This is a genomic window from Niveispirillum irakense DSM 11586 (assembly GCF_000429645.1).
GTDB lineage: Bacteria > Pseudomonadota > Alphaproteobacteria > Azospirillales > Azospirillaceae > Niveispirillum > Niveispirillum irakense.
Window position 1 is genome coordinate 229,470 of record NZ_KE386934.1, and the last position, 57,671, is coordinate 287,140.

The 57,671-nt window shown below is 62.3% G+C and carries 55 protein-coding genes (2 of these 55 cut by a window edge); 20 read left to right on the top strand and 35 right to left on the bottom strand.

All coding sequences use genetic code 11. The features are described 5' to 3' along the window. Both G473_RS0119995 and phbB read left to right on the top strand, forming a co-directional pair. Positions 1-259 carry the final stretch of an acetyl-CoA C-acetyltransferase gene (locus G473_RS0119995; RefSeq protein ID WP_029014558.1) on the top strand. The gene continues 917 nt to the left of window position 1, outside the view, so the window shows 259 of its 1,176 coding nt (coding positions 918-1,176); its start codon lies off the left edge, out of view; it ends in the stop codon at positions 257-259. Between the two features lie 88 nt (positions 260-347). Next, positions 348-1,070, top strand: a complete 723-nt coding sequence (gene phbB, locus G473_RS0120000; protein WP_029014559.1) for an acetoacetyl-CoA reductase — start codon at positions 348-350, stop codon at positions 1,068-1,070. 152 nt (positions 1,071-1,222) lie between these two features. Here phbB and G473_RS30470 read toward each other — a convergent pair whose 3' ends face one another. The 9 genes from G473_RS30470 to pdxY form a co-directional block, all read right to left on the bottom strand. Further along, on the bottom strand, positions 1,223-2,155 hold the full coding sequence (locus tag G473_RS30470) for a nucleotidyltransferase domain-containing protein (protein WP_154667491.1): 933 nt from the start codon (positions 2,153-2,155) through the stop codon (positions 1,223-1,225). Beyond that, entirely contained in the window at positions 2,152-3,015 is an 864-nt protein-coding gene (locus tag G473_RS30025) for a pentapeptide repeat-containing protein (RefSeq protein ID WP_154667492.1), read from the bottom strand. The genes G473_RS30470 and G473_RS30025 overlap by 4 nt, the downstream gene beginning before the upstream one ends. Before the next feature lie 198 nt (positions 3,016-3,213). After that, positions 3,214-6,840: a transcription-repair coupling factor gene (gene mfd, locus G473_RS28050; RefSeq protein ID WP_051330512.1), complete on the bottom strand. Its 3,627-nt coding sequence runs from the start codon at positions 6,838-6,840 to the stop codon at positions 3,214-3,216. 139 nt (positions 6,841-6,979) lie between these two features. Continuing rightward, the gene (cysS, locus tag G473_RS0120010) at positions 6,980-8,353 is read right to left on the bottom strand and encodes a cysteine--tRNA ligase (RefSeq protein ID WP_029014560.1); all 1,374 of its coding nucleotides are present in this window, start codon (positions 8,351-8,353) and stop codon (positions 6,980-6,982) included. A 99-nt stretch (positions 8,354-8,452) separates the two neighbouring features. After that, positions 8,453-9,811 (bottom strand): glutamate--tRNA ligase, encoded by a 1,359-nt coding sequence (gene gltX, locus G473_RS0120015; protein ID WP_029014561.1) that lies wholly within the window; start codon positions 9,809-9,811, stop codon positions 8,453-8,455. Positions 9,812-9,874: 63 nt separating this feature from the next. Next, the gene (locus tag G473_RS0120020) at positions 9,875-11,056 is read right to left on the bottom strand and encodes an adenylate/guanylate cyclase domain-containing protein (RefSeq protein WP_051330513.1); all 1,182 of its coding nucleotides are present in this window, start codon (positions 11,054-11,056) and stop codon (positions 9,875-9,877) included. 108 nt (positions 11,057-11,164) lie between these two features. Continuing rightward, a complete protein-coding gene (locus G473_RS28055; RefSeq protein ID WP_051330514.1) occupies positions 11,165-11,689 on the bottom strand; it encodes a thioredoxin family protein in 525 nt (174 codons plus the stop codon). A gap of 31 nt (positions 11,690-11,720) precedes the next feature. Continuing rightward, positions 11,721-12,137, bottom strand: coding sequence for a hypothetical protein (locus tag G473_RS0120030; protein WP_029014563.1), 417 nt, complete (start codon positions 12,135-12,137; stop codon positions 11,721-11,723). Between the two features lie 131 nt (positions 12,138-12,268). Further along, complete coding sequence (gene pdxY / locus G473_RS0120035) at positions 12,269-13,132, bottom strand: pyridoxal kinase PdxY (protein ID WP_029014564.1); 864 nt, start codon at positions 13,130-13,132, stop codon at positions 12,269-12,271. A gap of 158 nt (positions 13,133-13,290) precedes the next feature. On the opposite strand from pdxY, the gene G473_RS28060 reads away from it, so the two are divergent. After that, positions 13,291-14,193, top strand: coding sequence for an HpcH/HpaI aldolase/citrate lyase family protein (locus tag G473_RS28060; RefSeq protein ID WP_035708444.1), 903 nt, complete (start codon positions 13,291-13,293; stop codon positions 14,191-14,193). Here G473_RS28060 and G473_RS0120045 read toward each other — a convergent pair. Next, positions 14,175-14,918: a GNAT family N-acetyltransferase gene (locus G473_RS0120045; RefSeq protein ID WP_035708448.1), complete on the bottom strand. Its 744-nt coding sequence runs from the start codon at positions 14,916-14,918 to the stop codon at positions 14,175-14,177. The genes G473_RS28060 and G473_RS0120045 overlap by 19 nt on opposite strands. A 263-nt stretch (positions 14,919-15,181) precedes the next feature. On the opposite strand from G473_RS0120045, the gene sdhC reads away from it, so the two are divergent. Genes sdhC through G473_RS0120065 form a run of 4 tightly spaced genes read left to right on the top strand, consistent with a single transcriptional unit; the run spans position 15,182 to position 18,600 of the window. Beyond that, a complete protein-coding gene (gene sdhC, locus G473_RS0120050) occupies positions 15,182-15,580 on the top strand; it encodes a succinate dehydrogenase, cytochrome b556 subunit (protein ID WP_029014566.1) in 399 nt (132 codons plus the stop codon). A gap of 16 nt (positions 15,581-15,596) precedes the next feature. Next, positions 15,597-15,992: a succinate dehydrogenase, hydrophobic membrane anchor protein gene (gene sdhD, locus G473_RS0120055; RefSeq protein WP_029014567.1), complete on the top strand. Its 396-nt coding sequence runs from the start codon at positions 15,597-15,599 to the stop codon at positions 15,990-15,992. Positions 15,993-15,996: 4 nt separating this feature from the next. Further along, complete coding sequence (gene sdhA, locus G473_RS0120060; RefSeq protein WP_029014568.1) at positions 15,997-17,787, top strand: succinate dehydrogenase flavoprotein subunit; 1,791 nt, start codon at positions 15,997-15,999, stop codon at positions 17,785-17,787. A gap of 30 nt (positions 17,788-17,817) precedes the next feature. Beyond that, the gene (locus G473_RS0120065) at positions 17,818-18,600 is read left to right on the top strand and encodes a succinate dehydrogenase iron-sulfur subunit (RefSeq protein WP_029014569.1); all 783 of its coding nucleotides are present in this window, start codon (positions 17,818-17,820) and stop codon (positions 18,598-18,600) included. 85 nt (positions 18,601-18,685) lie between these two features. On the opposite strand, the gene G473_RS0120070 is transcribed toward G473_RS0120065, so the two are convergent. Next, on the bottom strand, positions 18,686-19,027 hold the full coding sequence (locus tag G473_RS0120070) for a hypothetical protein (RefSeq protein WP_154667493.1): 342 nt from the start codon (positions 19,025-19,027) through the stop codon (positions 18,686-18,688). 141 nt (positions 19,028-19,168) lie between these two features. Then, the gene (locus G473_RS0120075) at positions 19,169-19,738 is read right to left on the bottom strand and encodes a septation protein A (RefSeq protein WP_035708453.1); all 570 of its coding nucleotides are present in this window, start codon (positions 19,736-19,738) and stop codon (positions 19,169-19,171) included. A 152-nt stretch (positions 19,739-19,890) separates the two neighbouring features. On the opposite strand from G473_RS0120075, the gene G473_RS0120080 reads away from it, so the two are divergent. The 6 genes from G473_RS0120080 (at position 19,891) to G473_RS28075 (ending at position 25,611) form a co-directional block, all read left to right on the top strand. Further along, positions 19,891-20,865 carry a magnesium transporter CorA family protein gene (locus G473_RS0120080; RefSeq protein ID WP_029014572.1) on the top strand — a complete coding sequence of 325 codons (975 nt, stop codon included), beginning with the start codon at positions 19,891-19,893 and terminating at the stop codon, positions 20,863-20,865. Further along, positions 20,862-21,653, top strand: a complete 792-nt coding sequence (locus G473_RS28065; RefSeq protein WP_245580200.1) for a DUF1194 domain-containing protein — start codon at positions 20,862-20,864, stop codon at positions 21,651-21,653. The genes G473_RS0120080 and G473_RS28065 overlap by 4 nt, the downstream gene beginning before the upstream one ends. Before the next feature lie 113 nt (positions 21,654-21,766). Further along, on the top strand, positions 21,767-22,579 hold the full coding sequence (locus tag G473_RS28070) for a PhyR family response regulator anti-anti-sigma factor (RefSeq protein WP_035708456.1): 813 nt from the start codon (positions 21,767-21,769) through the stop codon (positions 22,577-22,579). A 144-nt stretch (positions 22,580-22,723) separates the two neighbouring features. Beyond that, positions 22,724-23,545 carry an N-acetylmuramoyl-L-alanine amidase family protein gene (locus G473_RS0120095; RefSeq protein WP_029014573.1) on the top strand — a complete coding sequence of 274 codons (822 nt, stop codon included), beginning with the start codon at positions 22,724-22,726 and terminating at the stop codon, positions 23,543-23,545. A 94-nt stretch (positions 23,546-23,639) separates the two neighbouring features. Beyond that, a complete protein-coding gene (locus G473_RS0120100) occupies positions 23,640-24,254 on the top strand; it encodes a BON domain-containing protein (RefSeq protein ID WP_051330516.1) in 615 nt (204 codons plus the stop codon). After that, positions 24,235-25,611, top strand: a complete 1,377-nt coding sequence (locus G473_RS28075; protein ID WP_245580202.1) for a hypothetical protein — start codon at positions 24,235-24,237, stop codon at positions 25,609-25,611. Before G473_RS0120100 ends, G473_RS28075 begins: the two co-directional genes overlap by 20 nt. Before the next feature lie 6 nt (positions 25,612-25,617). Here G473_RS28075 and G473_RS0120110 read toward each other — a convergent pair whose 3' ends face one another. Both G473_RS0120110 and G473_RS0120115 read right to left on the bottom strand, forming a co-directional pair. Then, complete coding sequence (locus tag G473_RS0120110) at positions 25,618-26,169, bottom strand: MmcB family DNA repair protein (RefSeq protein WP_245580204.1); 552 nt, start codon at positions 26,167-26,169, stop codon at positions 25,618-25,620. A 137-nt stretch (positions 26,170-26,306) separates the two neighbouring features. Continuing rightward, the gene (locus tag G473_RS0120115; RefSeq protein WP_029014576.1) at positions 26,307-26,636 is read right to left on the bottom strand and encodes a hypothetical protein; all 330 of its coding nucleotides are present in this window, start codon (positions 26,634-26,636) and stop codon (positions 26,307-26,309) included. Positions 26,637-26,958: 322 nt separating this feature from the next. Here G473_RS0120115 and G473_RS28080 point away from each other — a divergent pair, with 322 nt between their 5' ends. Then, positions 26,959-28,668 (top strand): tetratricopeptide repeat protein, encoded by a 1,710-nt coding sequence (locus G473_RS28080; RefSeq protein WP_161631018.1) that lies wholly within the window; start codon positions 26,959-26,961, stop codon positions 28,666-28,668. A gap of 71 nt (positions 28,669-28,739) precedes the next feature. Here G473_RS28080 and G473_RS0120125 read toward each other — a convergent pair whose 3' ends face one another. Further along, the gene (locus tag G473_RS0120125; protein WP_029014577.1) at positions 28,740-29,636 is read right to left on the bottom strand and encodes an AraC family transcriptional regulator; all 897 of its coding nucleotides are present in this window, start codon (positions 29,634-29,636) and stop codon (positions 28,740-28,742) included. Positions 29,637-29,821: 185 nt separating this feature from the next. On the opposite strand from G473_RS0120125, the gene G473_RS0120130 reads away from it, so the two are divergent. After that, positions 29,822-30,865 (top strand): NAD(P)-dependent alcohol dehydrogenase, encoded by a 1,044-nt coding sequence (locus G473_RS0120130; RefSeq protein WP_029014578.1) that lies wholly within the window; start codon positions 29,822-29,824, stop codon positions 30,863-30,865. Between the two features lie 167 nt (positions 30,866-31,032). Here G473_RS0120130 and dxs read toward each other — a convergent pair whose 3' ends face one another. From dxs to wrbA, 8 genes are all read right to left on the bottom strand, one after another. Then, the gene (dxs, locus tag G473_RS0120135; RefSeq protein ID WP_029014579.1) at positions 31,033-32,949 is read right to left on the bottom strand and encodes a 1-deoxy-D-xylulose-5-phosphate synthase; all 1,917 of its coding nucleotides are present in this window, start codon (positions 32,947-32,949) and stop codon (positions 31,033-31,035) included. Positions 32,950-32,967: 18 nt separating this feature from the next. Continuing rightward, entirely contained in the window at positions 32,968-33,867 is a 900-nt protein-coding gene (locus G473_RS0120140; protein ID WP_029014580.1) for a polyprenyl synthetase family protein, read from the bottom strand. A gap of 5 nt (positions 33,868-33,872) precedes the next feature. After that, positions 33,873-34,124 carry an exodeoxyribonuclease VII small subunit gene (locus G473_RS0120145; RefSeq protein ID WP_029014581.1) on the bottom strand — a complete coding sequence of 84 codons (252 nt, stop codon included), beginning with the start codon at positions 34,122-34,124 and terminating at the stop codon, positions 33,873-33,875. Between the two features lie 118 nt (positions 34,125-34,242). Beyond that, on the bottom strand, positions 34,243-35,175 hold the full coding sequence (locus tag G473_RS0120150) for a histone deacetylase family protein (protein WP_029014582.1): 933 nt from the start codon (positions 35,173-35,175) through the stop codon (positions 34,243-34,245). 157 nt (positions 35,176-35,332) lie between these two features. Continuing rightward, positions 35,333-35,587, bottom strand: coding sequence for a sulfurtransferase TusA family protein (locus G473_RS0120155; RefSeq protein WP_029014583.1), 255 nt, complete (start codon positions 35,585-35,587; stop codon positions 35,333-35,335). Positions 35,588-35,665: 78 nt separating this feature from the next. Beyond that, positions 35,666-36,076, bottom strand: a complete 411-nt coding sequence (locus tag G473_RS0120160; RefSeq protein ID WP_161631019.1) for a DUF423 domain-containing protein — start codon at positions 36,074-36,076, stop codon at positions 35,666-35,668. Positions 36,077-36,271: 195 nt separating this feature from the next. After that, positions 36,272-36,982, bottom strand: a complete 711-nt coding sequence (locus G473_RS0120165; RefSeq protein WP_029014585.1) for a pirin family protein — start codon at positions 36,980-36,982, stop codon at positions 36,272-36,274. 129 nt (positions 36,983-37,111) lie between these two features. Beyond that, the gene (wrbA, locus tag G473_RS0120170; RefSeq protein ID WP_029014586.1) at positions 37,112-37,714 is read right to left on the bottom strand and encodes an NAD(P)H:quinone oxidoreductase; all 603 of its coding nucleotides are present in this window, start codon (positions 37,712-37,714) and stop codon (positions 37,112-37,114) included. A 146-nt stretch (positions 37,715-37,860) separates the two neighbouring features. Here wrbA and G473_RS0120175 point away from each other — a divergent pair, with 146 nt between their 5' ends. Next, entirely contained in the window at positions 37,861-38,796 is a 936-nt protein-coding gene (locus G473_RS0120175) for a LysR family transcriptional regulator (RefSeq protein ID WP_029014587.1), read from the top strand. Positions 38,797-38,905: 109 nt separating this feature from the next. Here G473_RS0120175 and G473_RS30475 read toward each other — a convergent pair whose 3' ends face one another. The 7 genes from G473_RS30475 to zwf form a co-directional block, all read right to left on the bottom strand. Then, entirely contained in the window at positions 38,906-39,238 is a 333-nt protein-coding gene (locus G473_RS30475; protein ID WP_154667495.1) for a hypothetical protein, read from the bottom strand. A gap of 170 nt (positions 39,239-39,408) precedes the next feature. Next, a complete protein-coding gene (locus G473_RS0120185; protein ID WP_245580206.1) occupies positions 39,409-40,593 on the bottom strand; it encodes an acyl-CoA desaturase in 1,185 nt (394 codons plus the stop codon). 156 nt (positions 40,594-40,749) lie between these two features. Continuing rightward, positions 40,750-41,226, bottom strand: coding sequence for a YbaN family protein (locus tag G473_RS28090; protein ID WP_084438407.1), 477 nt, complete (start codon positions 41,224-41,226; stop codon positions 40,750-40,752). Between the two features lie 207 nt (positions 41,227-41,433). Then, positions 41,434-42,066 carry a bifunctional 4-hydroxy-2-oxoglutarate aldolase/2-dehydro-3-deoxy-phosphogluconate aldolase gene (gene eda / locus G473_RS0120195; RefSeq protein ID WP_029014589.1) on the bottom strand — a complete coding sequence of 211 codons (633 nt, stop codon included), beginning with the start codon at positions 42,064-42,066 and terminating at the stop codon, positions 41,434-41,436. 27 nt (positions 42,067-42,093) lie between these two features. Beyond that, on the bottom strand, positions 42,094-43,953 hold the full coding sequence (gene edd, locus G473_RS0120200; RefSeq protein WP_029014590.1) for a phosphogluconate dehydratase: 1,860 nt from the start codon (positions 43,951-43,953) through the stop codon (positions 42,094-42,096). Positions 43,954-44,008: 55 nt separating this feature from the next. Then, entirely contained in the window at positions 44,009-44,713 is a 705-nt protein-coding gene (pgl, locus tag G473_RS0120205; RefSeq protein WP_084438409.1) for a 6-phosphogluconolactonase, read from the bottom strand. Next, positions 44,700-46,178 carry a glucose-6-phosphate dehydrogenase gene (gene zwf, locus G473_RS0120210; RefSeq protein WP_084438411.1) on the bottom strand — a complete coding sequence of 493 codons (1,479 nt, stop codon included), beginning with the start codon at positions 46,176-46,178 and terminating at the stop codon, positions 44,700-44,702. Before zwf ends, pgl begins: the two co-directional genes overlap by 14 nt. A gap of 389 nt (positions 46,179-46,567) precedes the next feature. Here zwf and hexR point away from each other — a divergent pair, with 389 nt between their 5' ends. Both hexR and glgB read left to right on the top strand, forming a co-directional pair. Beyond that, on the top strand, positions 46,568-47,410 hold the full coding sequence (hexR, locus tag G473_RS0120215; protein WP_029014593.1) for a transcriptional regulator HexR: 843 nt from the start codon (positions 46,568-46,570) through the stop codon (positions 47,408-47,410). A gap of 74 nt (positions 47,411-47,484) precedes the next feature. Further along, positions 47,485-49,704: a 1,4-alpha-glucan branching protein GlgB gene (glgB, locus tag G473_RS0120220; RefSeq protein WP_029014594.1), complete on the top strand. Its 2,220-nt coding sequence runs from the start codon at positions 47,485-47,487 to the stop codon at positions 49,702-49,704. 22 nt (positions 49,705-49,726) lie between these two features. On the opposite strand, the gene G473_RS28095 is transcribed toward glgB, so the two are convergent. The 3 genes from G473_RS28095 to G473_RS28100 form a co-directional block, all read right to left on the bottom strand. Further along, on the bottom strand, positions 49,727-51,601 hold the full coding sequence (locus G473_RS28095) for an ABC transporter ATP-binding protein (RefSeq protein ID WP_161631020.1): 1,875 nt from the start codon (positions 51,599-51,601) through the stop codon (positions 49,727-49,729). 193 nt (positions 51,602-51,794) lie between these two features. Beyond that, a complete protein-coding gene (prfH, locus tag G473_RS0120230; RefSeq protein ID WP_029014595.1) occupies positions 51,795-52,412 on the bottom strand; it encodes a peptide chain release factor H in 618 nt (205 codons plus the stop codon). Next, positions 52,409-53,626, bottom strand: coding sequence for an RNA ligase RtcB family protein (locus tag G473_RS28100; RefSeq protein WP_084438415.1), 1,218 nt, complete (start codon positions 53,624-53,626; stop codon positions 52,409-52,411). Before G473_RS28100 ends, prfH begins: the two co-directional genes overlap by 4 nt. A 429-nt stretch (positions 53,627-54,055) precedes the next feature. Here G473_RS28100 and G473_RS0120245 point away from each other — a divergent pair, with 429 nt between their 5' ends. Further along, entirely contained in the window at positions 54,056-54,919 is an 864-nt protein-coding gene (locus G473_RS0120245) for an MBL fold metallo-hydrolase (protein WP_029014596.1), read from the top strand. A 29-nt stretch (positions 54,920-54,948) separates the two neighbouring features. On the opposite strand, the gene G473_RS0120250 is transcribed toward G473_RS0120245, so the two are convergent. Next, positions 54,949-56,157 (bottom strand): DUF2336 domain-containing protein, encoded by a 1,209-nt coding sequence (locus G473_RS0120250; protein WP_029014597.1) that lies wholly within the window; start codon positions 56,155-56,157, stop codon positions 54,949-54,951. A gap of 82 nt (positions 56,158-56,239) precedes the next feature. Continuing rightward, positions 56,240-56,989 carry a substrate-binding periplasmic protein gene (locus G473_RS0120255; protein ID WP_161631021.1) on the bottom strand — a complete coding sequence of 250 codons (750 nt, stop codon included), beginning with the start codon at positions 56,987-56,989 and terminating at the stop codon, positions 56,240-56,242. 195 nt (positions 56,990-57,184) lie between these two features. On the opposite strand from G473_RS0120255, the gene zapE reads away from it, so the two are divergent. Next, positions 57,185-57,671: the 5' portion of a cell division protein ZapE gene (gene zapE, locus G473_RS0120260; protein ID WP_029014599.1), read on the top strand. It continues 638 nt past the right edge of the window; 487 of the gene's 1,125 nt are visible here — the first part of the coding sequence; its start codon is at positions 57,185-57,187; its stop codon lies off the right edge, out of view.

Consider the following 57,671-nt stretch of genomic DNA (forward strand, 5'->3'; position numbering starts at 1 on the left):
CGACCAGTTGGACCTGATCGAGGCGAACGAGGCGTTCGCCGCCCAGGCCCTGGCCGTGAACAAGGATCTGGGCTGGGATACGGCCAAGGTCAATGTCAATGGCGGCGCCATCGCGCTGGGCCACCCGATCGGCGCGTCGGGTGCGCGCGTGCTGGTCACGCTGCTGCATGAAATGGTCCGCCGCGATGCCAAGAAGGGTCTGGCGACCCTGTGCATCGGTGGCGGCATGGGCGTGGCGCTCTGCGTCGAACGCGACTGATCCTGCACTCGGGCCGGTGCGGAACATCGCGCCGGCCCGGCACGGCTGAACGAACACTGAGACCAGAACGTATCCAAGGGGGAAACAGATGGCACGAGTGGCATTGGTAACGGGCGGCACGCGCGGCATTGGCGAGGCGATCTCCGTCGCCTTGAAGAATGCCGGCTATACCGTCGCGGCGAATTATGCCGGCAATGACGAGGCCGCCAGCCAGTTCAGCGAGCGCACAGGCATCAAGGCCTATAAGTTCGACGTGTCGGACCCGGCCGCCGTGAATGAAGCCGTCGCCAAGATTGAAGCCGAGCTGGGCCCCATCGACGTGCTGGTCAACAATGCCGGCATCACCCGCGACGGCGTGATGCACCGCATGAATTTTGAGCAGTGGAACGCGGTGATCCAGACCAATCTGGCAAGCTGCTTCAATACCTGCCGCGCGGTGATTGATGGGATGCGGGCGCGCAGCTTCGGCCGCATCGTCAATATCGGCTCCATCAATGGTCAGGCCGGCCAATATGGTCAGGTGAACTATGCGGCGGCCAAGTCCGGCATCCATGGCTTCACCAAGGCCCTGGCCCAGGAAGGGGCCGCCAAGGGCATCACCGTGAACGCCATCGCGCCGGGCTATATCGACACCGACATGGTGCGCGCCGTGCCGGCCAACGTGCTGGAAAAGATCGTCGCCAAGGTACCGGTGGGCCGCCTGGGCAAAGCCGAGGAAATCGCCCGCGGCGTGCTGTTCCTGGTGGCCGACGATGCCGGCTTCATCACCGGCTCCACCCTGTCCATCAATGGCGGCCAGCATATGTATTAAGATGGTGGCCGTTGGGTTTTGAGTGAGAAAAGCCCCCGTCGAAGTGATCCGGCGGGGGCTTTTATATGGTTATCACAGGAATCTGAAAAAAGTGAAGTCACTTACAGTAAAAATTCACTGATTTATAATAAAAAAATTTTACACTCAAAAAATTAGCTAGATACTCTAGATCGATTTTGGCATTCGAGTGCAATTTTTTTCATAATGCGATATAAGTGTGGCGCAAACTGATGCGATATTGATGTATAAGATCTGGGGTTTCCAATCCAACGAGATAAGCGTACGAGCTCAGCATTCAAATTAATGTTATATCCGAGCGCTTGAAGAGCGACAAACCGACATTCGAGGTCTCGTAAAACGACATATGAGGCCACAGCAGTTGGGGGCGGCGCATAAATAATGCAGTGGGGGGCGACTACCTTGATCCCGGCCGGAAACAACGTTGGCGGAAGAACGCTCAGCGTGGTTTTAACTGTTTCGAGCAACGCGGCGCTGCTGCTAGCCTCGCCTGTACGATATAGGCACTTGAGAAACCTAAGTATGCTAAGCGCACGAGCTCCGCCTGGGGCAATAAGCCCTTCGGCCTCAAGTCCAGCGATAACAGCGTCGAACCCGTAAACATGTACGCCCCGCTCGGCGAGACTGAGCACTCCATAGTTACGCACGCCAACATAAAGAATATCGGCAGCAAGCAATACGCCTCTTCCACCCGCCGACACTGTACCTGCCAGAGAACACAGCACTGAATTATCAATAATATCCGATGAATAATCTGCACGAGGCGAAAATTTATTGAGAATTTCAGCTAGACGACCACCTAAATCTCTGGTGATTTTAGCCTCAAGTTTTAGATGCTGAACAAATAGAGCCCCTTGATTTGCGAGCGCTGCCAACTTAGCGAATGTATAAGAAGCGACTGAAGCACCCTGAGCCTCAAGTTCCGCTGATCGAGTGGCAAGCGTCGTGATATCATCGTCAACGATCAAAACGTCGCGGTCGCTAAATGCATCCGCATCGCCGCGAGCCGCAGAGCCAAACAACGCTTCGGCTGAAGCAAAGTGAGATGATGACACCAGTAAAGTCAACGCAGGAACCTCTTCACCAAGACTGCTGTGAAAATACCAAGCCAGCCAATTGATGCCAGCGCCTCAAGAACAGAAAGAATTTTAGCGCAATCTGACACTGGAGACACCGAAGAAAACCCAAGAACCGTAAGCACGGAAAAAGTGTAAAAAACGGCGTCTACGAATGATATATGAACGCCTGCTGTAGCCCCATTAACCTGGATTGCATCACCAATTAGAACATAATTCATTCCGGATACTGCGAAAAATAGGAACAATGTCCATATAAAAAATCGTGTTGGGCGATAACCAAACCCTGTGATCTTTTCGTGCGTCCAACTACATATCCACGCCCAATAAGCTTCTCTCTTTGTACTATTTTCTTGTCTCAAATCATGCTTTATCTGATACCTCTTCCATTTCCGGAACAGGATATCTGCCTCCATAAAGAAAATATCCTGATGCTGTTCAGTAAAATTTGAGAGCATTGCTTGATAAAGCGAAAGCCCAACATTTGCTGCTTCTACACGATATCTATCAGAAAATTTTATTTTTTGTGGCCGCAAATAAACTCTAGAGAGACGAATTTTCCATAAAGTACAATTTGTGATATCGCATCCGTGAAATTCGACATCTTCGAATTGAGTACCAATAAATAGACAATCCTCAAATTTGCATTCAGTGAATGTTACCTGTGAAATACTTGTCTTAGAAAAAGATACATTACGGAAATTTACATTTTTAACTTTTCCAGTTGGGGGCTTCCAAGGGCCTGACGGAAATACAATATTGGAAACTGTTTCCCCAGGCGACATAGGTGGCATTTTCCCTGCTGCAAGGATATCAGGCGTGCCATCCAGCCTAAATAAGTTGGTTAGCAAACTGGATTACCTTCTCAATCTAGGTCGATATGACGAATTTCCAATTGAAATAAGATCACAATGGGGCGTTTTATGCAACACTAGGCATATCATTGGCTATGTTTTTAGCTGCAAGATAGGTATGTGATGCCCATTTCAAAGGGCTGCCGGGTGTCGCCCTGTTCGCAAAGTCAGGCTGACAACGCCCACCCTTCCCCCTCACCACCGCCGCTTCCCCGCCCCGAACGGCGGGCGTTTCACCAGGGGTTTGGGCGGGGGTGGTGGCGGGGGCGGCGGTGGGGTCATCACGGCGGTGACCTGCTCGCCAGAGGCCATCTGGGCCAGAATGCGCATCAGGGTGCGTACCCCTTCCATCCGGGTCGGCGTGCTGTCCCAGGGGCGCAGCAGCACCAGTTTATGGTCCGGGCGCAGTTTGGCGGTGCCGGCCTGTTTCTGGATGAACTCCACCAGCTTGGCGGGGTTCTTGAAATTATTGCTGCGGAAGCCGACAACCGCCCCCTTCGGCCCGGCATCCAGGGTGGAAACGCCGGCTTCCTTGCACAGGCGCTTGATTTCCATCAGTTGCAGCAGGTTTTCCACCTCGTCCGGCAGGGGGCCGAAGCGGTCGATCAGTTCCACGCCGAACGCCTCCACCTCTGCCTTGTCGGCCAGATCGGACAGGCGGCGGTACAGCGTCAGCCGCACGCCCAGATCGGGCACATAGCTGTCGGGGATCAGGACCGGCATGCCGAGTGCGATCTGCGGTGACCAGCTATCTTCGGCCAGTTGCGCCTCTGTCCGGCCCCCGCGCGCGGCCTCCACCGCCTCTTCCAGCATCTGCTGGTAAAGCTCCACTCCCACCTCGCGGATTTGGCCGGATTGTTCCTCGCCCAGCAGGTTGCCGGCACCACGGATATCCATATCGTGGCTGGCAAGCTGAAAGCCCGCGCCCAGATTATCCAGCGTTTCCAGCACATGCAGGCGCTGCTGCGCCGTGGCAGACAGAACCGTCTTGGGCTGATAGGTCAGATAGGCGTAACCGCGCACCTTGGACCGACCGACGCGGCCCCGGATCTGGTACAGCTGGGCCAGACCGAACAGGTCGGCGCGGTGGACGATCATGGTGTTGGCGCTGGGGATATCCAGGCCGCTTTCAATGATGTTGGTGGCCAGCAGCACATCATATTTGCCATCATCAAAGGCAGTCATGACGTCTTCCAGCTCGGTCGCCGCCATCTGGCCATGGGCGGTGATCAACTTCACCTCCGGCACCAGTTCTTCCAGCCGCAGCCGCACCTTGGCCAAATCCTCCACCCGTGGGCAGACATAGAAGGTCTGGCCGCCGCGATAATGCTCCCGCATGATCGCCTCCCGGATCACCACCGGGTCAAACGGCAGCACGAAGGTGCGCACGGCCAGCCGGTCCACCGGCGGCGTGGCGATGACGGACAGTTCGCGCACGCCCGACAAAGCCAGTTGCAGCGTGCGCGGGATGGGCGTGGCCGACAGGGTCAGCACATGCAGATCGGCGCGCAGTTCCTTCAACCGCTCCTTCTGCTTCACGCCGAAATGCTGTTCCTCATCCACAATCACCATGCCCAGGCGCTTGAACTCCACCCCCTTGCCCAGCAAAGCATGGGTGCCGATGACGATATCGACATTGCCATCGGCCAGCCCGGCCTTGGTCTGGTTGCTTTCCTTCGTTGTCACCATGCGGGATAATTGACCGATGCGCACCGGCAGCCCGGCAAAACGCGCCTCAAACGTGCGGGCATGCTGGCGGGCCAGCAGGGTGGTGGGCACGACGACGGCCACCTGATGCCCCGCCATCACCGCCAGAAAGGCGGCACGCAAGGCCACCTCCGTCTTGCCGAAACCGACATCGCCGCAGATCAGCCGGTCCATCGGCTTGCCGGAGCCCAAATCCTCAATCACATCCTCGATGGCCCGCAACTGGTCATCGGTTTCAGCATAGGGGAAGCGGGCGCAGAATTCATCCCAGGCGCCATCGGGGATGGGAATGGCATCGGCCCGGCGCAGCGCGCGTTCCGCCGCGATGCGCAGCAGCGCATCGGCCATATCCTTCAGCCGGCGCTTGACGCGGGCCTTGCGCGATTGCCAGCCGGCCCCGCCCAACTTGTCCAGCGTCGCGCCTGCCTCCTCGCTGCCATAGCGGGAGAGGACTTCGATATTCTCCACCGGGACATAAAGCTTGTCGCCGCCATCATAGATCAGGCGCAGGCAATCATGCGGGGCACCGCCGACATCCAGCGTTTCCAGCCCATCATATTTGCCGATGCCATGGTCGATATGGACAACGAAATCACCTTGGTTGAGCGACGCCGCCTCAGCAATGAAATTGGCGTTGCGCCGCTTCTTGCGGGTGCCGGCGCGCACCAGCCGGTCGCCCAGAATATCCTGTTCGGTGATGATGGCAAGGCCGGGCGCGGTGAAACCATGGTCCAGCGGCAGCACGGCCAGTGCGGTGGTGCCCTTCGGCAAGGCCGCCACATCGGCCCAGCTTTCCACCGCCTTCAATTTTGCCAGCCCATGTTCCTTGAACACGGACAGCAAACGGTCGCGCGACCCGGCGGAATATCCCGCGATCACCGTCACCCGGCCTTCATCGGCCAGGGCGTTGATATGGTCGCGCAGTACCTCATACACATTCACGCCGGATTGCACGCGGGCATCGGCGAAGTCACGCCCCTTGCGCCCACCGCCATCGGCAAGATCCTTGTTGGCCACCTCCCCTTCCACGGCGGCAAAGGGCGATAGCTGGGCCACGGCGCGCGACGCCAGATGCCGGTCGAACGTGTCGCCATCCAGGAACATCAGCGACGGCGGCACCGGCTTATAGGCCGGGTTGCCGGATTTCTTCTCCGCCTCCACCATGGTGCGGCGGGCCTGATAGAAATCCTGCACCTGTTCCAGCCGTTCGTCGCGGGCTTCCTCGACATTCGGGTCCAGGGTCAGGGCGGCGTTGGGCAGGTAATCGAACAGGGTTTCCATGCCGCTATGGAACAAGGGCAGCCAATGTTCCATCCCGGCATGTTTGCGCGCCGCACTCACCGCCTCATACAGCGGATCGTCATCCATGACGGCGCCGAAATGTTCGCGGTAGCCGGTGCGGAAGCGCTGGATCGACATTTCATCCAGGAACACCTCTGACATGGGGGTCAGCACGAAATTGTCGCGCTTTTCCACCGTCAGTTGGGTCATGGGGTCGAAGCTGCGCACGCCTTCCAGATCATCGCCGAACAGGTCCAGGCGCAATGCCTCCTGGCTGCCGGGGGGGAACAGGTCGATAATGCCGCCGCGCACGGCAAATTCCCCCGGCTCCCGCACCGTCTGGGCGCGGATATAGCCGTTTTGCGACAGGAAGCGCTGCAGCTCCGCCACATTGATGCGGTCGCCCACCTTGGCGGCAAAGCTGGCATTGCGGAAGGCCAGACGCGGCGGCACCTTCTGCACCAGCGCGTTCACCGTGGTGATGACCAGCAAGCCGCCCGGCACCGCCCCGCCCTTGGCCACCTGCAACAGCCTTGTCAGGGTGGCAATACGGGTGGCCACAATCTCCCCATTGGGGGAGACGCGGTCATAGGGCAGGCAATCCCAGGCGGGGAAGGCCCGCACCTCCACACTTGGATCGAAAAATGCCACCTGTTCGGCCAGACGCGCGGCGCGCGCATCATCGGTGGCGACATGCAGCAGCCCGGAAGCGCCGCCCTTCTTCGCCAGCGCCGCCAGCAAGCGGGCATCCTGACCATCCGGCGCACCGGCCAGCAGCATCCGGCGCGGATGGCCAAGGTTCAGCGCGATATCGGGCGAAGGGATCACGGTCATGGCGTCGTTCTTCAACAGGCGGTGCAGTGCCGGCTTTATAGCAAAGCGCGACGACGACGGGAACGAAACAGGTACTTCGGCGGCCAAAAAAGAAAAGGCCCTTCCCCGGTCTTATCAGGGAAGGGCCTTTGCGTTCAGATCAGGCCCGCTTCCAGGTCGTCCCCTGCGGGCCATCTTCCAGGATAATACCCTGGTCAGCCAGGTCCTTGCGGATACGGTCCGCCTCGGCAAAGTTCTTGGCCTTGCGGGCGGCCAAGCGGTCGGCGATGGCCTGTTCAATGGCTGCCTCGTCCAGCGCGCTGGCCCCGGCGGGCTGCCATTTGAACCAGGCTTCCGCCGGCTGGGTCAGGAAACCCATCAGGTTGGCACCGGCCTTGAACGCCGCTGCCGCCGCTTGCCGAGCCGCCGGGTCGCTTTCCCGATGATAGGCGTTTGCCAATTCATGCAGGGCGCTGATGGCCAGCGGTGTGTTCAGGTCATCCGTCAATGCTGCCAGCAGGTCAGCCGGAACCGACGCTGCCGGCAGATCACCTGCCCCGCGCAACACGCCATACCAGCGATCCAGCGTCGCCCGCGCCTGGGCCACCTTTTCCTTGGTGAAGTCCAGCGGCTGGCGGTAATGCGCCGACAGGATGGCCAGCCGCAGCGCCTCACCCGGAAACTCATCCAGCAATTCGCGCACGGTGTAGAAGTTGCCCAAGGATTTGGACATCTTGTCGCCGGCGATGGTCAGGAATCCTGAATGCATCCAGACATTGGCCATAACCTGGGTGCCATGGGCACACCGGCTCTGCGCGATTTCATTTTCATGATGGGGGAAGATCAAATCCAGCCCGCCGCCATGAATATCAAACACCTGCCCCAGATGCGCCGCCGTCATGGCGGAGCATTCGATATGCCAGCCAGGGCGACCGGAACCCCACGGGCTGTCCCAGCCCGGCTCACCCGCCTTGGCCGGCTTCCACAGCACAAAATCGGCGGGTGACTTCTTATAGGGCGCCACCTCCACCCGTGCGCCGGCGATCAGATCTTCCTGGCTGCGGCGGGAAAGCTGGCCGTAATCAGCCATGGCGGGCACATGGAACAGCACATGGCCTTCCGCCGCATAGGCGAAGCCCTTCTCGATCAACTGTTCGATCATCGCCACCATGTCGCCGATATGGCGGGTGGCGCGCGGCTCGATATCCGGGCGCAGCAGGCCCAGATCATCCATGTCGGCGTGGAACTGCGCCGTGGTGCGGGCGGTCACGCTGTCAATCGGCTCGCCGGACTGGTTCGACCGGTCGATGATCTTGTCATCCACATCGGTGATGTTACGGGCGTAGGTCACCTGCGGATAAAGATGCTTCAGCAGCCGGGCCAGCAGGTCAAAGGCGCTGAAGGTCCGGGCATTGCCAATATGGGCATAATCATAGACCGTGGGGCCGCAGACATACAGCTTCACATGGTTCGCATCGATGGGATGGAACTCTTCCTTGGCACGCAGAAGCGTGTTGTAGAGCGACAGGGCCATGGGTCTGCTTTCGGAAACTTGGTCTTGAATATCAGGCGAGAAGAGGCGGGGCGACAACGCCGTGTCGACATCGGGAGCCTGCTTTAGGCTGAACAACCATCACGCAACCCGCCCGGCGAGCCGCGCCAGGGCTCGCTCACGACCGATCAAGGGCAGCAGCGTTTTCAGTTCCGGCCCATGATCACGCGCCGTCAGGGCGCGGCGCAGCGGCAGGAACAGGGCCTTGCCCTTGGCACCCGTGGCAGCCGAGACGGCCTTGGTCCAGACACCCCAGGTAGTTTCATCCCAAACGCCATCTGGCAGCAGCCCGGCGGCAGTGGCCAGGAAAGCGGCATCCTCCACCAGCGGGGCAACCGGCGCATGGGTCACCGCCCACCAGTCCTTGGCGTCAGCCAGCTTGGACAGGTTGGGGCGCACGGCCAGCCAGAAGGCCTCATCCACCCCGTCGAGCCCCAAAGCCGCCAGCCGGTCAACCACGGCAGCGAACGGGGCCTGATGCAGTACCTGGGCATTCAGGCGCATCAGCTCATCCGGGTCGAATTTCGGCGTGCCGCGCCCGAACTTGGCAAAGTCGAACCCTTCCGCCAACTCGGCCAGCGACCCGGCGGCGGCAATGGCGTCAGCGGTGCCCAGCCGGGCAAGGTAGGAGGTCAGCGCCAGCGCCTCCACCCCCTCTTCCTCCCGCAGGGAACGGACAGAGAGGGAGCCCAGGCGCTTCGACAGGCCTTCGCCTTCCGACCCGGCGATCAGGGGCAAATGGGCGAAGGTCGGCACCTCCCCCTGCCCTTCCAGCCCGATGACGGCCTGGAAAAGCTGCACCTGCACCGCCGTGTTGGTCACATGGTCCTCACCGCGCACAATATGGCTGATGGCGAAATCCACGTCATCGACGACGGAGGTGAGCGTATAGAGCGGGCGGCCATCCTCGCGGATCAGCACGGGGTCGGACAGGTCAGCCCCTTTGAAATGCTTGTGCCCCTGCACCAGATCGTCCCAGACGATATCCTCATGCAGCAGCTTGAAGCGCCAATGCGGGCGGCGGCCCTCTGCCTCCAGCCGGGCGCGGTCTTCCTCGCTCAGCCGCAGGGCGGAACGGTCATAGATCGGCGGCAGGTGACGGGCCAGCAGCGACTTGCGCTTCAGGCCCAGTTCCTCCGGCGTCTCATAGCAGGGGTAGAGGCGGCCAGCAGCCTTCAGCTTCTCCGCCACTTCACCGTAACGCGCATAGCGGTCGCTTTCACGGGCATAACGGTCCCAGGTCAGGCCCAGCCAGGTCAGATCCTGCGCGATGGCATCAGCATATGCCTGGGTGGAGCGTTCCTCGTCCGTGTCATCCAGGCGGAACATGAAGCTGCCGCCGTGACGCGCCGCGTACAGCCAGTTCACGATGGCGGTGCGGACGTTACCGATATGCAGGAAGCCGGTGGGGCTGGGCGCGAAACGGACGGCGATCTTCATGGCGAGAACTGCTTTGGCAGGCGGATAATTGGGCGGCAGCGATAGCACGGGCGGCGATCCGCCTCAACCAATGGCCCCGTCCGGCGCAAAAATCTCTTCCGGCTTCTCAATACCGCGCAGGACATGGATACCCAGCGACCGCATGGTCCGGCCCGAGCAGCCAGCAAAGGCGGTGGACACCACGACTGCGCTGTCCAACCCCTTGGCCACATCCAGCAGGCGGCTGGCCATGTTCACCGCCGGGCCGACCACGGTGAAATCCAGCCGACGCTTGCCGCCAATATTGCCGAACGCGACATGGCCCAGATGCAGCGACAGGCCGTAATCCAGCGCCGTCTGGCCGGCGGGCAGCGCCTGGTTCCATTCCGCCACTGCGGCCTGGAGCGTGGCAGCCGCCGCCAACGCATGGCCGCAGGCTTCACGCGGGTTCAGCATATCGGCGGGGAAGATCGCCAGCATGCCATCACCGATGAATTTCAGCACTTCGCCGCCATGGGCCTCCACCGCGTCCACAGCCAGATCGAACCAATAGTTCAGCCGGGCGACGACATCGCGGGAGACATTCTCCGACGTGAAGCGGGTGAAGTTGCGCAGGTCGCAGAACAGGACCGCGGCGAAGATATTTTCCGCATCACCGCGCTGAATCTGGCCGGCATAGACCCGGCCCCCCGCATTGTGCCCCAGATAGGTGTCCAGCAGGTCATGGGCGATGTTGCGCACCACCCGCGCTTCCAGGATGGGGGAAATGGCCGCGACGACATGGTGCAGATCGGCCAGATCCTCCTCGCTGAAGCGCGTAACGCGCTTGGCCGCAAAGGACATGGCGGCAGACCGGTGCCGGTCCTGCACCTGGATGGGGATGATGACGTAATCGGTAAAACCTTCCACCTGCAGCCGGCGCAGCAGCGGCATCTCCGTCTGTTCTGCCGCCAGATGGACGCGGAAGGACTGCCCCGTCAGATCAACCCGATGGACCGGGCTGTTAAGATATTCCGTCAGGTCTGTATCGACACGGTTCAACCGGTGGGCCTGGGATGTCTGCCCGCACAGCCAGACGCGCCCTTCCCCTACCACTTCGGGATGCAGCAGTTCCAGGTTCAGCGACACACGCCCGATGGGCAGGCCGGCAACCGCCACCCGGTCGATCACTTGGGAGAAGAGCGTGTCGATATCGGCCAGCCGGTTGCCTTCCAGCAGCAGCCAATCAACAATCGGGCGGATACGGGCAGAAATGGCCTGGGACAAGGCGGGAACACTCCGGCAACGGTCAGCCCAGTTTGGTGATCCAATCTGTTCCCTGCAAGATGGCTTATCGCGGGACAGGCCCCCACCTGAAAGGATAAGGGACGGGGGTCAGCTATTGCGGCCCGGCGGCGCCCACTGGGTCAGGAAGGCAGCGATCTTGGCGCTGTCATGGCCCTTTCCCTGATCGGCTGGCAATTCCAGATCACCCGTATTCTGGCTATGCAGCAGCGCGCCATTTGCATCCAGCACGAAAAGGTGGGGATATCCCGCCACCTTGGGATAGCGGGACAGAAAGGCCGTGTTCTGGTTGACCTTCTTGTCGTAATGCACTTTCAGCACCACGAAATTGCGGTCGCGCAACTGGCGCAGATTGGCTTCCTGCTCGAACTTGGCGTCCAGCAATTTGCACCAGATGCACCAGTCCCCGCCCACATCCACCAAAACACGGCGGTTGGATTTCTGGGCTTCCGCCAGCGCCGCCTGCAGGTCAACATCCGGATTGCGGGCCGGATCAAAGACCTGTGACCAGGCTGGCGCATTGGGATCCTTCACCGGCCCGGCCTGCACCGGGGCTGCCAGCAACAGGCCTGCCAGCGGCGCGGCAAAAAGAAGGCGGGCGAACGGGATGGTCATGCAAGTCCCCTGACGGCGGTTCAAAACTGGATCAGCCCTTCAGGCCGACGGTCAGATCACATGTGGTCGATCCCTGGCCGCGATTGAAGAAGCGGATGATCATGCCACCCGCGTCACGCACGGTCATCACCTCGGTCTGGCCGGGGCCTAAGGATAATTGGCGCCCCGTCGCCGCCAGGGTGCTTTCGGCGATGGAATATTCCAGGGTACAGCGCTTGTTGCCTTCATTATGGAAGGTGACATCGCCGGGACCGGGGATTTTGAACTCGAAGCTGCGACCCTTCTCGAAATCAACCCGGCCCTGGCAGGGGGTGTCGACCTGCACCTCGCAGCCATATTCACCCTGGGCCTGATCATTGCGCACAGCGGCTGGCTGGGCCAAGGCCGTAACGGGGGCCAGAAGGCAGAGGGCCAGGACGGTGCTGGCGATGGATTTGGTGGTCGGCATCGGCTTGTCGAAACTCCTGCACAGGCGCCGTGGCACAGCGCCGGGGGGCTTGTCTTCAATAGCGCCGCCAGGGCCATGGCGGCAAGGTCCACTACCCTGCCACGGATGAGACGTTTTTCCCCAGCGTGGCGTCATGCCAACGCCTGGGCCGGAAACAGGATATCGGGAGCCGCCAGTTGCGCCTGGGCGCCGATGAGCTGCAATTCCCGCTGCCCGCTCTCCTTCGTCGCTTTAAACACCGCATAGATGGCGGATGCGGCATGCGACAAGGCCGCCGCCCCATCGCGGCCGGTTTCCAGAAACTTGGCCAGGAACAAGGCCGCCACACAATCGCCGGCCCCATTGGGCATCGGGTCCAGCACCAGACGGGGGGTAGAGACGAGGAAGGCGCCTTCCGGCCCGTCCAGCAACAGCTCGATCCTATCCGGCGGGGCATCGGCCCGGGTCAGGCTGGTGACCAGCACCCATCGGGGGCCCAAGGCGCGGGCCGCTTTTGTCGCCGTCAGCGCGCTTTCCAGATCATGCACATGGCAACCGGTCAGATATTCCAGCTCAAACTGGTTGGGCGTGATGATATCGGCCAGTGCCAGCGCCTTATCGCGGAAAAATTCCGGAATGCCAGGGCGGACGAAAAAGCCACGCCCCACATCACCCATCACCGGATCGCAGCAATAAAGCGCCTCCGGATTGCCCTGCTTGGCCTGGGCCACGGCGGCCAGGACAACATCGCCCAAGGCGGCGTCTCCCATATAACCGGTCAGCACGGCATGCAGCCCGTCCATGGCACCGCGTTCCTCAATCCCCCGCAGCACATCGGCAATATGGTCCGGCGGGAACACCATGCCGGTCCAAACGCCATAGCCGGTATGATTGGAGAACTGCACCGTATTGACGGCAATCGCATCGAACCCCAACCGCTCCAGCGGGAAAATAGCCGCCCGGTTACCGACATGGCCAAACGCAACATGGGACTGGATGGAAAGGATGGTCTTCACGAGGACTGCACCTTTACTGGCATTCACGGGTTCCAGCTACGCCCATCCGTGGCGCCGCTTCAACCGCAAAAGCGTCTCCATGACAGGGATGGTGGACGCATGACCGGCACTTGACTAGGTTCACGCCTGCTTGTCCCTGCCCATCGAAGGCCGATCCCATGTCTGTCCGTCCTCGCCGTTCAGCACTTTACATGCCCGGTGCCAATCTCCGCGCGCTGGAGAAGGCCCGCGCCCTGGCGGCCGATGTGCTGATCCTGGACCTGGAAGATGCGGTGGCCCCCGACGCCAAGGAACTGGCGCGGACCCAGGTGGTGAATGCCATTGCGGCCGGCGGCTATGGCTACCGTGAACTGGTGGTCCGCACCAACGGGCTGGATACGCCCTGGGGCCATGCCGATCTTCAGGCCGCCGCCACCAGCGGCGCCCATGCTGTGCTGATTCCCAAGGTAGACAGCAGTGAGAGTGTGCGTATGGCCGACCGTGTGCTGCGTGCCTCCGGCGCGCCGGATAGCCTGCGCCTCTGGGTGATGATGGAAACGCCACGCGCCATGCTGAATGCCGCCGATATTGCCGGCGCCTGCCCCCGGCTGGAATGTCTGGTCATGGGCACATCGGACCTGACCAAGGATCTGGGTGCCCTGGTCACACGTGACCGCTTGCCCATGATCACCGGCCTGGGCCTGACCCTGCTGGCCGCCCGCGCCCATGGCTTGGCCGTGCTGGATGGCGTGCATGTCGATCTGGATGATGAAGCCGGCTTTGCCGATGCCTGCCGCCAGGGGCGCGAACTGGGCTTCGACGGCAAAACCCTGATCCACCCAAGGCAGTTGATTGCCGCCAATAGCGCCTTCGCGCCCGACGCAGACGAGGTTTCGCGCGCGCAACGCATCATCGCCGCCCATGCCGACGCCATGGCTGCCGGGCGGGGCATTACCGTTGTGGATGGCAGGCTGGTGGAAGCCCTGCATGTGGAAACGGCCCGCGCCACCGTCGCCCTGGCTGCCGCCATCGCCGCCCAGGCAGGCTGCCCCTATGCCGGCCTTCAACCACGCCGGGCATAGACATAGCTATAGGCAGTGGTGAAACCGAACCGCTGGTAAAGCGCCAGTGCCGGCACATTACCGCTGCCAACCTGCAGATAGGCCCGCGTGGCACCCGCCGTCGCCGCATGGGACAGAATCGCCCGAACCAGCCGGGCCCCATGCCCCTGCCCCCTGGCCTGGGGATGAGTCGCGACCTTGTAGAGACCCAGCCAGCCGCGATCGACGACTCCAAGACAGGCGGCCACCGGCTTTCCGTCCGACCATAGGGTGGCATAGGTGGCCGGGGCGACGATGGCGCCAAGGATGGCCCGCAGGGCTGGCATTTCCGCTTCCGGCACCGCAACCATGCTGCGGTAGGCTGTCAGCCATGCATCATCAGCAAAGGATTGCAGCCGGACAGAGGCATCCGGCGGCTGTGCAGAAGGTAGTTCTGCTACCAAAACAAGGCTCTCTTCCCGCAACCTATATCCGGCCTGGACCAGTTTTTCTGCCATATCGGGCGGGCATAGGGGCGTCAGCCGAAATTGCGGGGGCAGTCCGTGACGACGATATTCCGTTTCACACCAGCCGATGAAGCCCGGATCGACCGGGGGCGACGCTGTGATGGCGGTAACAGCGTTCGCCCGCCCGCTATGCCCGCCGCCAAAGCGTAAAACCCAGCCGCTATGGTGCAATTGTCGGGGTGCCGGCCATGCAGAAAGACAAAGGTCTTCAAGGCTTGCCGTCAGTTCCTGCGAACCCATTATCACTTCCCCGCCCGATGACAGACTAATTGCGAACTATTCGCACCTTATGGAGCCATCTTACATGAAGCATCTTAAAAGGGCATCGCAACGCACCCAAGATCGCAGGTGCGAAGCGTTGACGCAGGCATAAGGTTGGGCGTAATTGAACCCCAGCCAATTCTTGTGACAATTCCCGCCGCCGGCTTTGCTAGCGGGTGTCGTGGCCCCGGTCGGGCCATCGACATGGAAAAACCCCGGACAGCATCAAGGACGCGTGAGAGATGACCGATACGCCCGCGGCCAAGCGGCAACGGCCGCTATCCCCCCACCTGCAGGTCTATCGCCTGCCCCTGCCCGCTTTGACCTCCATCACCCATCGCATCACCGGTATCGGCCTCACTGTCGGTACGCTGTTGCTGGTCTGGTGGCTGGTGGCAGCGGCCGTGGGGCCGGAAGCCTACGCCACGGCCAGCGGCTTCATCGCCTCGCCCATCGGGCTGATCCTGATGTTCGGCTGGACGGCGGCCCTCTGGTTCCATTTTTTCAATGGTATCCGTCACCTGGTCTGGGACGGCGTCAAGGGCCTGACCTTGCCGCAAGCCTATAGCAGCTCCAACCTGGTCATCGGCGCCGCCATCGGCGCCACCGTGGTGACCTGGGTGCTGGCCTTCGCGCTCTGATTGGGGAAACCGAGAGATGGCTAATTCCACCAACAGCTTCCGCACGCCGCTGGGCCGCGCCCGTGGCCTCGGTTCTGCCAAGCATGGCGCCCATCACTGGCTGGCCTACCGTGTCGGTGCCGCCGGTCTGGCCGTGCTGACCATCCTGTTCATCGCCCTGGTGCTGAGCCTGATCGGCGCCAGCCACGAGGATGTGGTGCTGACCTTCCAGAAGCCCTACCCGGTGATCGTCACGATCCTGTTCCTGGGTTTCACCTTCCATCATGCCGCATACGGTATGCAGGAAGTCTTCGAGGACTATATCCATGGCAAGCTGGCAAAGCTGGCCGCCATCGCGCTGACCAAGGGTCTGGCGCTGGTGCTGTTCCTCCTGTCGGCCTTTGCCGTCCTCAAGATCGCTTTCGGAGCCTGATAACATGGCGACCGCCTACAAGATCATCGATCACGAATATGATGTCGTCGTCGTCGGCGCCGGTGGCGCTGGCCTGCGCGCCACGTTCGGCATGGCCGAAAAGGGGCTGAAGACGGCCTGCATCACCAAGGTGTTCCCCACCCGCTCCCACACCGTGGCAGCGCAGGGCGGTATCTCCGCCGCCCTGGGCAATATGGGTGACGACGACTGGCGCTACCACATGTACGACACCGTGAAGGGGTCGGACTGGCTGGGCGACCAGGACGCGATTGAGTACATGGTGCGCGAGGCCATCCCCGCCATCATCGAGCTGGAACATCAGGGCGTGCCCTTCAGCCGCACGGCCGAAGGCAAGATTTATCAGCGCGCCTTCGGCGGCATGACCACCGAATATGGCAAGGGTCAGGCTTACCGCACCTGTGCGGCCGCCGACCGTACCGGCCACGCCATGCTGCATACGCTGTATCAGCAGAGCCTGCGCCATAACGCTGAGTTCTTTGTAGAATATTTCGCCCTCGACCTGTTGATGGACGAGGAAGGCGCCTGCCGCGGCGTGCTGGCCTGGAACCTGGATGATGGCACCATCCATCGTTTCCGCGGCCACCAGACCGTGCTGGCCACCGGCGGCTATGGCCGCGCCTACTTCTCCGCCACCTCGGCCCATACCTGCACCGGCGACGGTGGCGGCATGGTGCTGCGCGCCGGCCTGCCCCTGCAGGACATGGAGTTCGTGCAGTTCCACCCGACTGGTATCTACGGCTCCGGCTGTCTGATCACCGAGGGTGCGCGCGGCGAAGGCGGCTATCTGACCAACTCCGAAGGCGAACGCTTCATGGAGCGTTATGCCCCCTCGGCCAAGGATCTCGCCTCGCGCGACGTGGTCAGCCGTTCGATGACCATCGAAATCCGCGAAGGTCGCGGCGTTGGCCCGAACAAGGACCATATCCATCTGCATCTGGAGCATCTGGCGCCGGAAGTCATCCATGCCCGCCTGCCGGGCATCGCTGAATCGGCCCGTATCTTCGCCGGTGTGGATGTGACGAAGGAGCCGATCCCGGTTCTGCCGACCGTCCATTACAATATGGGCGGCATCCCGACCAATTATCGCGGCGAAGTCATCCGCCCGACCGCCGACAATCCCGACCAGGTGGTGCCGGGCCTGATGGCCATTGGTGAAGCGGCCTGCGTGTCGGTGCATGGCGCCAACCGCCTGGGTTCCAACTCCCTGCTCGATCTGGTGGTGTTCGGCCGCTCGGCCGCCATCCGCGCCGCCGAGATCGTGACCAAGGGCGCCCCGCACAAGACCATCTCCAACGACAGCACCGACAAGGCGCTGGCCCGTCTGGATAAGGCCCGCTTTGCCAAGGGCGGCACCCGCGTGGCGCATCTGCGCCTGGAAATGCAGAAGATCATGCAGAATAACTGCGCCGTCTTCCGCACCGGCGATGTGCTGGACGAGGGTGTGGAGCATATGCGCGCGGTTTGGGCCAAGCGCCCGGACATCGCGGTCAGCGACAGCTCCATGATCTGGAACAGCGATCTGGTGGAAGCGCTGGAACTGGACAATCTGATGTACCAGGCCGTCGCGACCATCAATTCCGCCGCCAACCGCACCGAATCCCGTGGCGCCCATGCCCGCGAGGATTACAGCGAGCGTGACGACGTCAACTGGATGAAGCACACGACCGTCTGGGTGGATGAAAGTGGCAAGCCGACCATCGGCGACCGCCCCGTCCATCTCTACACTTTGACCAACGAAGTTGAAGTGTTCCCGCCGAAGAAGCGCGTGTACTGATCCCGCGACGTTTGAGAAGGCCTTCGACCCATGGCTGAATTTTCCCTCCCCGCCAATTCCAAGGTCAAGCCCGGCAAGACGGTTCGCTCTGCCGGGACTGACGCCAAGCGCACGCGCAAGTTCCGCATCTATCGCTATGATCCGGACTCGGGCGAGAACCCGCGTGAGGATATTTACGAGATCGATCTGGACAAGTGCGGCCCGATGGTTCTCGACGCGCTGATCCACATCAAGAACGATGTGGACAGCACGCTGACCTTCCGCCGGTCCTGCCGTGAAGGCATCTGCGGTTCCTGCGCCATGAATATTGATGGTCGCAATACGCTGGCGTGCCTGAAGGCGATCGACGAAGTGAAGGGCGACGTCAAGATCTACCCGCTGCCGCACCAGCCGGTGGTGAAGGATCTGGTGCCGGACCTGAACCAGAACTATGCCCAGCTCGCCTCCATCAAGCCCTGGCTGCAGACGCAGTCGACGGCCCCCTCGCGCGAACGGCTGCAAAGCCCGGAAGAGCGGGAGAAGCTGGACGGGCTGTATGAGTGCATCCTGTGCTTCTGCTGCACCACCTCCTGCCCCAGCTATTGGTGGAATGGTGACCGGTATCTGGGCCCGGCGGTTCTGCTGCAGGCCTATCGCTTCATCGCCGACAGCCGCGATGAAATGACGGGTGAGCGTTTGGATGCGCTGGAAGACCCCTTCCGTCTCTATCGCTGCCACACGATCATGAACTGCACCCAGACCTGCCCGAAAGGTCTGAACCCGGCCAAGGCAATTGCCGAAATCAAGAAGCTGATGGCCGCCCGCGCGGCCTAAAGCGACCTGATCAGGGTGTGAACTAAGAAGGCCGCCGGATCGCTCTGGCGGCCTTTTTCATTCCTGACCCCGAATTATTTATCGCTTACCCTGGCACCACCTGGATCAGCACGCCGCTATCCACCGTACAGCGGATGCTGCGCCGCTCGGGTGCATCAAAATTTTCCCGGCGAAGCACCAAGGTAAAGCCCTGGGTTACGGTCTGCACCGTACCATTGGTCACCAGATCGGGCAGTTCATAGGCAATGCGGTAATGGTCGCCATAGGTGCGCTCCACTTCCCGACGGCAATGGTCCGTGGCCGTACGTGGACGGGCGTAACGACCATCATCCTTGTCATCATTGACATTGATGGAGCAGGCGGACAGGACACCAGCCCCGACAACCATACCAAGCCCCACCAGCAGCATACGCGCGATCTTTGACATGAAAGCCCCCGTCTTATCGTTGATAGGGGCAATCGTAGAGGCAGCCAGGGTGCCACTCAATCGGGGTTACGTGGGCGTAACGCTTTGATTTAAAGCTGATAACCAGCGTAAGTCCGGTGACGGAACTGTAACGGTGGCGTGTCAGGCTACACTGTCGGGTTTACCCTCGCCTTCCGGGTGGATCTGATGCTTCATGATCACCGGCACCTGCGCCATGGAGAAGAGCAGCGACAGCGGCATGATGCCGAACACCTTGAAATTGACCCAGATTTCGGTGTCGAAGCTGCGCCAGACAATCTCGTTCACCACGGCCAGGAACAAGAAGAACCAGGCCCAGCGCACGGTCAGGATACGCCATCCCTCCTCCCGCAGTTCCAGGGCCGCCCCAAGGACCACCTTCAACAGGTTCCGCTTGAGGAACAGGCCGACAAACAGCGTGGCGGACAGCAGCAGATTGACCACGGTTGGCTTGATCTTGATGAACAGCTCATCATTCAGCCACAGGGTCAGGCCACCGAAGACCAGCACAAAAAAACAGCCGACCAGCGGCATCACCGGCAGGCGACGCTCCAGCATCCAGTTGACGATCAGCGCCACCGTGGTGGCAGCCATGAAGACGCCCGTACCGGCCATCAGGCCAGCGCGGGCGTTGACGATGAAGAAGAGGGCCAGCGGCCCCGCTTCCAAAGCCAGTCGAAGCAGCGGGTTCATGACAGCAGCATTTACAGCCTGCGCTGCCAGCTTGCCAGGGGTGAGTTAAGGGACTGCGGTAAAAGTTCGCTTTCCACCGGCCCTGCAAAGGATTAAATGCCAGATGATCGCCAGCCTTCGGGCCGGTCCTCGCAGCGGAACGATGGTATGGAATGATCCGCGCTTATCACATGATCGAAGGACGCAACCAGCCGCTGGATGGCGAACTGGTGCCCGAACAGCTTCGCCACGCCCAATGGATCGACCTGAACGCCCCCAGCGCCGCGGAGCGGCAATTGGTGGAGCGTACCTTCGCCATGGAATTGCCCACCCGCGAGGAGATGCGGGAGATCGAGCTTTCCAGCCGGGTCTATCGCGACGAGGGCGGCGCCTTCATGACCGCCACCGTCCTGTGCCGGGCCGATGCGCCGGTGCCGGAAACCATGGATATCACCTTCGTCCTGACCGCAGACACGCTGATCACCCTGCGCTTTGATGATCCCAAGCCCTTCTATGGCTTCCATCATCAGGTCAGCCGGCAGGGCGTGAAGCTGGAAAGCGGGGCGTCCGCCTTTCTCTATCTGCTGGACGCCATCCTGGACCGGATTGCCGACGTGCTGGAGGGTGTGGGCAAAGACGTGAATGCAGTGGCGCGCGAACTGCTGATTGAGGGGCATGAAGGCCATCTCGGCTCCGACATGCAGCACCAGTTGCTGAAGCGCATCGCACGCGCCCATGATCTGACCGCCAAGGCCCGGGAAAGCCTTGTCACGCTGAAGCGCATCCTGGCTTTCAATGCGACATTGAAAGAGATTGCCGGCGACAAGAACCTGCGGGCGCGGCTGAAGACATTGGGCCAGGATGCCCAGTCGCTGGCTGATTACACGGCCTTCCTGTCCAGCAACATCGCCTTCCAGCTTGATGCGCTGCTGGGTGTGGTGGGGATCGAGCAGAATAATATCGTCAAGATATTCTCCGTTGCCGCCGTGGTCTTCCTGCCGCCGACCCTGGTGGCCAGCATTTACGGAATGAATTTCCACAATATGCCGGAACTGGACTGGCCGTTCGGCTATCCACTGGCCCTATTGTTGATGGTGGTTTCCGTTATCGTGCCTTACCTCTATTTCAAAAGACGTGGCTGGCTTTGATTGGTAAGCGCGCGTTCTCCGCTTTCGCCTTTGCCCTGATGATCTGCTGCACGGGCTCCGCCCGCGCGGCGACGCCAGTGGACGTGGAACTGCTGCTGATGGTCGATGTTTCCGGTTCCATCGACGGGGAAGAGGCGAAGTTGCAGCGCCAGGGCTATGTCGCCGCCCTGACCAGCGGCGCCCTGCGGGAAGCGGTTCGCGCCGGTGGGCTGGGTCGCGTCGCCATGGCCTATGTCGAATGGGCGGACAGCACCCACCAGCGTCTGGTGGCGGACTGGACATTGCTGGATGACGAAAACAGCCTGAACATTTTCGCCACCCGCATCGCTGCAGCACCGATTGAGACGGGGCGCTGGACGGCACTGGGCAGTGCCATTGATTTCGGCGTGGCGCAGTTCACAACCAGCCCCTTCAAAGGCGAAAGACGGGTCATCGATATTTCCGGCGACGGATACAGCAATCAGGGCCATGCGCCCGGTGATGCCCGCGATAAGGCGGTTGCTGCGGGGATCACCATCAACGGTCTGCCCATCGTGAATGATCAGCCCAATCCCATGGGGGGCCTGCCACCAGTCGATCTGGACCGCTATTACCAGGATCACGTGATCGGCGGCCCCGGCGCCTTCATTCTGACCGCTGATGGGCTGGATCGTTTCGGTCAGGCAATCATGGCAAAGATGGTGAAGGAGATTGCAGCCCTGCCCTCTCGCGCCGACCAGCAGATGGCATCCCTGCCGCATTCGCCGATCAAGACCTTGACGTTCGATAGAGGGGATGGTGTGCCCTAGGCCAATCGGGCGATTGCGCAAGTGGAATGGAAATTAGCGCACGAAGCCTCAAAATGTCCTCGGCCCGCCAAGTCGGGGCGCGTATCTCGGCATTTCCCCCAAGGACCAGTATAATGGACGCCCATTCCCGCCAGTTGCTCTACCATCTGCCCTACCTGCGCCGCTATGCCCGCGCGCTGACCTCTGACGCGATGACGGGCGACGAGCTGGTGGCAGAGGCAATGCCCATCGCCCTGGAAGATCCGATCAGCCATGGGCTGGAAACCCCCAGCCGCCTGCGCCTCTATGCCCTGCTGAACCGGCTGTGCGGGGAGGATTGCCGCCAGACCACGGATCTGGTCGGCCGCCATCCGATTGAACGCGCCCTCGCCACCCTGCCGGAGCGCAACCGCCGGCTTTATCTTCTGGTCAGCCTGGAAGAGCTGACGATGGCCGAAGCGGCGGATGTGCTGGGCCTGGGGCTGGAGGAAGCCCATGCCGCCATGGCCGAGGCGCAGAAGGGCCTGGGCAGCGCGCTGGTCGCCCACATCATGATTGTGGAAGATGATGCCATCATCGCCTGCGACCTGGCCGAAACCGTTCGCCAGATGGGCCATGTCGTGTGCGGGACGGCAGCGACGATGGAAGCGGCCCTGAACACAGCCGCCGACAACCAGCCCACGCTGGCTTTGATGGATTTGCGTCTGGCCGGCGGCGATAGCGGCATCACCACCGCACAGCGCCTGCGCCAGCAAAGCACCCTGCCCATTATTTTCGTCACTGCCTTCGGCGACGAATTGTCGCGCCGGGGGCTGGCCCACCTGGGACCGGTGATCCGCAAGCCCTTCACCCGCGAGCAGATTGAACGGGCCATCACGCAGGCTGTCTTCACACCTGCGGAAACAAAGCTCGCCGCCCTGGCCGCGCTGGCTGACAAAGCCGGCTGAGATGGGTATATGTTGGGTATTCGCAACACTCTGCCGCAACCGCGATGACCGCCAACGTTTCTATTGCGGAACGGGCCGTCCGGGTCCAATGATGCGGCCTGTATATGGACCCTTGAGGCGGGGGTCCGGATGGTGGTCTGATCCATGAATCGTCGGGATTTGCTTCGTTTTGCGTTTGGCGTGCCCCTGCTGGCCCCTTCGGTGGCCATAACGCTGGCCCCACCCGTGATGGCAGGCCAGGAAGTGGCCCAGGCCCGCCCGCCGGCGAAGAAAGCCCGCCCCCCCAAACTGGTGATGATTGATCCCGGTCACGGGGGCCATGACCCCGGCGCCATCGGCCGTTATCACAACACGTTTGAAAAGGACGTGGTGCTGGACATTTCCAAGGAAATGGCCCGGCTGATCGGTCGCAATGCCGGCACCAATGTCGTGCTGACCCGCGACAGCGACACCTTTATCGAACTGCCCCAACGTCGGCAGATGGCCCGTCAGGCCAAAGCCGACCTGTTCATTTCCATCCATGCCGATAGTGCCCCCAACCGCAACGCGCGGGGCCTCTCCGCCTACACGCTGGCCGAAAAGGCGAGCGATGATTTCGCCGCCGCCATCGCCAAGCAGGAAAATCTGGCCGGCGGGCTGGGGCTTGATATGGGCGACCTGGATGAGAATGTCGCAGCGATCCTGGTGGATCTGGCGGCGCGCCACACCCGCACCGCCGCCCTCCATGCCAAGCAAAGCATCATCAGCGGTGCCGGCAAGGATATACGCTTGCTGGATAACCCGATGCGTGCCGCCAATTTCGCCGTTCTCAAAGCGCCCGAAGTGCCGTCGCTGCTGATCGAAACCGGCTTCCTTTCCAACAAGCAGGATGAGCAATTGCTCCGCGACTCCTCGGCACGAAAGCGTATCGCCGGCATCCTGGCACGGGAACTGTCAGCGGTGCTGGCAGCCGCCCCCTTCGCCTGACCTGCTCTACAAGCCCGGTTGTGACCACATTTAACGGATATGATGCTGGCACCTTGCACGTTAGTGGTGTGAGCGGCGGCAGGAGGCAAAAATCATGGTGAGTGTGCGCCATCAGGCGCCCGTCAGCGGCGCCGGCAAAACCGGCGAAACTGTCCGTAACAGCCATTCCTGGATTGGCATGGCATTTCTGGCTGTTGTGGCCGTGATGCCCCTGACTGGGTGCGCCACGCCGAATGATGGGGCGGCCGCCCTGGAAAGCGGCCCGAAGGTTCCCGACAATGTGCTGACCCGTGCGGTGGAAGCCCAATGGGCTACCGTGCCCGGCCTTAATGACCGGCTGGACGTGACCGTTCGCGATGGCCGGGCCCTGCTGACCGGTCGCGCCGGCAATGCCGATGAGCGGGTGGAGGCTGTCCGTCTTGCCTGGCAGGTCAATGGTGTGCGCGAAGTCATCAACGAAATCGGCTTTGGTGACGAGTCGAGCCTGTCCGACAAGGCGGCCGATGCCTGGATCACAACCCAGCTCCGCACCAAACTGCTGACCGACGCGGAAATCACCTCGCGCAATTTCACCATCGAAACGGTAAACCAGACCGTCTATCTGATGGGCCGCGCCCGCTCTGCCCAAGAGCTGGAGCGTGTCCGCAACCATGCCCGCACTATTTCTCGCGTCCGCCAGGTGGTGAGCCATGTCGTCGTGCCGAACTGATACCGGCGCCTGTTCCACGGCATGGGAAGGCGCGCGCCAGTGGTTTGGCGCGCTGCTATTTCTGTGTGTCCTGACACTGGCTGGTACGGTCCAGGCGCAAGCCCAGGCCGGCGACCAGAACGCGCAGGCCAATCGCCAGTTCGTGATGGCGATGCAGGCCATTTCCAAGGCCGATCAATCCTATGATCAGGCCGAGCAGACCAAGCTGCTGACGGAAGCTGACCGGCTGCTGAACGATATCATCACCCGCCTGCCGGAAAGCACGCTGGCGGTGCAACTGGTGACCAACCAGTTCATCGGTGATTTCGACTATGTCGAATTCAAGCGCCGGCTGCGCGGGATGGTCTGTACCGATCCCAAATCCAATGCCTGTTTGCTGCACCGGATCGAAGGGCTGGTCGCACCGGTCGAATATCCCATCGCCGCGCCGCGCTGGGACTGGCTGTCGCTGGCGGTTGCCCATTACCATATCGGTGACCGTGAGCGGGTCCATCCGATTGTGGCCCCCTTCGTCCAGGCCTTGCGCACAGGCGGCGTGAAAAGCGATGTCAGCGCCGACCTGTTTGTTGGCCGCACACTGGCACTGACGGGTGAAGTGGATCTGGCCCTTCAAATTACCCGTGGCTTCGCGGATTGCTCCACCCGCATCTACAACCTGTCGGACATTGTTGAAGCATTGACCTGGCAGGGCGACATGTCGCGCGCGGCGGCCGTGGCAGAGGAGGCGACGGAATTTGCCCGTACCAAGGGCTGTGCCTGGGAATTGGGGCTGGTCGCACAATCGCTGCTGCGCGTGGGTCTGGAAGCCCGGGCGCGCACCCTGTTTCTGAACACGGTTGAAGAGCAGTTCAGCCGCTTCAAGGATCGTCGTGGCAATTGCTGCCCGCCGGAACTGGCTGTAGCGGCTGGCGACCTGGGGGATACCAATCTGGCCTTGGGCCTGCTGCGTACCGTGCAGGAAGAAAGCCCCTGGACCATTCCCCAGGTGCTGGGCCGGCTGGAAGCACGGGGGGAGCGTACCCTGACCCTGACCTATGCCGACCAGCTTCAGGATGTTGACCTGAAGGCGGAAACCTATGTGGAACTGATAAACGGCGCCTTGAAATCCAAGGACAAGGCCCATGCCACCCTGTTATCAACCCGGCTGGACAAGGTGGTGACCGACATGCGGTCCCCCATCGTGCTGATGCAGCGGGCACGGGCTGACAAGTTGCTTTATGATGATCAACGCTGGCGCAACAGCTTCCAAAACGCAATCGGCGAGGCCGAGCGCGGGACCGGCCAGCGCCGCGATCTTGCCGTGCCCCTGCTGGCGGCCCTGGTCGAAATTGAGACCGGGCATGCGATGCTCGAATAAGAGCAGCTACAGACCCTTGGCGGGGTCTTCCAGGCGATGAAGCCGGGCCATGGCCGCCTGGGCAATCCGCACCATCAAGGTCTTGCGACGGGCGCCAGGTAAGGGGGCCACCGGACCATTCCGCAGGATTTCCGCGCCGAAAGCATCGGCGACGATCAGGCCGCATTCCGCCGGGATCAGTTCCTGTGGGAAATCATCGCTGACTGCGAAATAGAAGCAGTCACAAAATTCCAGGTAATCCTGCCATTTATGGTCAGCCCGGAAATCCGCGACGCTGCTTTTGACCTCGACAATCGTCACCTCTCCCTTGTCGGAGAGGCACAGCAAATCAGCCCGCCGCCCATTGGCGAGACAGAATTCCACGATCCCCTGTTGACCGCGTTCCGCCATCATCCGGCGCACGCCACGGGTGATCGCCGCTGCCCTGTCCGATGCAGGGCGCGGTAAGACCGTACGCACAAGCGCCGCCGCTCCGCCACTCATCGTCATGGCAGGTGGGGATAGGTCGCCCTCCCCTGTCAGGGCAATCTCCGGTTCTGCCATCCGCTGCACCACCATCACCCTCTCCCGACCCTATATAAGGGATGCATGATCAGTACAGATCATGAACAACCCGAGAGGGGCAAGGCAAGTGATAATGGCCCCACCAGTCCCGGCGGACCGGAACCGGTGGGAAGATCAGGCAGGTATCGGGATCAGAGCCTGACGATAAGGACCGACTGGCCGCCGATGCTGGACGGACGGACGGACGGGGTCAGACCGGCCAGTTCCAGCAAGGCGCGCACCCCTTCCACCACATCCGTCGGACGGGTCAGGGTAATGCGGGGATCGCGATGGCCCAGTGTACGACACCGGCCAACAGCGGCCAGAATCTGTTCCGCCAGCGCTTCAGCCCCGTAATGGGATTGCATCTGCGGCGGCGGTATGGGCATCGAGGCCGACTGGGAAAGCATATCGGTGGGCATCAGGCCGGCCACCACGCCATTTGCCGGATTATGGGCTCCGGTCGCCACTGCGGGATACATGCAAGGTCCCTGGGTTCGAATGGCTGACGACTTCGCCGCCAGCAGAACGAATATTGACAGAGAAAATGTCAAAATGACGTTACCGATTTTTTGCACGATTGCGCGCCACATATGCACAATTTGCATGCATTGTGGTCTGCGACCGGGCACATTCAAAACCACATGGTTAAAACCTGATCCGGCCAGAAGGCTGAGACAAATGTCATAGGCGGCGGTTGCCTTATTGAATGGTTAAGCTATTCCTGTTTAGGCTCTTCGCATTGCAAATGGGCCGGCGATGGTCCCCGGGCGGCAGCCCGACACCAACGAAAGGTGGGCGCGCGTGAATATTTCCTGCTGGATGCCGAAGAAGGTTGCCGCCGGGCTGGTCACACTGCTGTTGGCAGGGTCAGCCCTGGCCGGATCGCCGCCGGAGGATAATGCCAGTGAGATCGCGCGCTATCTGGCTGGTCGCGTGGCACAGAATGCCGGCGACTGGGGCACCGCGGCAGATAATCTGGGGGCGGCGCTGCGGAAAGATCCGGAGAATGACGCCTTGCTGCGCCGGACCTTCCTGCTGAATCTCGGTGATGGTGATGATGCCGAAGCCGTGCGGCTGGCCCGGCGGATGGATGCAGATGCCTCCTATATCGCCAGCATTCTGATCATTGCCGATGATTTGAAGCAGGGGAAAGCCGAAGAAGCGGCCGCCAGGCTGGCGACCCTGCCCGTCGATGGCTTGTCCCAGTTCATCACCCCCCTGCTCAGCGCCTGGGTTGACGTGGCGCGGGGTGACAAGGAAGGGGCGGTAAACCGGCTGAAGGCGTTGAAGACCCATGAAGGGTTCGCCGTCATGCAGCAGCTCCAGATCGCGCTGATTGAGGATCTGACGGACGACCATGAGGCTGCCGCCCTGCATTATGTCGCCGCTGGCGAACGGGGGATGCCCCTGCGCTTGACCTACCTTGTCGGCAATTTCCATGAGCGGGCGGGCAATCGCGATGCAGCACGCCGTCTGTATGAGGGCTATCGCCGCGCCAATCCCGGAACACTGGCGATGGACGAGACCATTGCACGGCTGAACAAGGGTATCGTGCCGGAACGGCTGGTGAAGGACGCCGGAACGGGGCTGGGTGAAGCGCTGTATGAAATGGCCGCCGCCCTGCAACAGGAAAAAGCGCTGGAGATGAGCCTGCTTTATGGTCGGGTATCGCTCTATCTTGATCCCCACCAGCCCTTGGCCCGCCTGATGGTGGGTGATGTGCTGGCCACCAGGGGCCAGCATGCGGCGGCGCTGCGGGAATATCGGGCGGTAAAAGCTGATGCCGGCCTGCTTTGGTCGGCCAAGCTTCGTCAGGCCGACACGTTGCGCCAGATGGACCGGATTGATGATGCGGCCAAGGTGCTGGATACCATGGCCGCCGACCAGCCGGAGCGGACGGACGCCTTGATGCAGATGGGCGATCTGTATCGCATGGCGCGCCAGCCGCAGAAAGCACTGGTCGCCTATGATCGGGCCATCGCGCGTATTGACCAGCCGGCCCCCACCGATTGGGCGCTGTTCTATGCCCGTGGCATCTGCCTGGACACAATGGGCGACTGGGCCAAGGCGGAAGCCGTGATGAAGCAGGCCCTGGCGCTCAGCCCCAATCAGGCCAGCATTTTGAATTATCTGGGCTATTCCTATGTCGATCGCGATATCGACCTGGAAAAAGGCCGGCAGATGATTGAACAGGCGCTGGCCCTGCGCCCCAAGGACGGTTTCATCATTGATAGCCTGGGCTGGGCCAAGTTCAAGCAGGGGGATTTCCACGGCGCCGTGGACCTGCTGGAACAGGCAATGGAACTGGAGCCGATGGACCCGTCGATCAGCGACCATCTGGGCGATGCCTATTGGGCGCTGGGCCGCAAGCAGGAAGCCCGTTTCCAATGGTCCCGCGCCGCGCAGCAGGCGGATAATGAAGGCTTGCGCAAATCAGCGGAAAGCAAGCTGAAGGAAGGACTGGCCACACCGCGGACAGCATCGGTCCCCCGGGACAACAACGCTAACTGAGCCGGGCTAATTGAGCCGGTGAAGGGCAGGATGGCGGATGATAGCGCGCCCTGCCCTTCACCCTTTACCTATTACACCGCTTCCCGCAGCCGCCCGACATCACGCAGGGGCGGCATGCCGTAGAGCCGGCTATATTCCCGGCTGAACTGCGATGGGCTTTGATAGCCGACGCGCAGGCTGGCCGTACCGGCATCCAGCCCTTCCGCCAGCATCAGGCGTCGCGCCTCATGCAAGCGAAGCTGCTTTTGGTACTGCATCGGGCTCATCGCCGTCACCGCCTTGAAATGGTGATGCAGGGACGAGACGCTCATATTCACATGCTCGGCCAGTTCCTCAACCCGCAGCGGATCAGCGAAATTGGCCCGCAGCCAGGCCACGGCGCGCACGATGCGGCTGCTTTGCCCCCCGCCAGACATGATCCGCAGCAAACGTGTGCCGTCCGGGCCGCTCAACACCCGGTACAGCAATTCCTGTTCAATCAGGGGGGCCATGACCGGAATATCCTGGGGGCGATCCAACAGACGCAGCAGACGCCATGCCGCTTCCAGCAGTTCCGGTGTGGCGTCACTCACGGCAACGCCGCGGGCACTGCCGCTTTCCACCCCCGCCACGGTCGGCGCACGCAGCAACACTTCGCCCAGTTTTTCCGGATCAATGGCGAAGGAAAAGCAGAAATGTGGCTGTTCCGCCGATGCCTGCGTGACATGGGCGACCGCCGGCAGATGCAGGGAGTTCAGCAGATACTGGCCCGTCCCATAATGGTACGTCTCCGATGCCAGGGTCATGCTTTTCGCCCCCTGCAGCACCAGGGACAGGCCTGGCCGGTACGCACAGGGGATCGGGCTGGTCGGGGTGCTCTGCCGATAAAGCCACAGGCGGGGTACAGGTGTGGCATTATCACCGTCCTCCCTGGCGTAACGGGCAAACAGGGATGCCATCTGACCAAGGCTTGGCATTGTATCGGACATGGGCAATCGCCTGTAGATCACGAGCTTCTGAGAGTGTGGAACGGTAAACCGGTGTCCCTTCCCTGGAAAGCCTATTAGGGGGCGTTTGCAGGATCAGGCAATAAGCTTGCAGGATCGGTCTACCACCCCAAAGCCCGACTGGTGGATAGTCCCTCACATCCCATCTGGAATATCGAGGATTAAAAATGGCAACCGCGAAAGCCTATGGCGCCCTGTCGGCCGATGCCAAGCTGGCGCCCTTCACCTTTGAACGTCGCGAACCGACGGCTGACGATGTGGTCATCGAGATCAAATATTGCGGCGTCTGCCATTCCGACATTCATCAGGCCCGCAATGAATGGGGCAATTCCCGCTTCCCCATGGTGCCGGGGCACGAGATCGCCGGCATCGTCACCGCCGTCGGCGCCAATGTGACGAAATTCAAGGTCGGTGACCGGGTTGGTGTTGGCTGCTTCGTCCATTCCTGCACCCAATGCGCCACCCGCGACGTGGATCTGGAACAGTATCTGCCTGGTCTGGTCCAGACCTATAATGATGTGGAAGCCGATGGCGTCACCCCCACCTATGGCGGCTATTCCGACCATATCGTGGTGCGGGAAGGCTATGTCCTGTCCATCCCGGACAACCTGCCCCTGGACAGGGCGGCCCCCTTGCTGTGCGCCGGCATTACGCTCTACTCTCCCTTGCGTCACTGGAACGCCGGTCCCGGCAAGAAGGTGGCCATCCTGGGCATGGGTGGCCTGGGCCATATGGGTGTGAAGCTGGCCCATGCCATGGGCGCAGACGTCACGGTGCTGAGCCAGAGCCTGTCGAAAGAGGCCGATGGCCGTCGCTTCGGTGCCGACCATTATTACGCCACCGCCGACGCAGACACCTTCACCAAGCTGGCCAACAGCTTTGATCTGATCGTCTGCACCGTCTCCAGCGAGATCGACTGGAACGCCTATCTGGGCCTGCTGAAGATCGATGGCACCATGGTTATTGTCGGCGTGCCGGAGAATGCGATTCCGGTCCATGCCTTCGCCTTGGTGCCCGCTCGCCGCTCCCTGGCCGGCTCCATGATCGGGTCGATCAAGGAGACACAGGAAATGCTGGATTTCTGCGGCCAGCACGACATCACGGCCGAGATCGAGACCATCGATATCAAGGATATCAATGACGCCTATGAGCGCGTGATCAAAAGCGACGTGCGCTATCGTTTCGTGATCGACATGGAAAGCCTGTTCTAGAGCGGATCGCGGAAAAGCGGGATCGCTTTGGAGCGTGAATCAGCTCGCTGAACAAGAACTTGGAGCCGGGTGCGTTTCCGGTTAAACGCACCCGGCTCCAAGGCTCCCAACAAAAAGGGGGGCCGTGCCGCCCCCCTTTTTCAGCAGCGTCCCAGGAAGTGCCAAGGTCAAGCCAGGGCCGCCTTGGCCCCATCCGTTCCCAGTGCCTTCAGGGCGGTTTCCACGATATGGCGGGCATTCAGCCCCGCCTCCTCATACTGCTTATAAGGCGTATCATGGTCCTGATAGATATCGGGCAGGACCATCGGGCGGATCTTGCAGCCATGGTCCAGCAGACCCGTCACCGCCAGATGGTGCAGGACCTGACTGCCGAAGCCGCCGACCGACCCTTCTTCAATCGTGATCAGAACATCATGGCTGCGGACCAGCCGCTCGATCAGGTCTGTATCAAGCGGTTTGGCGAATCGGGCATCGGCCACCGTGGTGGACAGGCCGCGAATACCCAGATCTTCCGCCGCCTTCATCGCCTCCTGCAACCGGGCACCAAAGGACAGGATGGCAACCTTGCTGCCCTCCTGAAGGATGCGGCCCTTGCCGATGGTCAGCGGCATGCCCTCTGACGGCATGTCGATGCCAACACCTTCACCGCGCGGATAGCGCACGGCAATGGGCCCATCCTCATAGGCGGCGCAGGTGGCGACCATATGCACCAGATCGGCCTCGTCCGCCGCTGCCATCACCACCATATTGGGCAGGCAGGCCAGATAGGCGACATCAAAGGCGCCGGCATGGGTGGCCCCATCAGCGCCGACCAGCCCGGCCCGGTCGATGGCGAAACGCACCGGCAGGTTCTGCAAGGCCACATCATGCACGACCTGATCATAGGCGCGCTGCAGGAAGGTGGAATAGATGGCGCAGAACGGCTTGTACCCTTCCGTCGCCATGCCGGCAGCGAAGGTTACGGCGTGCTGCTCCGCAATCGCCACATCGAAGCTGCGCTTGGGGAACTGCTTCTGGAACAGGTCCAAGCCAGTGCCAGACGGCATGGCGGCGGTGATGGCGACGATCTTGTCGTCCTTCGCGGCCTCTGCGATCAGGGCATCGGCGAAGACGCGGGTATAGCTGGGGGCGTTCGCCTTAGCCTTGGCTTGGGTCCCCGTAATGACATCGAACTTGCCCACCGCGTGCAGCTTGTCGGCGGATGCCTCCGCCGGGGCATAGCCCTTGCCCTTCTGGGTGACGACATGCACCAGTACCGGTCCGCCCTGCGGATCGTCGCGGACATTTTCCAGTACCGGCAGCAGATGGTCCAGATTATGCCCGTCGATGGGACCAACATAATAGAAGCCCAGTTCTTCAAACAGGGTGCCGCCCGTGACCATGCCACGGGCATATTCCTCCGCCCGGCGCGCAGCGTTGAGCAGCGGGCGTGGCAGATGTTCGGCCACCTGTTTGGAAAAATCACGGAAGCCGCGATAGGATTTGGACGAGATCAGCCGTGACAGATAGCCCGAGAGCGCCCCCACCGGCGGCGCGATGGACATGTCATTGTCATTGAGGATGACCACGAGGCGGGAATTGGCCGCCCCGGCATTGTTCATCGCCTCATAGGCCATGCCGGCCGACAGGGCGCCGTCGCCAATGATGGCGACGACATTGTTGGTCTTGCCTGCCAGATCGCGCGCCACCGCCATGCCCAGCCCGGCAGAGATGGAGGTAGAGCTGTGGGCCGTGCCGAACGGGTCGTACTCGCTCTCCGACCGTTTGGTGAAGCCGGAGAGGCCGCCACCCATGCGCAGGGTACGGATACGGTCCCGCCGCCCGGTCAGGATCTTATGGGGGTAGGATTGGTGACCCACATCCCAGATCAACCGATCGTCCGGGGTATCGAAGCAATAATGCAGCGCCACCGTCAGTTCGACCACGCCCAGCCCGGCGCCCAGATGACCACCGGTAACGGAGACAGCATCAATCGTCTCCGCCCGCAATTCATCGGCCAGTTGGCGAAGCTGTGACGGTTGCAGGCGGCGCAGGTCGGCCGGAACCTTCACCTGGTCCAGCAGCGGCGTCTTCGACTGGGACATTCCGACCCCTCTTCTTTCTTACGACCGCCGCTCAACGACGAACTGGGCGACCTGACGCAGCATTTCCGCACGCTCGCCGAAGATGTCCAGATGCATGGCAGCCTGGTTGGCAAGCCGGCGCGCCTGATCACGCGCCCGCTCCACCCCCAATATAGAAACAAATGTGGCTTTTCCAGCAACGTCATCACGACCCAGCGGCTTGCCCACTTCGTCCTGAACACCTTCTACATCAAGAAGATCATCGGCAATCTGGAACGCCAGCCCCAGATCATGGGCATAGGCCTGCAATGCATGGTGCTGCGGCGCGCCGGCCCGGCCCAGAATCGCCCCCGCGCAAGCGGAAAAGGCGATCATGTCACCGGTCTTCATCCGCTGAAGGCGGGTGATGGCACCGATATCGAAGCTCGTCGTCTCCGCGATCAGGTCCAGCATCTGGCCGCCAACCATGCCCCGGGGCCCGGCGGCCTTGGCCAAGGCTGCCACCAGCTTGCAGCGGACCTGCGGGTCTTCATGCGTTTCCGGATCGGCCAGGATTTCGAACGCCTGGGTCAACAGCCCGTCGCCCGCCAGGATGGCCGTTGCCTCATCGAACTGGACATGCACCGTCTTGCGGCCCCGGCGCAATTCACTGTCATCCATGGCCGGCAGGTCATCATGGATCAGGCTGTAGCAATGGATGAACTCCACCGCGGCCGCCGCGCGCAGGGCGCAGGCCGGGTTCACCCCGAACATGCGCGCACTTTCCATGACCAGGAAAGGGCGCAGGCGCTTGCCGCCGCCCAGACAGCCATAGCGCATGGCATCGAACAACCGCGCCTCTACCAGATCGGCACGGGGCAGCAGCACGTCGATCGCGGCTTCCACCTGTTCGACAGTATCCGCCATGGCGGCGGTCAGGGTCTTGGGCAGCGAGGGCATTCGGCTCAATCCAGTCGGGCGGGTTCGGCGGTGATGCTGCCATCGGCGGCAATGGCGATGCGGTCGACCTTGGCCTGGGCTTCGCGCAGCTTCAATTCACAATGACGCTTCAGCAGGGTGCCGCGTTCATAGAACTGGATGGCATCATCCAGCTTGGCGCGCCCTTCCTCTAGCTGGCGCACGATACGCTCCAGCTCGGCGAGCGCATCCTCAAAGCTGAGGGCGGAGATATCGGCTGGCAGGGTCGTCTCGGTCATGGCTTCTGCACTGCATTGCGGAACGGCGGACTGTATGTCCACCCGCCCGGCGGTTCAAGCACCACAAGCGACGTGGCTGGGTGACGCCGGTTGAGGGTTGAACCGGCCCGCCTTGCCATCACCCCCCGACCATCAGGGTTTTGACATGGGCCGCCGTGCTGCTGGCCAGCGCCCGCAGATCATATCCCCCTTCCAGCACAGAGACGACACGGCCCTTGGCGTGACGATCCGCCACTTCCAGCAACCGGCTGGTCACCCAGGCAAAATCATCATCTGTCAGGTCCAGCCCACCTACCGGGTCGCGCATATGGGCGTCGAACCCGGCGGAGATCATCAGCAGATCGGGACGGAAGGCATCCAGCGCTGGAATCAGTTGCGACTGGATGCCGTGGCGGAATTCCGGGCTGCCGGACATGGGGGGCAGGCAGACATTGAGCACATTGCCGTAATCCCCCTGCTCCCGCACGGAGCCGGTGCCGGGATAAAGCGGCCATTGATGGGTTGAGGCATAAAACAGGGCCGAATCATGCTCGCAGAACGTCTGGGTGCCATTGCCGTGATGGACATCGAAATCGACGATGGCGACACGCTTGATCCTGTGGGCGGCGCGGGCATGGGCGGCCCCCACCGCCACATTGTTGAACAGGCAGAAACCCATTGCCTGATCGGGTTCGGCATGGTGGCCCGGCGGGCGGACAGCGCAGAAGGCGTTGCGCACTTCCCCACCGCACACCGCATCAACCGCCGCCACCACCGCACCGGCGGCGCGCAAGGCCGCCTCACCCGTGCCGGGCGACAGAACTGTATCGCTATCCAGCGACGTATGACCCTCTGCTGGAATCGCCTCTAGCAGGGCGCTGACATGGGCGGGTGGATGCACCCTTTCCAACTGTTCCCGCGTGGCACGCGGCGCGTCGCGCCGGTCCAGGAACATGAAGCTTTCTTCCTCCAGCGCCGACAGCACCACCCGTAACCGGTCGGCACATTCCGGATGGCCGAAGCCGGTATCATGCTCCAGACAATCCAGATGGGTGAAAAGGGCGGTATTCATCCCAAGCCTTTCAAAGCGTTTCCCCAATCACAACAGATGCCGGCCAGCCCTTGGATGGGCAATGTTCTGTAAATACGGCATCTTGGACACCATCATGCCATGCCGGTGGATGGCTGTCTTTGCGCCAAATCATGCGCAGGCTGACCGACCGGGCGACCTAAGTAGGGGCCCCATGACGGATGCGAAACAGATGAACAGGGCCGGCGGGGTGATCGCCCGCCGCGATGATCTCCAACAATTCATGACCGGATTCGCGGCAGAATGTCTCAAAATCCTTCAAGGCCACCTTGTCCGTCGCGGTGACCGCAAGCACCTGCCCCCGCGCCATGCCCCGCAAGGCCCGGGCAGCGCGCAAGACCGGCATCGGGCATTTCAGCCCCCGGCAATCCAGCTCGATATCGGCGTCCGCCATGTCCGCTCCGTCCGGTATTAAGGCAACGGCCCGGCTATGGCCCTTCGCCCCGCCCCTGTCAATGGCGGCGCCCGGATGTCAGGCTTTGCGGCCCAGGGCAGCCGAGCCCAGCAAGAGCCATCCCACAATAAAGGCAAGACCGCCCAAGGGCGCCACGGCCCCCATCACACTTGGCCCCCACCAGCCCAAGGCGTAAAGCGCGCCGGGAAACAGGATGGACCCGATGGCAAAGGCCAGCCCTGCCGCCAACAGCCGCCGTGCCGCATGGGGCAGCACCCGGCGCAACAGCACGATCCCGACAAGGGCAACCGCATGGATAAGCTGGTAATGGCTGGCCATCTGCCACAGCTCCACCGATCGCGCTGGCCGGATCGCACCCAGCCCATGGCTCGCATAGGCCCCTGCCGCCACGGCTAAGGCCCCGAACAATCCCGCCAGTATCAGCAAACGGTCAGCCGCAGGATCGGCATGGGCACTGTCGGTCATCATGTCCACTCTGGCAGATGGGAAGATCGTGGCGGACCACCATTCTATGGGCACGCAAGCTGCCATGAAAGATGCCGTCAACCCTTGCGACATTCCGCCAGCCATAAAGAAAAAGGGCGGCGCCGGAAAAGCACCGCCCTTTGGCAACCGGCCCCGCGGGGGATCAAACGGGACCGGTTATCATGTCAACAACAGGGATCAGGGTGCGCGGGGCAGATCGGCCAGCACCAGTTCGGCCTCTTCCAGCGCCTCAATGGTCAGCACCTTCTCATCCCGGATAGCTGCACCATCGCGTGCATCCAGAACCACGCCATTGACCTTCACCTTGCCGCGCGCCGGCACCAGATAGGCCAGCCGGTCGCCCAGCTCATGCGTCACCACGGTGCCAGCCGGCAGGGTACCGCCCAGGATCGCAGCGTCCTGATGGATGTAAAGGGCACCGCTATCCTTGTCCTGCTCCCGACCGGATGCCATCACCACCAGCTTGCCGGCATTGTCACCCTTGGGGAACTTCGCCGCTTCCCAGCGCGGCTTCACGCCCCGCTTGTTCGGGATGATCCAGATCTGGAACAGGGTGGTTTCGCCCGGCTCCCGATTATATTCGGCATGGGCGATACCGGTACCGGCCGACATCACCTGCACGTCGCCCGCTTCGGTGCGGCCCTCATTGCCCAGAACATCCTGGTGGGTGATGGCGCCCTTACGGACATAGGTGATGATTTCCATGTCCGAATGCGGATGCGGATCAAACCCGGTGCCGCTGTCGATCGTGTCGTCATTCCACACGCGCAGCGGGCCCCAATGCACCCGCGACGGGTTGTGGTAATTGGCGAAGCTGAAGTGGAAATTGGCACGCAGCCAGCCATGGTTGGCCTTGCCCAGCCCGGCGAAAGGACGATGCTCGATCATGATACTTCTCCTGTTGCGGCCCCCGGCGCCGCCCCGCTTATCGGCAGCGGGGCCGGGTCCATTGAGAAAGGGCAGTGTCGTTCAAAGGGGCGGCGAACCATGCCGCCCGGTACTCGATATCAGCGAAAATCAGGCGCTCAGCTTGGCGGCCAAGCGGGCCACATGCTCACCCTGGAAGCGGGCACCGGCCAGCTCATTCTCAGACGGCTGACGCGACCCGTCGCTCTTGGCCAGCGTGGTGGCGCCGTAGGGGCTGCCGCCGGTGATCTCGTCCATGTTGGTCTGGCCGGCGAAGCTGTAGGGCAGACCAACCACGACCATGCCCTGGTGCAGCAGCGTGGTGTGGAAGGAGAGCAGCGTCGCTTCCTGCCCGCCATGCTGGGTCGCCGTGCTGGCGAAGACGGAACCGATCTTGCCGATCAGCGCACCCTTGGCCCACAGACCGCCGGTCTGGTCCAGGAAGTTGCGCATCTGCGAGGCCATCATGCCGAAGCGGGTCGGGGTGCCGAAGATGATGGCATCATATTCCGGCAGCTCGTCCACCGTGGCGATCGGGGCGTCCTGTTCCAGCTTGATGCCGGAGCGCTTGGCCACCTCTTCCGGCACCAGTTCGGGGACGCGCTTCACCACCACTTCGGTGCCGGGCACGCTGCGCGCACCTTCGGCAACGGCCTTGGCCATCGTCTCGACATGGCCATAGCTGGAATAGTAGAGAACCAGAACCTTGCTCATCATATGCTCCCTTGCCTGTAAGATCATGGCCGCAACGGGTGTCGGCCGGTGTCTGTCTGAAACGGAAGATAGGCCGTTGCGGCTTTCCCGTTAATGGCGCAAATACGAATAGGATTGTTGCAGCTAGCGAGACAATAGGAGGCCCGATGGATCGGCTGGAGGATTTGCGTCTGTTCACCCTGGTGGCAGAGGGGCGCAGTTTCACCCGTGCCGCCGACCGGCTGGGCCTGTCGAAATCCGCTGCCAGCCGCCGGATTGGCGAGTTGGAGACACGGCTGGGCGCCCGGCTGTTCAACCGCACCACGCGCCATATCAGCCTCACCCAGGTGGGCGAGGGCTTCTATCAGCGCGTCAGCCAGATTCTGGATGCGCTGGAAGATGCAGAACGGTCCGTCGCCAGCCAGCATGCCGCGCCGCGTGGCGTGTTGAAACTGGCCGCGCCCATGTCCTTCGGCATCAAGCATCTGGCCGACGCCATCGGCCGCTTCATGGAGCTTTATCCGGAAGTCGAGATCGACATGGACCTGTCGGACCGGTTCGTCGATCTGGTGGAGGAAGGCTATGACATGGCGGTGCGTATCGGCCGCCTGAAGGATAGCTCGCTGGTCGCCCGCAAGCTGTGCCCCGCCCGCGTGGTGATCTGTGCCAGCCCCACCTATCTGTCCCGACACGGCACACCGCAGGTGCCGGCTGATCTCGCCGGCCATAGCTGCCTGATCTACACCAACACCCAGGCACCCGAGCAATGGGTGTTCAGAGCCTCACCAGGATCGGAGGAAACGCGATCCATCCGGATCACTGGCCGATTACGGGCCAATAATGGCGATGCGCTGCGGGAAGCCGCCATCGCAGGGCAAGGGCTGGTGCAATTACCCACTTTCATCGTGGGGGAGGACCTGTCACGCGGCAAGCTGTTGCCGGTGCTGGATGATTTTGCGCTTTCCCAAAGCGCCGTTCACGCGGTCTATCCCGCGAACCGGCATCTCAGCCCGAAGGTCCGCGCTTTCGTGGATTTCCTGGCCGGCCGTTTCGGCCCCGTCCCCTATTGGGACGCAGGCTTGACCTTGTTGAAGGGCGGATGACGAAAGCCTCTCGACCCGGATATTTGGGTAAACCATCTAAAAAACAAGGCCCTATCCGGGAAAACCTGGATAGGGCCTTGTTTTTCAGAACAAAAGCAATTCCCTGCGATCAGCGGGTTGCAGTTGCCGTGCTGGTCGCAGTGGACGTAGATGTGGACGTGCTCGTCGTCGGCGGGCCGGATTCATCATCGCCGCCACCAATTGCGGCTGCCAGTGCACCCGCCGCCGCCACGGCAGACACAGCCGCCAGCGGATAGAGCTTACCGGCGGAGAAGAAGCCGGCATTTTGGCCCGCGGCGCCACCGGTCGCCTGGGGCGTGCTGTTCGCAGGCGTCTGCTGGGCCGTATCCGTCGCGGGGGGATTGGCGTCCTGCGCGGAAGCGGCAGGCGCCACCAGGGCCGTGGCCAGCAGCAAAGAAGCCAGTAGGCGGTTCATCATCATCGTTTCCATTACCAAAAAATTCGTCGCCCCTTGGGCCGTGAAGCTACCGTCGTGATGCGCGAAGGAAAAGCGGAAAGCGCAGGCGGGCCACCGGGACAGATATGACAAATCCCGGCCGTCGCCAGCCGGGATTGCATCAGCCTTACACAGGAAACCCAATAAATCCGCCGTCAAGCGGGCTTCACCGCCAGCCCGCTGCACACATTGGCAATCAGGATCTGTCGGGCGCGTTCCACGATATCATCCATACTGGGGGTGCGGACAAACATCTTGGCCGCCCGCTGACGCAGTTCATCCGTGGTGGGGATATGGGGAAGGTGGATGTGGGCTACCAGTGATTCGACCCGGACCTTGGCCGTCTCGCTCGCCTGACGTACCCGTTCCTCGATCTCCGCCAGGGTCGGCGTATGGGCCAGGGCCTCACGGACCTGGGCCGTCAGCTTCTCCACCTGGAAGGATGCGGCAAGCTGGGCCGCTGCCGTTTCGATCACCTTGGTACCCAGACGCTGCTCATTCCGCACAACTGAAGCCGGCGGTTCATGGATATCCCAAACCAGCCCCACCCAGGACATGGCCTTGATGATGTAGTAGGAGACATCGACCTCCCACCAGCGGAAGCCCTGGCGCACGCTGGACTGGTAGGCATGGTGGTTATTGTGCCACCCCTCTCCCAGCGTGGCGATGGCCAGCGCCCAGTTGTTGCGGCTGTCATCGCCGGTCAGGTACCGGCGGCGCCCCATCACATGGGCCAGGGAGTTGATGCAGAAGGTGGCGTGATACAGCGCCACGGTGCTCCACAGGAAACCGACGACCAGACCCGACCAGCCGGCCAGGAACCAGACAACGGTACCCATGACAATGGGCGGCACATAATAGTGCTTATCCAGCCAGACCAGTTCCGGGAACTTGGTCAGATCCCCGATACCCCGGTAATCCGCCTTGTCGTGCTTGGGCGTGAAAATCCAGCCGAGATGCGAATAGAAGAAGCCCTTCTGCTTGGGCGAATGCACATCCATCGGCGTGTCGGAATATTTGTGATGATGGCGATGCTTCGCCGCCCACCACAGGGCACCGCGCTGGGCAGAGCTTTCCGCCAGGAACGCCAGCAGGAACTGCATCACCCGGCCGGTCTTGTAGGACCGGTGGGAGAAATAGCGGTGATAACCGCCGGTAATGCCGAACATGCGGGCGATATAGAGGCCGACGGCCAAAAGCACGTCCTGCCAGTAGACCCCCGTCCAGATCGCTGCAAAGCAGGCGAGATGGACCAGGATGAACGGGATCATGGCGGGGTAGACAATATCGTCCGACAGGGCCGCGGTATCGCCGCGGTCGAGATCGCTGGGGGCAGTCACGTGTGAACCAGGCTCCAAAACTATGGCCATCAGGGCCGGCGGCGCGGCGGCGCCACTTCAGACGAAAGTGATAATAACATGCCACCCCGGCCTTATGGGGTAACAAAAACCGCCCCTACCCCGATGCGCGCAAGCGTCGCGGCGGGAAAAGCAGCATCAAGCCACGGGCCCGTTCGATGCCGCCACATTCTCCCGCCCCGTCCTTTTGGAACCGGGCTTGGGGGAAGGTCGGGTCGCAACAAAGGTCGCGGTGCAGCACAGGATCAGCCCCACGACGATGGGGGCCGCCGGATGGGGGGCGGTCAGAAAGACGATCACCCAGGACACGGCCATAACGGCCACCGCCGCAATCTTGGCCCGCGTCGGGATGGCCCCCTGCTCCCGCCAGTCACGCAAGGCGGGACCAAAACGCGGATGGTCCAGCAGCTTCTGCGCCTTTTCGGGATGGGAGCGGAAATAGGCCCAGAGCGCGACCAACAGGAAAGGCGTTGTCGGCAGCAGCGGCAACACGGCCCCAACCATGCCCAGGCCGACGCAAATATAGGCCAGCGCCAGATAAAACAGGCGGGCACGCGGCCGGGCGCTTTGCTGAACCGGCGAAACATCCGGCTGCGATCTTTCCTCCGTCCTCAAGACGCCCGATCCTTTCCGATCAATCGCGAGCCGTTCGCAATTAACATGGCGCTTCCATCAGGCTGTTGCAAGTGCCAGTTCGCACACCATACGGATGATACCAGCGGTCAAAAAAGATGGGCGGCCAGGATTGCTCCCAGACCGCCCACAAGGTCGGCTGCCGCGAAATGACCGGAAGCGGCAGCCGTGAGGACTTTAAAGGTCAGATCAGGCCGGACGCTTCAGCGCGGCCGCTTCGCGGGCCAGCGCCTCAATCCCGGCCCAATCCTTGGCCGCGACCAGCTTGTTCGGGGTGACCCAGGACCCGCCGACGCACATCACGTTCGGCAGGGCCAGAAACTCTTCCGCGTTGGCGGCATTGACGCCGCCGGTCGGGCAGAACCGGATCTGGCGCAGCGGCGACGCCACCGCCTTCAGCATGTCCATCCCACCGACAACCGTCGCGGGGAACAGCTTCTGGTGACGGATGCCACGGGCCAGCAACATCATCATTTCCGACGGCGTGGCCACACCCGGCAGATAGGGCATGTTCTGGGCAATGGCGGCATCGGCCAGTTCCGGATAGCAGCCGGGGCTGACGATGAATTTTGCACCAGCCTTGGCGACCTGATCGATCTGGCCCGGCTCCAAAATGGTGCCGGCACCGACAACGGCACCCGGCACCTTCGCCATGGCGGCCAGCGCCTCGACAGCCACCGGGGAGCGCAGCGTCACTTCCAGCACCGGCAGGCCGCCGGCAACCAGCGCCGTTGCCAAAGGCACGGCATCTTCCAGGCGATCGATCACGATCACCGGAATGACGGGGGCAAGGCTGCAAATACGCTCGATTTCGGTGGTCATCGCACAGGTTTCCAACTGGTGGGTTCGTTACGGATTGGTTGCGGGTACGGGCACCGGGCTGGCAAAGCCGGGCCCGAAGCTGCTGCCGCCCTGCTCGGCGCCGGTGGCCGTGGCGCGGAAGGCACCGAACAGGTTGCGGCCCGTGCCCCATTCATTACCCGAGAGATCGGGCACCGTCACCGGTCGCGCCGCAAATTCTGCGGCATCGACCAGCACTTCCAACGTACCGGCTTCCGCGTCCAGGCGAATGATATCGCCGTCGCGCACCCGGGCCAGCGGCCCACCGGCCAAACATTCCGGCGTTATATGGATGGCGGCCGGCACCTTGCCGGAGGCACCGGACATGCGGCCATCGGTGACCAAAGCCACCTTGAAGCCCTTGTCCTGCAAAATCCCCAGCGACGGCGTCAGCTTGTGCAATTCCGGCATGCCATTGGCGCGCGGGCCCTGATAGCGGACCACCACCACCACATCGCCTGTCAGCTTGCCGGCCTTGAAGGCGGCCAGCATGTCATCCTGACTGTCGAACACCATGGCCGGCGCCTCGACAATGCGATGCTCCGGTTTCACGGCGGAAACCTTGATCACGCAGCGGCCCAGATTGCCGGTCAGCAGGCGGATACCGCCCGTGGGATCGAAAGCTTCGGCCACCGGGCGCAGCACCTTGGTATCAGCCGAGACCTTCACGCCCGGCCGCCAGGTCGCTGCACCGTAATTATCCAGGAAGGCATCATTGCGGTAGGCGTCCATGCCGCCCTCGCCCGCCACCGTCTTTACGTCACCATGCAGGAGGCCATTATCCAGCAGTTCGGAAATCACGAACTGCATGCCGCCGGCGGCGTGGAAATGGTTCACATCCGCGACGCCATTGGGATAGACGCGGGCCAGCAAAGGCACCACGGCGGACAGGTCGTTGAAATCCTGCCAGTCGATGCTGATGCCGGCAGCGGCAGCCATTGCCACCAGATGGATGGTATGGTTGGTGGAGCCGCCCGTCGCCATCAGGCCGATCATGGCATTCACAATCGCCTTCTCGTCCACGATATCGGCGATCGGCGTATAATCGTCGCCCAGGGCCGTGATCTTGGCTGCACGCTCCGTAGCGGCCACGGTCAGCGCATCGCGCAACGGCGTGTTGGGATTGATGAAGGAGGCGCCCGGCAAATGCAGGCCCATAATCTCCATCATCATCTGATTGGAATTGGCGGTACCGTAGAAGGTGCAGGTGCCGGGGCCATGATAGCTCTGCGACTCCGCTTCCAGCAGCGCGTCGCGGCCCAGCTTGCCTTCGGCATAAAGCTGGCGGACCTTCGCCTTTTCCGGATTGGACAGGCCCGATGTCATCGGGCCGGCCGGCACGAAGATCGCCGGCAGATGGCCAAACGACAAAGCGCCAATGAACAGGCCCGGCACGATCTTGTCGCACACACCCAGATAGAGGGCCGCGTCGAACATGTTGTGCGACAGGGCAATGGCCGTGGACATGGCAATGACATCGCGAGAGAAGAGCGACAGCTCCATCCCCGCCTGCCCCTGCGTGACGCCATCGCACATAGCGGGCACGCCACCGGCAAACTGCGCCACGGCCCCCACCTTGCGCGCCGTCTGCTTGATCAGTTCCGGATAGCGCTCTAGCGGCTGATGGGCCGACAACATGTCATTATAGGCGGAAACAATGGCCAGATTGGCTTCCGTTCCCGATTTCAGCTTGGCCTTGTCATCGGCGGCGCAGGCGGCAAAGCCATGGGCCAGATTGCCGCAGGCCAGCGTGCCGCGCCGGGGCCCCTTCTGTCGCATGGCGTTCACCTGCGACAGATAGGCGGCGCGATTGGCAGCGCTGCGCTCGATAATGCGGTCGGTGACGCGGCGGATGGCGTCCTGGATCATGACAAAACTCTCCCCACCCCGGGGAATTGGTCAGGTTGGGCGACCCTACGGGGGGTCAGGGCGCCCACCAGATGGAAACCGGCACCAGATCCTGGTGCAGGACGGAACGGACGGGCAGCACTTCCACCGGACCCGGCGCCAGCGCCTGATCCAGCACGCGGCGCTTGGTCTCGCCCGTGATCAGCAGAAGGATGGCGCGGCTATCCAGCAGGACCGGGCGGGTCAAGGTAATGCGCGCCGGGCCGGGAATGGCCGGCACCACGCCAGCCACAGCCAAGCCGCCATTGCCACTCAACGCCTGCTCCAGCCCTTCGCCGCCGGGGAAGAAGCTGGCCGTATGCCCATCCTCCCCCATGCCCAGCAGTACCAGATCAAAGGGGCGATCCAAGGTCGCCACCCGTCCATGGGTGGCTTCCAGACCATCGGCCGCCGCGGCACCAGGGCTTTTCAACCCCACCAGCCGCGCGCCCTTGGCCAAGGCCGTCGCCAGCGTGCGGCGGACCATCGCCTCGTTGCTGGCCGGATCATCCAGATCCACCCAGCGCTCGTCCGACAGGGTCAGGCTCACCTTGTCCCAAGGCAGGTCCATGCCATCCAGCACGGCAAACAGGTCAGCCGGCGTGGTGCCGCCGGACAGGACCAGCGTAGCCGCACCACGGGCCGCCACAGCCTGACGGATCACGCCAGCAATATGGTCAGCCAGGGCCGATACCAAAGCCGGCCGCGCCGCATGGGCCTTCATGTCATTAGAATTCGGCATCGTGCCACCGGCGATTGTCACGGGCCAGCAGCAGGGCCGAACTGATCGGCCCCCAGCTACCGGCGGAATAGGGCTCAGGCCGCTGGTCCGCTTCTTCCCATCCCTTCAGGATGGTATCGATCCAGGCCCAGGCGGCATCCACCTCGTCCCGGCGCATGAACAGGGACGGGTTGCCGCGCACCGTGTCCATCAGCAGCCGTTCATAGGCATCCGGATACCGGTCCTTGAACGTTTCCGCATAAGAAAGGTTCAGCGGCACGGAACGCAGGCGCAGACCGCCGGGGCCCGGCACCTTGGTCATGATGGACAGGTTCACGCCCTCATCCGGCTGCAGGCGGATCACCAGCTTGTTGGCGGTCAGTTCACCAGCACCCTTGCCGAACACATTATGCGGAATGGACTTGAACTGGATGATGATTTCAGAGCAGCGGGTCGGCATGCGCTTGCCTGTGCGCAGATAGAAGGGCACACCCCCCCAGCGCCAGTTATCCACCTCGGCCTTGATGGCGACCAGGGTTTCGGTAGTGCTGTTGCCATGGCCCAGCTCCTCCGGATAGCCCGGCACGGCCTTGCCGTCGATCACGCCCTGGCGATATTGGCCGCGCACCGTATGGCTTTTCACATCCTGCGCTGTGATAGGGCGCAGCGCGCGCAGCACCTTGATCTTTTCATTGCGGATCATGTCTTCCGTCAGCGAGGACGGTGGCTCCATCGCCACCAGACAGACAAGCTGAAGGAAATGGTTCTGCACCATGTCACGCAGGGCGCCGGCGCGGTCGTAATAGTCGGCGCGGCCTTCCACGCCCACCTTCTCCGCCACCGTGATCTGCACATGGTCGATATAGCCGGCATTCCACAACGGCTCAAACAGGGCGTTACCGAAGCGCAGCACCATCAGGTTCTGCACCGACTCCTTGCCCAGATAATGATCGATGCGGAAAATCTGGTCTTCGCGGAAGATCGCGCCGACCTGATCATTGATAGCATTGGCCGAGTCACGGTCCTTGCCGATCGGCTTTTCCAGCACCACACGGGTGCGCGGGCAGATCAGCCCGGCATCTTTAATGTTGCGGCAGATGGCACCAAACAATGCCGGCGAGGTCGCCAGATAGAAGACGCGGGCCTTGTCGCCGCCATCCTTCAGCGCTTCAGCCAGATCGACCCAGCCGCCGCCCGGCTTGGTGGCATCCAGGGTGACATAGGCGATGCGATTCAGAAACCGGTGCAGCACTTCCGCATCAATATCATCGCTGGGGATGAACTGGTCCAGGGCGGCGGCGATCTGGTTGCGGAACTGTTCCGTGCCCTGGTCGGTGCGCGACACGCCGATGATGCGGCTGTCATCGGTCATCTGATGGTCGCGCTCACGGTAATAGAGCGCCGGCATCAGCTTGCGCAGGGCCAGATCGCCCGTGCCGCCGAACACGACATAGTCGAAGGGAGGAACCTGCAGAATTTCAGCCATTATACCCGCGTCCGCGCCCACCCGTCCTTGGCACTATCCCGGCGGCACGGGGCTTCATGCCCGCCGGAACATCTCGCCGCGCAATGTAGCAGAATTACCATCCATGACAAGCACGGACTACAAATTCACTACCCAATGGGGTTGAGCCCATCCTGTTCCCGCGCAACGATCAGCCAGCATATCGCATCCGTACGAAATGAACGGCTATTTTGATCGCAATCTTGTCCGAAAATAAGCCCATCCGGACGGGCAGGGGTGCCCCGCCGTTACCGGCCTCGGCATACCCTTGCAAAAAGGGCCACAATCCCGTGTAATTCCCTTACATCGGTGCGCATATCTCAACCCACGAACAAGACGCACCTGTCCGTTGCGGGAAGGGAGTGCCCCCTGTGTTAGAACGTATCCGCGGCATGCAGGCCGGCTTGCGGCGTTCCGAGCAGAAGATCGCCGAGGTCGTGCTGAAACGGCCCCATTCGGTGGTCAATGCCTCTGTGGCGGAAGTGGCGCGGGAAGCGCAGGTCAGTCAGCCCACCGTGGTGCGCTTCTGCCGCTCCATCGGCTGTGCCGGCTTCCAGGATTTCAAGCTGCGGCTGGCCCAGGATCTGGCCACCGGCACGCCCTATGTGCATGAAGAGGTGCGGCCCGACGATGCGGTGGTCGATGTGGCCGCCAAGGTGCTGAACCGCTCCATCGCATCACTGACGCGGGTGCGCAACCACACCAATCCGGAAGCGCTGGAACAGGCGGTGCGCATCCTGATTGAAGCGCAGCGGCTGGAATTTTACGGCTTCGGCGCGTCCGGCGTTGTCGCCATGGATGCGCAGAACAAGTTCTTCCGCCTCGGCATCCCCTGCGTGGCCTACACGGATTTCCATGTCCAGGCCATGTCGGCCACCCTGCTGGGGCCGAATGCGGCAGCACTGGTCATTTCCCATACCGGCCGGACGCGGGAATTGCTGCGCTCCGTCGATCTGGCGCTGGATAGTGGCGCCAAGGTGGTGGCGCTGACCAGCGGTGGCTCACCCCTGGCGGACAGGGCCACCATTTCCCTGCTGGTTGATGTGGTGGAAGATACCAGCATGTATACCCCCATGGTCAGCCGTCTGGCACATCTGGCCATGATCGACGTGCTGCAGGTGGCGGTGGCCTTGCGCAAGGGTGTGAACCTGACCGAAAGTCTGGCCCGGTCCAAACGGCCGATCAGGGAACGTCGGCTGCTCCAGCGCGGTTGATACCGGACGGCCGCACCGCCGTCCGTCCTCCCTTCCCTCTTCATGTCCCCCTATTCCTGCCCTAAGGATCATCGATGCCCCTGGCCTTCAGCCCCGAGATCATCGAAGCCGTCATTGCGGGCCGGCATAGCGACATCTTCGCCGTGCTGGGCCCGCATGCCACCAGCGACAAGGGCGCCGGGGATCAGGTGCGGCTGGCCGTGTTCCGGCCCGATGCTGATGCCGTGCAGGCCATAAGCCCGGACGGGACCGTGCTGGCGGATCTGGACAGGCTGCATGCGGACGGCTTTTTCGCCGCCGATCTTCCTGCCGATCAGGCCGACCATTACCGGCTGCGCCTGCGCCGGCTGGAAACGACATGGGAGATTGATGATCCCTACCGGTTCCCCCCCCTGCTGGGGGAGATGGACCGTTATCTGATCGGCGAGGGGCGCCATTGGCGGCTTTACGACCGGATGGGCGCCCATATCCTTGCAGAAAACGGCGTTACCGGTGTGCGCTTCGCCGTGTGGGCACCCAATGCCTCACGCGTGTCCGTGGTGGGGGATTTCAATGGCTGGGACGGGCGCATCCATATGATGCGCAAACATCCCGGCATCGGCGTGTGGGAGATTTTCATCCCCGGCGTCACCGCCGGCAGCCGCTATAAATATGAATTGCTGGGAGCCGATGGAGCGTTGTTGCCGCTGAAGGCCGACCCGTTCGCCCTGACAGCGGAAATGCGCCCGGCCAATGCGTCCGTCGTCGCCGACCCCGCCCAGGCGGAATGGCGGGACAATGCCTGGATGGCGCAACGCAAGGCACGCAACCGCCGCGACGCCGCCATCTCCATATACGAGGTGCATCTAGGCTCCTGGCGGCGCGGACCGGACGGTCGGTTCCTGAATTACCGCGAACTGGCGGAAACGCTGGTACCCTATGTGAAGGAAATGGGCTTCACCCATATTGAGGTGATGCCCGTCCATGAGCATCCGTTCGATGGCTCCTGGGGTTATCAGGCGCTGGGGCTTTATGCGCCCACCGCCCGGTTTGGCACGCCGACGGATTTCCAGGCTTTTGTGGAAGCCTGCCACGATGCGGATATCGGCCTGATCATCGATTGGGTGCCCGGCCATTTCCCCACCGATGCGCATGGGCTGTACCAGTTTGACGGTACCCATCTTTATGACCATGCCGATCCGCGCCAGGGCTATCACCCGGACTGGAACACGGCGATCTATAATTTCGGCCGCAACGAGGTCACCAATTTCCTGATCGCCAATGCCCTGTTCTGGCTGCGGCGCTATCATATAGATGGGCTGCGCGTCGATGCCGTCGCCTCCATGCTCTACCTGGATTACAGCCGCAAGGAGGGGGAATGGATCCCCAACCAGTTCGGCGGACGGGAAAACCTGGAAGCCATCGACTTCATGCGCCAGTTGAACGAACTGGTTTATGGCGAGGCTGAAGGTCAGGGCGGTGGCGCCATCACCATCGCGGAGGAAAGCACCGCCTGGCCCGGCGTGTCCCGCCCTGCCTATGTCGGTGGGCTAGGCTTCGGCTATAAATGGAACATGGGCTGGATGCATGACACGCTGCGCTATATTGCGCGCGATCCCATCCACCGCCGGTTCCACCACCATGATCTGACCTTCGGCCTGCTCTACGCCTTCTCCGAGAATTTCATCCTGCCGCTGAGCCATGATGAGGTGGTTCACGGCAAGGGCTCGCTTCTGGCCCGGATGCCGGGGGATGACTGGCAGAAATTCGCCAATCTGCGCGCCTATTTCGCCTTCATGTGGACCCATCCCGGCAAGAAGCTGCTGTTCATGGGCGGGGAGTTCGCACAGGGGCGGGAATGGAACCATGATGCGGAACTGGACTGGCATCTGCTGGAAGGCCAGGGCGGCCACTGGCATCGCGGCGTACGCGACCTGATCCGCGATCTGAACCATCTCTACCGCGCCACCCCTGCCCTGCATGGGCGGGATTGCGAGCCGGAGGGCTTCAGTTGGATCAAGGGGGCCGCCTCAGATGAATCGGTGCTGGTCTATTGCCGCCATGGCTACCAGCCCAACCAGGCCGCCGTGACAGTAGCCAGCTTCACCCCGATCCCGCGGGAGAAATACCGTATCGGCCTGCCTCTGCCCGGCCATTGGCGCGAGGCTTTGAACAGCGATGCCGGCTGCTATGGCGGCAGCAATATCGGCAATGGCGGCGGGGTGGAGGCAGAGAACCTGCCCTGGGACGGCCAGCCCTACAGCGCCCTGATCACGGTCCCGCCGCTGGCCACGCTGGTGTTTGTACACGGGTAAGGGGGCTGTTGCCCCCCTCCCCTCATTCAGCCGCAGCCAGGAACCCGCCTGACTGCCGGTGCCAGAGCTGGGCATAGCGACCGCCCAGCGCCAGCAGGTCGGCGTGGCTGCCCTGTTCCACCACCTGACCGCCTTCCAGATACAGGATACGGTCCATTTCGGTGACTGTGGAAAGCCGGTGGGCGATGGCAATCACCGTGCGGCCTTCCATCAGGGTCCACAGCGCTTCCTGGATCAGATGTTCGGACTCGCTGTCCAGCGCGCTGGTCGCTTCGTCCAGGATCAGGATAGGGCTGTCCTTCAACAGGGCCCGGGCAATCGCCACGCGCTGGCGTTCCCCACCTGACAGTTTCACCCCCTGCTCCCCCACAATGGTGTCGTAACCGGTGGGACGGCGGATGATGAACTCATGCGCATGGGCCTTGCGCGCGGCCTCCTCCACCTCCGCCTGGGTGGCGTTGGGTCGCCCGTAGGAGATATTTTCCCCGACCGTGCGGTGGAAGACGCCCGGCTGCTGCGGCACCTCGGCAATGGCACTATTCAGGCTTTCCAGCGTCACATGGGCGATATCCTGCCCGTCGATCAGCACCCGGCCATATTGCGGATCGAATTGCCGGCGGATCAGCTTGACCAGCGTGCTTTTACCCGCACCAGAGCGACCGACCAGCCCGACCTTCTCCCCCGGTGCGATGGAAAGGTTCAAGCCATCAAAAACCTTGGTCCCGTCGGGGAAGTGGAAATGCACTTCCCGCAACTCGATCCCCCCGGCACGCAGGCGCAGGGGCGGCGCACCCACCGTGTCGGTGATCTCATGCGGGGCGGAGACCAGATCCAGCGCTTCCGCCAGCGTACCCAACTCCTCAAAGAAGGAGAGCATGCGGTCGGACAGGTGCCAGACCGTGTTGGAAATCTGGAAGGCCAGGGTGAAGACCAGGGTAAATTCCCCCACGCTCATCACCCCCGCCATGGTGCGGGTAATCGCCACCCAGACCAGCACGGCCAACAGCGCCATGATGGAGAACATCTGGAACAGCCGCATCATCACCAGGAACCAGCGCAGCCGGCGCGACCGAAACCGTTCCGCATTCAGGTAATGGCCCAGGAATGACCGCTCAAACGCCGTGCGGGCAAAGCCCCGGATCAGGTCGGCATTGGTGATGGCATCGATGATCCGGCCGGAACTGGTGGACACGGCCTCGCTCATCACCTCCGACAGGTGGAAGCAATGGCGGGCCAGCCAGCCCGACACCAGCACATAGACCAGCATCCATCCCGCCAGCACGGCAGAGAAAAGCGGTGCCGCCGTCCACAGCAGGCCCAGCGCCACCACCAGCAGCACCGCAACCCGGATCACATCCCACATCAGGATTTCGATCAGCGACAGGGCCGCATTGGCCCCCTGCTTGACCTTCTGGCCCAGCTTACCGGCGAAATTATCCTGGAAATAGCGGGGGCTGTGCCCCAGCAGCCAGGAGAACATCCGCTTCTGCGCCAGCGCCCGGATGGAAGGCGAGGTATAGATATCGACGATCTGATAGACCCGGTACATGCCCATGCTGCCCAGCCAGATCAGCAGCAGCAGCAGGAACCAGCCGCCCACGCCCAGCCCATGCGGCGTCACCGCATCCCCGCCCGTGGCCGCCGTCAGCGCATCCACCACGGCTTTCAGGGCGTAAGGCTCAAACGCCTCAATCGCCTGGCCGATAGTGACCGCCAGGACCATCAGGGTCAGCCGCCCAGCAAACTTCTCCCGCACCAGCCCCCACAGGAAGGCAAAGGGTTTGGATGGCAGCGGACGCGGCGCCTCCTGATCCTCCCAGGCGAAATCACGATCCTGGATGGCCTGATCATCAATACGGACAGCGCGCATCGACGCGCGCAGCAGGGCGGAAAACATGGAACGGAACTCCAAAAACGAAATCGGAGCCTGATGCCAATAATATAGCGCCCGATACATCCGATATCGGATTAGATGTCGGTTTGCCTGTATTTTGTCAACCGGGAAAAATCTTGTCCCATCCATCAAAGTTTTTAGAGGTATCGGCCCCGACTACCCAGCGATGGGCAACCGGGGCACATACCATTTGGCATTACCGAAGGCGGAAGTCCGGCCCCAGATAGGTCCGGACGGGATTGCCCCGTTCCAGACTGTCATGGCGATTCCAGCGGTCGCGGTCGGCCTGCCGGCTGGCTTGCTGAACCTGATCCGCCAGGGCCGCATGCAGGCGCGCCATGGCCAGGGCGCGGTTGCGGTGCTGGCTGCGCTCCTCCCGCGCCACGGCAACAGCGCCGGTCGGCAGATGCGTGATGCGCACAGCCGATTCGGTTTTGTTGACATGCTGACCGCCGGCACCAGATGAGCGCATCGTTTCCACCCGCAGGTCACTCTCCCGCACAGCGGAGGATGGCGGCGGTGGAGCCAGCAGGGACACACCGACAAACCAGTTTTTCCGCCCCCATCCCGGGCGCAAAGGGCTGGGGCAGATCCACAACACGGATCCCTCCCAAGATCGGGCAAGGGTGCCGGCCCCCTCCCCATCAAGCCCCACCAGGGCGGAAAGCGGGCCATACGGCCCCGGCTCACTCTCCACCAGGGCGGCCTTGATCCCGCTTTTTGCCGCCTCTTCCATCAGGGCCGCCACCAAACCGGTAACAGCCAACTGGCATTCGCCGGGACCACGCCCGGCGCTGAACAGAAGCCAGGTCATCGCCCAGCCCTCCCTTGCTTGGCCTTGCGGGCGGCACTGCGCTGCCGCTTCCAGTCAGCACCACCTTTTTCAGCCCGCGCGCCATGGGATGCCTTGAAGGTCACCACGGGCCGGAAGGTGGCGATGACGGTCAGCAACCCGGCTGCCGCCAGATCGCCCACCACACCCGCCACCGGCTTATAGGCCTCCGGCGCTTCCTCCCACAGCAGCAGGTCATTGCCGCAGACGACACGGCCGCCATAAGGATTGCGTTCCAGATCCTCCCGCCGGTAAAGGCCCTTCAGCTTGCCCTTAGCTTCATGCCGGGCCAACTTGCGGCCCGCACCATGGGCCAGGGATTGCAGGGCCTCCCGCTTCTCCGCCACGGGTTGCACCAGGAAGCTGAGATCACCCCGGCTGCCGGGGATTGCCACCGGCCCCTGATCGGCCGGGGCCGCCCCCTTGCGGTGCAGCCAGCAGTCACAGCCATCCATCACGGCGGCAGTGACGCTGTTATGGCAGATATCCAGCACGCGGCGCCCGTCCGCCCCAATGGCCGCGAGGGCGCGATGGGCACAGAGATCCCGGTTGGCGACCGCCCAACGCACGGCATCGCCATGGGCCATCAGATAAGCATCGGCATCCACACTGCCGATAGCCAGCCCCTGGGCGCCGTGCATGTCGGCATGGGCCCGCAGAATAGCCTCCCCCAACCCGCGGGAACCAGAATGGGCCAGCACGCACAGCCGGTCTTCTTCCAGCCCCAGGGCCTGGAACCCTTCCGGGTCATGCAGCTGATGAACCTGCTGCAATTCCACGAAATGGTTTCCATGGCCGGGTGTACCCAACCCCAGTTCGTGGCCGGTCGGTGCCAGATCGCGCGCCGCCAACCAAGCCTCCGGGTCACCATTCCAGGGCTGATCCAGCCCTTCCATACGTTCCGCCAGACGGTCCGGCCGGGCCTTGCGCACCGGCATATCCGTCTGCCACAACGCCATGCCGCACCCGATGTCGGAACCGACCAGGGTTGGATAGATCACCCCCTCGGAGAGGAAAGCGGCCCCGACGGGAGACCCTTTGCCGGGATGCAGGTCTGGCATGCCCACTGCCAGCCGCATGCCCGGCAGAGCCGCCGTGGCATCCAGTTGGCGCAAGGCTTCGCCCTCAATCCAGGTGGATGAGGACGCGATCACGCGGACCTTCGGCCCGCGTGTTGAAATAATTTGATTGCCCATGTTTCCTTGGCTTCGACGTCTGGGCTTATCAGGGCGACGGTCTGGACGCAGCTTGGGCGTCAAAAAAAACCGTCACAAGTAAGACCGGGACCGCGGAAGGGCGGTGGCGGTCAGATCGCCCCGTGACCGGGGCGGATTGCGATACAATGCATGTCCAGCCTCCAAGGAAAGTAATCTGGCTGATACGCCCTTCCTGGTTGTTTTGCAAGCCCACTGTAAAATCAGATTCATGCTGGGTAGGGGGGCATCAACAGGGCCGCTATGACCTTTTGCGGCATAATCCTGTGTCCCCCGTCACATGAGATCGGCATCCGTGACCTTATTTTTCTGGAACCTTTCCAGCGAGTATCGGAATGTATCCGACACAAGGCTGGGGTCATCGGCGGCGGGATGCGGCAGCAATGCAGTATCCAGCCCCAAGGGGCGGATATGGAGTTCACGGTCAAATTCTGGGGTGTGCGCGGCACATTCCCTTGCGCTTATGCTTCGCACCTTACTTATGGCGGCAATACAAGCTGCCTGGAAGTGAGCGTTGGGGGCAGAACATTGATCCTGGACGCGGGCACCGGTCTGCGCGCCCTGGGCAAGCGCCTGATGCGCGACCGGATCAAACAGGCCACCCTGCTGCTCAGCCACGCCCATTGGGACCATATTAACGGCTTCCCCTTCTTCGAGGCCGGCTATTGCCCCGATTTCCAGATGGAAGTGGTCGCCCGCGACCTGACCGGCTGTGAATGTATCGGGGATGTCTTCACCAGTTGCATGGAGAAGCCGCTGTTCCCCGTCCCGCTGAAAACAATGCGGGCCGAACTGGGCTTCCATAACCTGCATGTCGGCGACCAGTTGGACATGGCCCCCGGCCTTGTCGTGAAGACAGGTGAATTGAACCATCCTGGCGGCGCCGTCGGCTATCGTATCGAATATGGTGGCAAGGCCTTCTGCTACATCACCGACACCGAACATGTGCCCGGCCAGTTGGACCAGAACATCCTGAAGCTGATCGAAGGCGCGGATGTGGTGGTCTATGATGCCACCTACACCGAAGCCGAATATGCCACCCGCCAGGGCTGGGGCCATTCCACCTGGAATGAGGGTGTGAAGCTGGTGCGGGAGGCGGATGCCAAGCGGCTTTGCCTGTTCCACCACGACCCCGACCATGACGACCAGATGATGGCCGCCATCGAACGCGACGCACGCAACGGCTTTGCCGGTGCCTTCGCTGCCCGGGAAGGTGTGGTGCTGGATATGCTGAACCTGCCACAGGTAGCCATGTCTGAACGTGCCTATGCGTGACCCGTGTCCTGCCGTAAAGGCAGGCGCACTCATTCCACGCCAAAAAGCTCCAACTGCCAGCGCAGTTCCGCCTCGCTCATAGGATAATCCGTGCCGTGGCGGGCATTCAGCAGCTTGGTCGGCGGCAGCCCGGATTTAAGCTGCAACAGGCGGGCACAGCGCATGGAAAGCCCCGCACGCCAGGCCAGGGCCGTGATGGCCCTGGCGCTTTGTGTGTCGATGATGCGCTGGACCAGATCGGGCGACAGGTCGGCCTTCAGGGCCAGCGCCTCGCGCACAAAAGATTTGTCGCCCCAGGACAGCGCATCCCAGATCACAGCCTCATCCAGCCGGCCTTCTGCCTTCAGCCGGGCTGCCTTCTGGTCTGCGGGTTCCTGCTTTACATAGTCGCGCGCCCATTCCAGCCGGCGCTGGGTCACGGCGACGACGTCCCGTCTATCCTCGCGGTCAAAGCCATGGGCGGACATTTCGCCCCGGATGCTCTCCTCGACAATACTCGCCATTTTGGAGACAAGCGACGGCGGCAGCAGTGAACGCCCTTGTGCCCCCGGCATCAGGCTGGTGGCAACCAGCCCGGCCAGCGCCTGATCGGACAGGCGGGCACCCGGATTGGCCAGCAGGGTCGCCGTCGCCAACCGGTCGCGCTGTTCCACCACAGCATCCGCCACCGGCATGCTCACCCGTTCCCGCCGGGCGATGGCTTCCAGCACCCAGGGCACGGGCTGGGCCTTGATGATGGCAATCAGTTCCTCATCCGGCAGCGTCACGCATGTGCGCAGGATCGGCTCCGCCACTTCCCGCGCAACATCCCGCGCCAGCGAGGCAATCAGGCCGGGGGGCGCCACCGCGACATCCCGCAACGCACCCGCCAATGCCGCACGCACGCGCACCACCTGATCAATCGCCAGCATGGACAGGGCATTATGGGCAATATCCCGCAGGGCCGCCTGTTCATCCGCTGTCAGGTGCGGCAGGGCGCGGGCCAGCTTGCGCGCCAGCAGCACCCGCACATCCGCATCCGCATCACGCGCCAGCCTGGACGCCGCCTGCAACGGGGTCGCCCCATTATGCGCCACGGCCCGGCGCACAACCGGGTCGCCATCATCGGCCATGTAGTAAAGCAGCTCCGGCGCCAGATCGGACCGCTGGGCCAACTGCAACCGCACAGCCGGATCAGGGCTGATCATAAGCCGCTTGGCCTGTTCATAGGTCTCGGGATCGGGGCCGGTGTCCGTCATGGCGGGCAAAAACAGGCGGAGGGCTGCGGCATCATGGCATCACGATCCCTTATCCCCGGCAAGCTTTCAAGCGGGAGTTCGGCTAACTGCCGCCCAGATCCAGAATCCGCACCGTGGTCCCATCCTCCTGCATCGCCGCCAGCGCCAGATTGAAGCGGTCAATAATTGCAGGATCAATACCGGCAGCCCGGCTGAACAGGATGAAGGCCTCCTTACTGGTGATCTTCATAGGATGGAACACCACCTGATCGCGCACGCCCATACGCTCCAGCCGTTCTGCCGCCACGCGATACCCGTCCAGGAAGCCATCAATACGCCCCCGCAGCAACATGGCGGTGGCGCTTTCGCCGCCATTCACAATAACGAGATTATCGGCCAGATCGCCACTGCGCAGCAAACGTTCATACTCGCTGCTGTAAAGAGAGCCTGAGACGACACCCAACCGGAAAGGGCTGGCGGCCAGCCCCGCCAGATCGCTGAAAAAATAGCGCCCCGCATCTTCACGCCGCAGCACAAGCACATTCCGGCCCTGGCGCATGAAATGAGAGTAAATACCAATTTTCTCCCGCTCAGGCGTATGGGCCACACCGGCGATGGCGTCCACCTGCCCTTCCTGCACCATCATCAAGGCACGCGGACGCGGCGCAGATATCCAGGTCACCATACAGCCAGCCCGACGCGCAGCTTCCATCACCAGATCATGATCGATACCTTTGATCGCCCCATCGGGACCGGGAAATTGATAGGGCGGCAGATCGACCCAGGCGAACCGCAGGGCGCAGTGATTATCCGCTGCTAAAGCAATGCCGCTCGCGAAAACCAGCGACGCCATCAACAGCCATGATGTGAGAATCCCGGATAAAAGCCGCATCCGCCCTCACTTCAATAAAGATTAACTAAACATATCATAAAATGCGGCGCTATCCAGGCTGGCAACGCTGCATCCCGGTGGCGGGGCTTGCCGCGATGCGGCAGGACGGATAGGAACCTGGGACGCACCCGCACGGCACAGAGTTTCGGACTTGTCATGACCGAAGGCCCCCTTTCCGTCTATCGCGCCCGCCGTGGCACCGGCACCCTGAAGGCCGATCCGGCGCAGGAACTGGCGGCGGAAAAGCTGCAAAGCCTCTATTGCGCCCTGCGCGACTATAAGCCCTCCACCGGGCAGAGCGGCTGGCGCGCCCGTTTCGGCCTGACACGCAGGCCCGACCCGGCGCCGCAGGGCCTGTTCATCTATGGGGATGTCGGGCGCGGCAAATCCATGCTGATGGACCTGTTCTATGAAACCGTACCGGTGAAGGAAAAGGTCCGGGTCCATTTCCACGCCTTCATGCTGTCGGTGCATGAAAGGCTGCACGCCATCCGCCGGGACGGCCCCGTCGCCCGCAAAGGCGGGGATGAGGTGGTGGAACTGGCCAAACAGATCGCAGCCGAAGGCTGGCTGCTGTGCTTTGATGAATTCCACGTCACCGACGTGACCAATGCCATGATCCTGGGCCGGTTGTTCACGGCCC

Coding starts and splice junctions, on each gene's coding strand:
- dxs (WP_029014579.1), bottom strand. CDS start 32,949: ATGTCCCAGTCGAAGACGCCGCTGCTGGACCAGGTGAAGGTTCCGGCC.
- wrbA (WP_029014586.1), bottom strand. CDS start 37,714: ATGAGCAAGGTTCTGGTTCTCTACTATTCCAGCTATGGCCATGTCGAG.
- G473_RS0120115 (WP_029014576.1), bottom strand. CDS start 26,636: ATGTATCCCGCAGTGGCGACCGGAGCCCATAATCCGGCAAATGGCGTG.
- G473_RS0120125 (WP_029014577.1), bottom strand. CDS start 29,636: ATGTCCGATACAATGCCAAGCCTTGGTCAGATGGCATCCCTGTTTGCC.
- G473_RS0120075 (WP_035708453.1), bottom strand. CDS start 19,738: ATGAACCCGCTGCTTCGACTGGCTTTGGAAGCGGGGCCGCTGGCCCTC.
- G473_RS0120070 (WP_154667493.1), bottom strand. CDS start 19,027: ATGTCAAAGATCGCGCGTATGCTGCTGGTGGGGCTTGGTATGGTTGTC.
- gltX (WP_029014561.1), bottom strand. CDS start 9,811: ATGAAGATCGCCGTCCGTTTCGCGCCCAGCCCCACCGGCTTCCTGCAT.
- mfd (WP_051330512.1), bottom strand. CDS start 6,840: ATGACCGTGATCCCTTCGCCCGATATCGCGCTGAACCTTGGCCATCCG.
- G473_RS30475 (WP_154667495.1), bottom strand. CDS start 39,238: ATGATGATGAACCGCCTACTGGCTTCTTTGCTGCTGGCCACGGCCCTG.
- G473_RS0120045 (WP_035708448.1), bottom strand. CDS start 14,918: ATGGGTTCGCAGGAACTGACGGCAAGCCTTGAAGACCTTTGTCTTTCT.
- G473_RS0120160 (WP_161631019.1), bottom strand. CDS start 36,076: ATGATGACCGACAGTGCCCATGCCGATCCTGCGGCTGACCGTTTGCTG.
- sdhC (WP_029014566.1), top strand. CDS start 15,182: ATGACCGATACGCCCGCGGCCAAGCGGCAACGGCCGCTATCCCCCCAC.
- G473_RS0120245 (WP_029014596.1), top strand. CDS start 54,056: ATGGAGTTCACGGTCAAATTCTGGGGTGTGCGCGGCACATTCCCTTGC.
- prfH (WP_029014595.1), bottom strand. CDS start 52,412: ATGACCTGGCTTCTGTTCAGCGCCGGGCGTGGTCCCGGCGAATGCCAG.
- G473_RS0120100 (WP_051330516.1), top strand. CDS start 23,640: ATGGTGAGTGTGCGCCATCAGGCGCCCGTCAGCGGCGCCGGCAAAACC.
- G473_RS0120145 (WP_029014581.1), bottom strand. CDS start 34,124: ATGACCGAGACGACCCTGCCAGCCGATATCTCCGCCCTCAGCTTTGAG.
- cysS (WP_029014560.1), bottom strand. CDS start 8,353: ATGGCCCTGTCGCTCTACAACACGCTTCTGCGTGCCAAGGAAGAGTTC.
- G473_RS0120065 (WP_029014569.1), top strand. CDS start 17,818: ATGGCTGAATTTTCCCTCCCCGCCAATTCCAAGGTCAAGCCCGGCAAG.
- G473_RS0120030 (WP_029014563.1), bottom strand. CDS start 12,137: ATGCCGACCACCAAATCCATCGCCAGCACCGTCCTGGCCCTCTGCCTT.
- sdhD (WP_029014567.1), top strand. CDS start 15,597: ATGGCTAATTCCACCAACAGCTTCCGCACGCCGCTGGGCCGCGCCCGT.
- G473_RS0120165 (WP_029014585.1), bottom strand. CDS start 36,982: ATGATCGAGCATCGTCCTTTCGCCGGGCTGGGCAAGGCCAACCATGGC.
- G473_RS0120110 (WP_245580204.1), bottom strand. CDS start 26,169: ATGGTGGTGCAGCGGATGGCAGAACCGGAGATTGCCCTGACAGGGGAG.
- glgB (WP_029014594.1), top strand. CDS start 47,485: ATGCCCCTGGCCTTCAGCCCCGAGATCATCGAAGCCGTCATTGCGGGC.
- edd (WP_029014590.1), bottom strand. CDS start 43,953: ATGATCCAGGACGCCATCCGCCGCGTCACCGACCGCATTATCGAGCGC.
- G473_RS0120095 (WP_029014573.1), top strand. CDS start 22,724: ATGAATCGTCGGGATTTGCTTCGTTTTGCGTTTGGCGTGCCCCTGCTG.
- G473_RS0120080 (WP_029014572.1), top strand. CDS start 19,891: ATGATCCGCGCTTATCACATGATCGAAGGACGCAACCAGCCGCTGGAT.
- G473_RS0120250 (WP_029014597.1), bottom strand. CDS start 56,157: ATGACGGACACCGGCCCCGATCCCGAGACCTATGAACAGGCCAAGCGG.
- zwf (WP_084438411.1), bottom strand. CDS start 46,178: ATGGCTGAAATTCTGCAGGTTCCTCCCTTCGACTATGTCGTGTTCGGC.
- G473_RS0120150 (WP_029014582.1), bottom strand. CDS start 35,175: ATGAATACCGCCCTTTTCACCCATCTGGATTGTCTGGAGCATGATACC.
- G473_RS0120140 (WP_029014580.1), bottom strand. CDS start 33,867: ATGCCCTCGCTGCCCAAGACCCTGACCGCCGCCATGGCGGATACTGTC.
- G473_RS28075 (WP_245580202.1), top strand. CDS start 24,235: ATGTCGTCGTGCCGAACTGATACCGGCGCCTGTTCCACGGCATGGGAA.
- sdhA (WP_029014568.1), top strand. CDS start 15,997: ATGGCGACCGCCTACAAGATCATCGATCACGAATATGATGTCGTCGTC.
- phbB (WP_029014559.1), top strand. CDS start 348: ATGGCACGAGTGGCATTGGTAACGGGCGGCACGCGCGGCATTGGCGAG.
- G473_RS28100 (WP_084438415.1), bottom strand. CDS start 53,626: ATGGGCAATCAAATTATTTCAACACGCGGGCCGAAGGTCCGCGTGATC.
- G473_RS28055 (WP_051330514.1), bottom strand. CDS start 11,689: ATGACCATCCCGTTCGCCCGCCTTCTTTTTGCCGCGCCGCTGGCAGGC.
- G473_RS28095 (WP_161631020.1), bottom strand. CDS start 51,601: ATGTTTTCCGCCCTGCTGCGCGCGTCGATGCGCGCTGTCCGTATTGAT.
- G473_RS28070 (WP_035708456.1), top strand. CDS start 21,767: ATGGACGCCCATTCCCGCCAGTTGCTCTACCATCTGCCCTACCTGCGC.
- G473_RS28060 (WP_035708444.1), top strand. CDS start 13,291: ATGTCTGTCCGTCCTCGCCGTTCAGCACTTTACATGCCCGGTGCCAAT.
- eda (WP_029014589.1), bottom strand. CDS start 42,066: ATGACCACCGAAATCGAGCGTATTTGCAGCCTTGCCCCCGTCATTCCG.
- G473_RS0120175 (WP_029014587.1), top strand. CDS start 37,861: ATGGATCGGCTGGAGGATTTGCGTCTGTTCACCCTGGTGGCAGAGGGG.
- G473_RS0120255 (WP_161631021.1), bottom strand. CDS start 56,989: ATGGCGTCGCTGGTTTTCGCGAGCGGCATTGCTTTAGCAGCGGATAAT.
- G473_RS0120155 (WP_029014583.1), bottom strand. CDS start 35,587: ATGGCGGACGCCGATATCGAGCTGGATTGCCGGGGGCTGAAATGCCCG.
- pgl (WP_084438409.1), bottom strand. CDS start 44,713: ATGCCGAATTCTAATGACATGAAGGCCCATGCGGCGCGGCCGGCTTTG.
- G473_RS0120130 (WP_029014578.1), top strand. CDS start 29,822: ATGGCAACCGCGAAAGCCTATGGCGCCCTGTCGGCCGATGCCAAGCTG.